Genomic DNA, 56,628 nt, shown 5'->3' on the forward strand with positions numbered 1-56,628 from the left:
GCTTGTCGTACACCGGCAGCAACTGCTTCGACGCCGCCAGCGTCATCGGATGCAGCCGCGTCCCCGATCCTCCCGCCAGCAGGATGCCCTTGGTCACGAGGCTGTCCGCCGGCGTGGCGCGCACCGGCCGGCTATCCGCGAAACCACCGGGGTTGCTGTCTGTCGGATCCACCGGCTGGCGTGCAGCGGGGTGGTCCGTTCGCAGCGACACGATGTCCATCATTCTTCCCGATCCCGTCTTGCGAGCGGCTGTGCGGTCATCGCGCCAATGCATCCCGCAAGGCACGAAGCCGCGAATCATCGAAGGGCCGCGTCGGGACCAGCCAACCGCCCTCATCATTCTCATTCCACGCGTAGATGAGACCCAGGCCCGCGGAGGCCTCATGGTTCCGCGACCAGTCCCGACAGCGTGCGACGTGGGCGGCGATCTCGTCCGGCCGGCCCTGTTCGTAATAGAACTGCATGCCGGCCCCGGCGCGCTGCCACGCCTCCCACGGGACCGGATTGGCCACGCGCGGGCGGCGATCCCAGCCCGCCATGGCCGTCGGGACGACCTTGAAGCCCGTGCTCGCCATCTCGTCCCATCGGCGCTCCGCCAGGGTGGCGAGGTCGGCATAGGGTGCGCCGGCGGCACGGCCATCCGCGATCGTATAGGCACCGAGCGCATCGGCGCCGATCTGCCTCGCGAGGCCGGCCAGTTCGGGGCGCGCCATCAGCACGAAGAAGGGATCCGCCGCACCGGCGTCGCGGGCAGCCGCGCGGAAGTCGCGGACGGCGGACTGAAGACCCTCGGGTCCGCCCCATCGCTCGACGACCAATCGCTCGCTGACGAAGCCGAGGAAATAGACGGGGCGGCCGTCCGCGGTCCGGAGATGGTCGGGCGACCGCATCAGGGTCGCGTGCTCGCGGATCAACGCCGCCGGCTGCGCCGCGGTGCCCCAGTTGCGCAGCTCGCAGATCATGCAGAAGCGCATGCCGTCGCGCGCCTGGCTGCTGAGGAACAGCTCCAGGCCCCGCGACATCGCGCTGCCGCGCGGGTAGGCGACGAAGGCGAAGAAATCGAGATGCGCGGACCGCGCCAGGGCGATCTCCCGGTCCATCACCTGTTGCGCGCTGCCGTCGATCCGGATCGACCCGTTGCGGTCGACATCCGCGAAGAAGGGCAGCCGGCGTCGGTACTCGGCGGGCGACAGGCTCCGCTCGACCGCCTTTGTCGTCGGGCTTCCGGGCGCCTGCCAGGCATCCCAGCGGATCGCCCCCATCAGGACCTGCCGGGCCGCCCGCCCTGGCCGCGGCGCGAGCCAGCCGGCAACGCCGCCGGCAAGGACGGCACGCCGCGACAGCAGGAGGCCCGGCTTGGTCATGCGGCGACCGGCGCCACCGCCCGAGCCTCATGGAACTGAAGCCCCAGGCCATTGCGGTCGAGGAAGAGGCGCCATTCCATCGTCAGCCGCGCGAACTGCGCGATGAACGGCGCGTAGTCGAGCTCGCCGGCGCGCTCCAGGATCTCCTCGACCGGAACCTCGCGGTCGAGCAGGACGTGCGGGAGGCGCATCAGCTCGCACAGCTCCCGGGTGCGCATGTCATGGACGAGGAAGAGCGCCGGCGTGCCGGCGAGCAGCGCGGCGACGTTCCCATGGAAGCGGGAGCCGATGGCGGCGCTCATCGTCTCCATGCAGCCCACCCAGTCTTCCACCGAAAAGAAGACGCGCATGCGCCGCTCGAGGAAGTTGCGCAGGTCGCTGCGCGAGGCCGAGACGCCGAAGAGCGTCGCGATCTCCTGCATCGCAGAGGCATAGCGACGACCGTCGCCCGCCATCATCGCGGCGATCATGTCGAGCTCGGGTCGCTCGTTCTGGATGATGTAGTAGGCGTTCTCGGACAGCAGCCGCTGGAACAGTGCGTTCTCCGAGATGCGCATGGCGTCCGGATACAGCGCATGCCGCCGGACGTTGTTGGAGAAGTTGAGCGCCACCTTGTCCCGCGACGGGACGGCCACGGCGAGCCGCGCGAGGATATCGGTCCGCATGCCGAGCATCGACGGGCAGCCCGTGATGCTGGTGTTGCGGATGCCCATGTCCCACAGCACTTCGGCGGTGAAGGCCCCGCGCACGCCGATCGATCCGCTGCGATCGGCCATCAGGCGCAGGAAGCGCTCGGTGCCGGGCTTCAGCGCCGGCGTCTCGCCCGGACGCAGTTGCGATCCCAGCCCGAAGCAGAAGATCGGGAGCTTGGTCCGCGCGAAGTAGTCGGCATGCGCGGTCAGGTCGACACCATTGCCGACGAAGTTGGACGCCGGAACGAAGACGACGTCGAAATGCTCGTGCAGCCGCTCGGCCGGAATGGCGGCGAAGCCCGGATGGAACGCCTTGTGCGCGCAGTCCAGGCCATGGAACAGCCCATGGCCGATGAACAGATTGCCCGTATTCGCCCCGGTCGCCTCGAGGCGCCGGACCAGGTCATGGTCCGACGCGACATGGGCAGGCGCGCCCCAGAAGCAGACGCGCTTGCCCGGGGCTGCGACCTGGAACAGCCGCGTCGACGCCGGATCGGTCATGGTACCCCCCTCCTTGTCATGAAGCATCGCGTCCGCCCGGCGCGTACCGCGGTGGCCAATGGCCACCGCGGCGACGTCGCCGAGCCTCGGCGGTGCTGTGAGCAACGCGCTCACGCATCCTCGAGAGCGCGCTTCCACTGCAATGCGTCGGCTTCGTAGCGCGGGCTCGGGCTGCGCCATTCGGTGGCGCCGGCCATCGCGAAATGCTCCCGCGCCGAGCCGAGCCGTCCGGACTTCACGGCACTGGCGACATCCGGATAGGAGCGGAGGTACCAGCGCTCATCGACCTCGGGCGTGCCGCCCTGGCGGCCCTCGAAGTAGCCGAAGCCGATGTAGTGCAGCCGTGCATTCTCGATCGACCCGGAACGCACCGCGTCCGCGACGTCCGGATTGGCGGCGAGATAGCCGGCTTCGTTGAAGTCGCCGTTGGCGACGGCGATCTGGAGAAGGAAGCGGAAGAGCTTGAGCGGCACGGTGACGCCGGTCTCGTTCTTCAGGGCTTCGCGCGACGTGCCGATGCTGTGCAGCACAGTGTCATAGGGCGGGATGTACATGGTTCTCTGCGCTCCTTGTCTGAGATGGCCGATGGCTTGCGTCGAACCGCGTCATGATCCGCGGCTCTTTGTGCGGCGCGTGCTGCGCCGCTTGCTGCGCGGTGATGGCGTCGGCGCACCGAGCTGCGCCGCCACCTCCGCCAGATAGGCGCGCTGCGCTTCGGCCGATCCCGTCGATGCCGGGAAGGCATCGCGGGCGAAGGCCTGGCACAGGGCGATTTCCTCGACATGCCGGCCGGCATCCAGCGCGTGCGTCACGCTGCCGCCATGCCGCCGATGCACGTTCAGCGGCGATGCCTCGTAGGCGACGCGGGCACCGGGCGCTGCCAGCGCCTGGAGGTACAGCCGCCAGTCACCGGCCATGCGGAAGTCGCGCAGCGCCTCGCCGCAGGCGTCCATGGCCGCGAGCAGCGCGTCGCGACGCCAGACCACGGCGCTGACGTTGAGGACGAGGTTCTTCACCGACAGGAAGCGGCCGACGAACTCCTCCGCCGTGAACACTTCGCTCCGCGCCAGGGCGCCCGGTCCCAAGGTCGCATAGTACTGCTTGTAGTCAGGCCACATCGCCTGGCCATCCGCGTGGACCGTCCGGCTGTCGGTGAAGGCGAACCGGATGGCCGGGTCCTCCCGCATCCGCGCGGTCGCGCGCAGCAGGAAGTCCGGGTCGCTGAGGTCGTCCGCTTCGGCGATCCACAGGAACTCGCCCTTCGCCAGCTCCGCCGCCTTGCGCCATTGCGCGAAGACCGATCCGGAGTTCTGCTCGTTGGGCTCGAGGCGGATCTCGCGCCGGTGCCGCGCCGCGACGGCGCGGATCACCTCGAGGCTGTCGTCGGTCGAGCAGTCATCGAGGACGATAACCTCGTTCACCGGCAGGCTCTGCGCGAAGATGGAGCCGAGCCGCTCGGGCATGTAGCGCGCGTAGTTGTAGTTCGGCACCGCGACCGACACGGACGGCAGTTCCGGCACGGCCATGTGCAGCAGGTCCCGCACATAGGGGCGCCAGCCGAAATGGCGCGCTGCAAGGCCCTGCCGCGTGGCGCGGCCACGGCGGCGTTCCTCGTCGTCGTGGCGCGCGCGAATGGCGCCGGCCACCGCCTCGGACATCGCGGTCACGTCGCCATAGGGCACCACGATGCCGGTACCCGTGCGCGCGAGCAGCCCGGGAATGCCGCCGCTGCGTTCGAACGCGACGACCGGCAGGCCGACGGCCAGGGCTTCCAGCGCGACGGACGGGAAGGGATCCTCGCGCGAGGTCAAGGCATAGGCATCGGCCGCCCGCAGGAAGGCGCCGACATCGTCGCGCCGCCCGGGGACATGAAAGGTGCCGGTGGCCTTCGCGTCGGCGATCTCGTCGCCGAGCCAGCCTTCCATCGCCGGATCCATGCCGCCGAGCCAGCACAGATGCACGCGATGGCGGCCGCGCCAGCGCAGCAGGCGCCAGAGCTGGAGGAACAGGTCGAAGCCCTTGCGCATGTCCGCATAGCCGATGCCGAGGACAAGCCGGTCGTCCGGTCCGATGCCGAACTCCTCCCGGATCCGCTCCTCGGCGCCCGCGGGTGCCGTCACATCCTTGTAGATCCCCTGCGGTCGCAGCACGCAGCGGTCGTCCGCGGCGAGGCCGAGAAGGCCCAGCACCTCGTCGCGCACGAAGGGGGCGGGGAAGACGACCTTCTGCGCCGCACCGATGCCGGCCCGCGCCGCGGATTCGAGGTGCTTTTCGCGGATCAGCCGCGGCAGCTCGTGCACCAGCAGCGTCGCGGCAATCCCCGCCGCGCGCAGCGCCGGCACGGCATGGCCCGAGGCCGTCGTGTTGACGATGGCGTGGCGGAAGCCGCGCGCCGCAAGCGCACCGATCCGCGCCGCGGCGGCCGCGGCATCGGCGACCACCGTCGTCGGGGCGACGCGCCGATAGGCCGGTTCCAGCGCACCACCGCCGAGCAGCAGGACCTCGATCTCGCAACCGTAGGTGCGGCGCAGGGTCGTCGCGATGGACAACAGCAGCTGCTGCGCGCCGCCGGGGAAGGCGTCGTGGCCGACCAGCAGGAGGCGCGGCGGCACGTCCTCGCCCAGCCGCGTCACGCCCGTCACCGCCCGGCCCGTCGCGTTCAGGTAGGCGCTGCCGAAATGCAGGTCGGGTTCGAGATAGGCGCCCTCGCACCATTCGTTCCAGGCGTTGACGCAGACGAAGGCCTCGCCGTGGAAGGGGTGCTCGCCGGCCTGTTCGATCAGCGCCGCGAGCCAGGCTTCGTACTTCGCCGGCGTGCTTCCCGTGATGGTCAGCCCGTTGCCCTGCCGCCGCGCATCGTTGTCCCAGGACGGCACCGCCGTCCGGATCAATGGGAAGTCGGGCGTCTTCTCGTCGAGCGAGACGCGCACGACGTCCTCGTAGCGATAGACCTTGCCGGTGAAGTCGGCGTCCAGGATGTCGAGCCCCGTCGCGATCGGCTCGAGATTCTGCGTGAGCTTGTGCGGCGGAAACTCGATCGCGCCGTCGAGGCCATAGGGCCGCGGATCCACGTCGCCGAAGCCCTGCGCCATGACGAGCAGAGGTTCTTCGCCGTGCCCCTCGCGGAACAGGTGCCGCCAGCGCGCGATGGTGGACTTGGCATCCGGGATCAGCGCGGGCCGGTACACCATCAGCAGCGGCCGGCCGCCGACGCGGATGTAGCGGGGGTCGGCGAAATGGCGCGCGAACTCGGCGACCATGCGCTCATCGTCGTCGGGCCGGTAGTCCTGCGAGATCAGCACCTCGCTCTCCGCGCCGTCCCAGCGCCGGGTCCAGTTCTCGTTCGCCCACATCAGGGCGAAGGGCATGTCGATCGACGGATCGGCGAGGAAGCGCTCGACCGGCTTCTCGAGCAGCCGGGTGCCGTTGAACCAGTACCAGTAGAAGACGAAGCCGTGCACGCCGCCCGCCTTGGCCATCTCGACCTGGCGGCGGAAGGTCTCGTTGCCCTCGAGGGAATAGAATCCGAGGTCCCGCGGGACGCGCGGCTGATAGTGCCCCTGGAAGCGGGGCATGCCGCGCGGCACGTTGGTCCATTCCGTGAATCCCGTGCCCCACCACGCGTCGTTCTGCGGGAAGGCATGGAACTGCGGCAGGTAGTAGGTGAGCAGTTTCACTCGCCGCGCCGCATCGCCCGGCAGCGGGCGGAATTCCTCGAAGTCCGGACCTGGCCGCGTGAAGCGGCGCACCTCGCGCGGGATGGTCGGCTCGTCGTCGGGCATCCGGCCGTGAACGCCGGGTTCGTGCCGATGCGCCAGCCAATGGGCGAAGGGATTCTCCGACAGGTCGCCGCGGAGGTAGCGTTGCGCATAGAAGCGCACGTCGAAGGCGGCCGACGGGTTGCGTCCTTCGCGGTAGCCCTGGGTCCAGAAGTGCTCGAACGGGTCGATGCCCGCGGCGGCCACGTCCGGATTGCGGCCGAGGTAGTAGTCGACGTCGAATTCCTGGAGCGGGCTGAAGCGGCCGGTCTCGCGATGCTTCAGCCAATGCGCCAGTGCGATCTCGCCGGCCGCGAGCTGGTACTGCGCGCGATACCAGGCGGGGTCGAAGAAGGGGCTGGGCCGACGTCCCTCCGCCTCGCCATGGAAGGCGTAGTGGAACAGCGGGTTGAGCCCGCCTTCCATGACGTCCGGATGCTGCGCGAGGTACCAGAGCGGATCGAAATACGGGTTCGGCCGGCGGCCTTCCGTGTAGCCCTGCTCGATGAAATGCGCGAAGGGCTCGACGCCCGCCGCGGCGATGTCCGGATGGGCGGCCAGGTAGTAGGCCGCATCGAACAGCCCGCTGTGTTCCAGCACCGCAAGCCGCTGCGGATCGGCCTCCATCGCGGGCACAGGCAGCAATTCGGCGAGACGGACGGGCGTGCCCGGTCCGGCCCCGCGACGCCGTTCCTCGAGCAGGGCGAAGAATTCCGTCATGCGATGAACCTCGTCTTCGGGATGGGGGGCGGGGCGGGCGGCATCGCTCAATCCCTCAGCGCGCGCCGCAGGCCGTCCGAGAGGGGCCGCAGCACGTAATCGAGCGCCGTGCGCTTCTCGCCGAGGACGAATGCCTCCACCGGCATGCCCGGCGCCAGCGTCGACCCGGCCGGCAGGCGCGCGGCGACCTCGGGGGAGACCGCGATGCGGGCGAGGAAGAAGGCGTTGCCCTGCTGGTCGATCTGCCGGTCGGCCGAGACGTAGATGACCTCGGTCTCGATCAGCGGCACTTCCCGCGTGCGGAACGCCACGAGGCGCAGGCGGGCCTGCTGGCCGACGCGGACGTTCTCGACATCGTTGAGCGCGAGGCGCACCTCGGCCACCAGGCGGTTGTCGAGCGGAACGAGGTCGAGCACCGGCTGGCCGGCGGCGATGCTGCTGCCGGGGGTGAAGAAGCGGATGTCGGTCACGATGCCGGCCTCCGGCGCCCGGGCGACGCGGCGCGCCAGGACTTCCTCGGCACCGCGCAGGCGCTGTTCGGCATCGGCACGCAGGGCCTGGGCCTCCTGGAGGTCGCGCGCGACTTCCTGCTGGCGGTTCAGGCGGGTGTTCGCCATCTCGAGTTCCGCCTGCAGGATGCTTTCGCGCGCCTGCGCTTCCTGCGCCTGGTACTGGCCCAGATTGCCGACGAGCTCGGCTTCGGCGCGCTGCAGTTCCCATTGCCGCGTGCGCGTCGCATAGCCGCGGGTGACGAGCTGGCTGACGCCGCCCAGTTCCTCGCGGATCGCCTGGAGGCGCACCGCCGTCGCTTCCTTCTGCGCGGCGTAGGCGGCCATCTGGCCCTGAAGCTGCGCGATTCGCGTGCGGTTCACGCTGATCGCGCCGTCATAGGCCTCCCATCGCGCCGCATAGAGCCGCGTCTCCGCCTCGATCAGCGAGGCGATCGACGGATCCGCACGGCCGGCGTCGCTCGCGCCTTCGGGCAGCTGCATCTCGCGGCTGTCCTGCCGTTCGGCGATCAGGCGCGCGGCGCGCACGGACTGCGCCCAGAAGACGGCCCGCGCCTGCGCGGCAGCGGCATCGGCCTGGGTCGTATCGAGGCGCAGCAGCGGCTGCCCTTCCACCACCTGTTCGCCTTCCCGTACGAGCAGGCTGCGCAGCAGCCCGGCATCGAGCAGCATCACCGTCTTGCGGCGACTCTCCGCGACGAGCGTGCCCTGGCCGATCACCGCGCGCTCGATCGGGGTCACCGCCGCCCAGCCGAGGATGCCCCCGGCACCGACGGTGAGCACGACGAGCGCCGTCGCCAGCAGGCGGCCGAGCTTCGGAGGCGGCAGCGCCGCATCGAAGGCTGCTTCGAGGGCGTCGGCAGCAGCGCTCATCGCAGGACCTCCAGTTCCCAGGCGCCGTCGCCATGCAGGCGCAGCACACGGTCCGCCGTGCCCGACCACGCGCGGGGATCGTGGGACACGAGCAGCAGAGCGCTGCCCTCGGCGCGCACCTGAGCGACGCCTTCCCGCAGCGCGGCGCGGGCGGCGCCGTCGAGCCCGGCTTCGGGCTCATCGAGGACGATCAGACGCGGGGCGCCGTGGAAGGCGCGTGCCAGCGCCACCAGCCGCGACTGCCCGCCCGACAGGCCGGCATCGGGCCCGGCGCCGTTCTCGTAGCCGCGCGGCAAGCGGCCGATCGCGGCATGGGCGCCGACGCGGCGCGCCGCCGCCACCGCGACCTCGGTGTCGCCACCGGCAAAGCGGCCGACATTCTCGATGACGCTGCCTTCGAGCAGCTGCGGTTCCTGCGGCAGGTACCCCAGGCGCGGGCCGATCTCGGCACGCGGGCTGCGCAGCGTGTCGTGGCCATCGAGCAGCACGCGTCCGGCTTCGGGCTCGGCGAGGCCGAGCAGCGCGCGGATCAGCGTGGTCTTCCCCGCACCGTTGCGCCCTGCGAGGACGAGGATGCCGCCGGGCGGCAGGATGAAGGACAGGTCCTCGACCAGCGGGCGCGGCGCGCCCGGCGCGCGGATGGTCAGGTCCTGCACCGCGAGGCCGGGCGGTGCGGCGGGATCCGGCGGCACCGCGGCGGGAGGGCGGCCGCGATGCGCGATGTCGACCAGCCGCCGGGCCGCCGCGATGCCGAGGCTCCAGTCCCGCCAATGCCCGACCAGATGCACCACGGGGCGCGTCGCGAAGTTCACCATGGTCGCGGCGGCGAGCATCGAGCCCGGGGAGATCTCATGGCGTAGCAGCAGCCAGACGCCGGCACAGACGATCGCGATCTGCTGCAGGAAGGTCGCGAATTCGAGCAGCCCGGCGAGCGCCTGCGCCTGGCGTTCGGCGGCGCCTCGGGTCCGCATCGCCTGGGCCTGGGCCGGCGCGAAACGGCCGAGCACGGCCGGCAGCAGCCCGAGGCCGAGCACCATGTCCCGCTGCGTCAGGCGGCCGACGAGGTCCCGCCGGGTCCGCGCCTCGTCCGTCGTCGCCGTCGAGACGACATCGCGCGTCGTCCGGTCGGCGAGCACGCCGAGCGCTGCCTGCAACAGCGCGGCGATCAGGGCCACGGCGAAGAACAGCGGATGCAGCAGCCACAGGAACCCCAGCGCGACCGGGATGGAGAGCAGGTCGAGCACGTCGGCCGGCACCGAGCCGCCGAGCATGCGGCGCAGCTCGGCCACGTCCTGCAGCGCGCGGCCGGCGGCGACCCGGTCCCCGTCCAGGGCGACGCGCACCGTGGCCGCGAGCGCGCCGAGCTGCAGGCGTCGGCCGACCCGCTCGGCCAACCCGGCCAGCAATGCGGCGCGCAGGTGGCGCAAGGTGCCGCCCAGCAGCAGCGCGATCAGGAAGGCGAGGGCGAGCACCCACAGGCTGTCGAGGTTGTGGCTTTCCATCACGCCGTCGAAGGCGTGCATGGTCAGCAGCGGCGTCGTCAGCATCGTCGCCTGGATCGCCACCGACAGCAGGATGCAGACCGCGAGCACCGGGGCCACCGAGGCGGGGGCTCGGCGGGGCAGGCGGCTCGCAGGTGCGGGCAGGCGCAGCGTGGCGCTCATGCGGCCCCCGGGCCTGCCAGGCGGCGGGCTGGTTGCGGCAGGGCCCGGGCGCGCTGGGCACCCGCGAGGAGCGCACGGCGGGCGGCGGGCTCGTCCAGGCGGCCTTCATGCAGCGTGAGGACGCGCCCCGCCGCGCGGACCAGGCCTTCGCGGTGCGAGGTGAAGATGACTGCCGTGCCGGCCGCGGCGAGCGCGGCGATCATGGCGAGGACGGCGGCTTCGCCCTCGGCGTCGAGATAGGCCGCCGGTTCGTCCAGCAGCACCAGGCGCGGCCGGCCATAGATGGCCCGTGCCAGCGCGATCCGCTGGCGCTGGCCCATCGACAGCAGGTTGCGGCCGCCCACGCGCGTGGAGAAGCCGTGCGGCAGCCCGGCGATCATGCGCATCGCGCCGGCGAGTCGCGCCGCGGCGATCACCATCTCCATGTCCGGCTTGTCGTCCAGCCGGGCGATCGCCTCGGCAACCGTCGCTTCGGCGAGCACGGGTTCCTGCGGCAGGTAGCCGATGTGGCGCGCGAGGTCCGTCCGATCCCACTGGGACGTGGCATGGCCGTCGAGCAGCACATCGCCGGCATTGCTGCCCTGGAAGCCCAGCAGCACGCGCAGCAGCGTCGACTTGCCGCAGCCGGGCGGGCCCGCGAGCGCCACGACGTCGCCCGGCGCCACCACGAGGTTCACGTCACGCAGCAGCGGGCGTGCCGCACCGGGCAGGACCAGCGTCACATGGTCCACCACGAGACGGCCTTCGGGACAGGGGAAGGCGCGGGTGCCGGCGGCCGGCGCCGACTCATCGGTCGCGAGCAGGCGTTCGAGCCGCCGCCAGGCCGCGCGCGAGGCGGCCGCGTCCTCGATCTGGCCGCCGATGCGGGAGAACGGATCCATCACCCGCGCCGTCAGGAGCAGCCCGGCCAGCAGGCCGTAGCCGGACGAACTGCCGCCGATCGCCAGCAGCACCCCGACCGCGACCGCCCCGCCCTGCGCCACGGCGTAGAGCGTCGCCGTCGCGGCCTGGGCGAGGCGCACGGTGCCCTGGGCGCGCCGCAACCCGCCGGCGCCGCGCGCCAGCATCGACGCCCAGCGGCCGACCAGCGCCGGCAGCATGCCCATGGCCTCGACCGCTTCGGCGGCACGGGCGGCGTCCGCCACGAGGGCCGCGCCGCGGGCGGAGGCATCGTTCACTTCCACCAGGGCTTCCCGCGTCGCCCGTTCGGCCGCCAGGCCGAACAGCAGGGCGAGGCCCGCCGCGGCGAGGGCGAAGAGGGCGAAGGCCCAGTGGAACACCGTCAGCAGGAGGAGGAGGGCGGGCACCAGCACGATGTCGAGCGCGACCGCCGAGAGCGGCCCCATGACGCCGCGACGCACACCCTCGATGTCGCGCAGCGCCTGTTCGGCCGCCGCTGCCGGCACGGCCGCACGCGCCGTCGCGGCAGCCATGGCGCGCGCCGTGAGCCGCCGCACGAGTTGTTCCGATGTCGCGAGCAGGATGCGTTGGCGCAGCGCCGTCAGGGCGACCGCCGCCACCGCGACCAGGATGAAGCCGGCCGCCAGGCCGACCGCGGTCGGGATGCTGCCGGTCGGCACCACCAGGGCATAGAACTGGACCGTGACCAGCACGAGGGCGAACGGCCCCAGCGCCCCCGCCAGGCCAAGCAGGGCCGCCGCACGCGTGCTGCGTGCCAGCTCCCCTGCCAGTCCGGTCATGGCGGCGGAGGCCATGGTCAGCGGGCAAGCCCGCCCGCAACCGCCAGCGCGGCAACGCCGGCCGCGACGAGCACCAGCACGAGGACGATCGTCCACCCGCCCTGGCGGCGTCGCGGCCGCACGGCGGGTGCCGGCGTCGGCAGGGCGGCGAGCCGCTCGTCCAGCCGGGTCATCCACAGCGTCAGGGTCTCGACCTTCTCCGCCAACTGCCCCTGCGTCCGCAGGAGGGAGTCGAGCTGTCCCCGATCCCCGCCCTCGGGCACGCGGGCGGCGATGCTGCGGATATCCTCGTGCAGGCGGCGCTGGCCCGCCGCGACGGCCTCGACGGCGCGCTGCAGGCCGCCATCGGACAGCGGCTGTTCCTCGGCCGCCGGCCTCGGGATCCGGACCGGGACGGGCATTTCGGTGCCGTCGGCGGCGCGGGCCAGGACGGCAAGATCCGCGCGGCGGCGGATCCATTCCGGCTGGAGCGGAATCTCGAAGGCATGGCAGCCGTCTCCGATCCCCGCCTTGGCGAGGTCGGGCCGCGCGAAGTCGGCGACCGTGCGGAACACCACCTCGCTGCCGAGGCGGATCTCCACCACCACGCGTTCATCGGGCGCGGAGGCGTTCCACACCCAGCCGTACAGGCGATCGGGTGTCGCGTTGTCGACCAGGCCGCGAAGTTCGGTGGTGCGCGCGGACGCGCCTTCAGGCCGCGACAGGGTCGGAGCTGTCTCGGATGGCATGCTCTGTCCTCCTTCCGGTGACGGGGGAGAGGGTTCGATAGAAGGCGAGGTGCTGCGCCGCGGCGGCCCCGAAATCGGGCGGTGCGACGATGCCCTCGACGAGCCGCTGCCAGAGGCCCGGTGTCTCGATCGCGTTGCGCAGGACGGCGGACAGCCCGGCGGCGTCGCCGATCGGGGCCAGCAGCCCATCGACGCCGTCGCACACCAGCTCCGCCATGCCGCCAGCATTGCCGCAGATCACCGGCCTGCGATGGCGGAAGGCCTCGAGGATCACGAGCGGCGCGTTCTCCCACCAGATCGACGGCACCACGACCCAGTCGGCGGCGGCGATCCGCGCGGCGAGCTCGCCGGCGGCATAGGCGCCGTGGTGGGCGGCGTCGGGCGCCGCCGTCAGGGCTGCGGCGAACTCCGCGCGGAAGGCGTCCGACTGCCAGGCGGTGCCGCCATGCACAGCGAGGCCATGCGACACGCCGTCGCGCGTGAGGCGCGCCGAGGCGTCGAGCGCGACCAGCGTGCCCTTGAAGCGATTCACGTTGCCGAAGACGGCGAAGCGGTCCCGTCGGCCGTCCGCGGGCAACCGGTGCGGCGCCGGCGCGGCCGCGGCGACGGCATTGCCGAGGATGTGGAAGCGATCCGCATCCCATCCGGCGGCGACGAAGCGGTCACGCAGGAATCGGCTGGGCGATACCAGCGCGTCGAAGGCCGTGAAGGCGCCGCGGATGCCAAGGTCGCGCAAGGCGAGATCGCCGGGTGCGCGGTCGGGCAGGCAGGTGCGGCACGCATCTTGCGCCGGCCCGGCGCAGCGCCGGCCGTCGGTCGTGAGCAACTGGCCCTCGCGTGGGCAGATGCAGAAATAGTCGTGCAGGGTCGCGACCATGGCCGCCCGCGGCGCGGCACGGCGCAGCATGTCGATGCCTTCCATGCCCCACAGCAGCGGGTGATGCAGATGCACGACATCGGGGGCGAGCCGCTCGATCATCGGCGCGATCGCGGCCAGGCCGTAGACGTCGCCCTGCGACAGGTAGAAGCGGTCGAACTCGTCCAGCGAGACGAGCATCTCGTCGGCCCTGTCGCCCGCGGCCTGCAGCAGCGTGCCGGGACGCCGTTCGCGCAGCAGGGCGGTGACCCCGGCCAGGAAGAGGCCGTCGGCGCCGTGCTCGTCGCGCAGCGCCCGGAACAGGCCGAGGGCGAAGGCCTCGGTGCCGCCGGGCTGCAGCGCCGGATGGTTGTGGGTGAGGAACAGGACGCGCATCGGGCTATCCCGCGCCGTGGCGCGCCATCAGCGCCGCGATGGCGCCATCCCAGCGCCGGTGATGCAGGCGGCGATTGATCGCCCCCGCGAGCGTCCTTGCATGCCCATCATGGAGCGCGATGGACTGGCGCTCGAAGTGAAAGAGCTCCGCGTCCGGCTCGTAGGCGATCTCGTCCCCCTGCGTCCGCAACTTCAGACAGAGGTCGGAATCCTCGAAGTCGCCGACGATGTAGTCGGTGCAGAACCCGGCGACCCGCTCGAAGGCGGCGCGTCGCACCAGCAGCGCCGCACCCGTGATGGCGGGCACGCGGCGCGCCGTGAGCGCGTCGGGATGACGACGCGGGAAGCCCTTGCAGTAATGGTCGTTCAGCCAGACGCCGTCCTCGCCGCGCCGGAAGAACAGTCCCGCATGCTGGATGGATCCCTCGTCGAACAGCAGCCGCGGGCCCACCGCCGCAAGGCGTCGGTCGCGCCCCAGCCGCGCGAGCATCACGCCGAGCCACCCCGGCGCCGCCGGCAGGACGTCCGAATTGAGGAAGAGCAGGGCGGGGGCCAGGGCTTCGGCAGCGCCGGCGTTGCACGCCGCGGCGTAGCCGCCGTTGCGCGGCATCACCACGAGCCGCAGGGGCAGCCCGTGCATCGCCGCCATGCCGCGCAGCAGGTGCTCGACCTCATGCCGCTGTTCCGGGCTGTCGAGCACGTAGATGAGATCCGCGCGGCGCGTCTCCTCGTCGCGCGCGAAGGCGGCGAGCTGGAAACGCAGGAAGCGCAGGTTGCGGTAGAGTGGCACGACGAGGCTGGCGCGCGGACGGCTGCGCCGCTGCGGTCCCAGCGCGACAACCTCGGCCGTGCCGGTGGCGGAGCGGCGAGCGGCAACGTGCAACGCGGCCGCGGCGGGGCCGATGCAATCGTCCAGCAGCGCCGGGGTCACCGCCGAGGCGTGGACGGCCCGCAGCACGAGGTCGCGCGCCACATGCGGCGGCATCAGCCCGGGCGGCGCCGCGACCTCGACTTCGGTGCCGCCGGTGAGCCTCGCCGCGAGGCGCCATTGCGCGGTGCCGGCCGGATCGGCGCCGGGGAGGTACGCGACGAAGCCCGGCCGGTCATCGGCCTGTCCGAACGGCGCGGTCGCGAAGCGGCGGAGGATGTCGGGCCTCGGCACCCGATTCAGCCCGGCCGCGGCCAAGGGCAGCGAGCGTCCGGGCGCCCGCAGTTCGAGCGATGCGATGAGGCCGAGGGGATCGCGCAGCCAGCCGCACAGGAAGACGCCGCCGGCGTGATCGGAGAGCGCGAGGTCGAGGCCCGCGCCGATCGGACGTGTCGGATCCGCGACGCGTGTGGGACGGGATGGCGCGAGGAGCTGTGCCTCCCGCAGGACGCTCGCCGCGCGGGCATCGTTCACGGCGCGCGTCGCCAGGGCGCGCAGCAATGCCGGCGCGCGCCTTCGCCCTGCGATCGCATCGCGCGTGAGCGTCGACAGCGTCGCCGCGCCCTTGCGCGCATCGAGCCGGACCGGCCGGGCCGGCGCGGGGGGAAGAAGGATGGCGTCCGCGTCGTGCGCCGCGTCGAGCAGCATCACGCGCCCGGTCGGGCGGCCGGCGCGGCGCAGCGCGTCATCGGACAGGAGGCGCCAGACGCCGTCCGGCGCCTGCGGGACCAGCCAGGCCGACAGGCCGTTGCTGGGCGCCGCCAGGCACGGCGCGGGATCGGCGGCGTCCACGAGGGCACGGCAGAGGGCCGACAGGCCGGGATCGGCCGAGGCGCGCAGCATCGTGGCGCAGGTCACGGCGAGGAAGCGGAGTACGGCGTCGCGGTCCGCGCCGGCGAAGCCTTGCGCGAACGCCGCCGGGTTCAGGGGTTCGGAGAGGAGGAAGGCACCCAGCCTCTCCCCGCCGATGTGCAGGATCGCTTCGTGCCCCGCGGCCGCCTGCATGACCTGCCGCGCCGCATGGATGAGGCGCGGCGCCTGCGGCGAGCCGAGAAGCAGCGATGCGCTGGGTGGGGGCAGGGGACGTCCGGCGACGGTCAGCGCCGTCGCGCCGGCCGGCAGCGGTCCCGCCAGCGGCAGGTCGAGCAGCATGATGCCGCCGGGTGTCAGGGCCAGCCGCGGCATGCCGCCGGCATCCTGCCAGGGGGACACGGAAAGTCCCCCTGGCGCTGCCGCGATGGTGCGCTGGGTATCCAGAGTGACCTCAGACGATCTTCACGTAACTGGACAGATTGCTGAGCAGGTCTTCCGTGGACACGCCGACCAGCTTGATCTGGTCGCCGTCGCCGAGGCTGATCACGGCGCCGGTGTCGTCGCTGGAGATGCGACCGACGAGGTCCTGCGCGCTGGTGATGCCGCTGCCGTTGATGTTCGCCTGGATGGCGATGACATCCTCGCCAGGCCGGAAGTCCAGCACGACGTCGCGACCGAAGCCGCTCTCGAAGTAGAAGGTGTCTTCCCCGGTGCCGCCCACCAGCGTGTCGGCCCCGGCGTTCCCGGCCAGGAAGTCGCTGCCGGCGCCACCGAACAGCAGGTCGTTGCCCTGCCCACCGATCAGCACGTCGTTGTCCGCGCCGCCATCGAGCAGGTCGTCGCCGCGCCCGCCGAACAGGACGTCATTGCCGTCCTGGCCGAAGAGGTAGTCGCCCGAGGGCGGCCCCGCGCCGTCGCCATGGCCAGGCCCGTGTCCGTGGCCGTTGTCGGGGCCATGGCCCTGACCCTTGCCGTGACCCTGGCCATTCTCATGGCCGCGTCCCGGATGGTCATCGCGGTCCTTGCCATGTCCTCGGCCGTGGTCGTCGTCGTCGCGACCCGGTCGGCCCCGACGCGCTTCGTCACCGCCGAAGACGATATCGTCCCCCTGACCGGCGAAGACAGTATCGGAGCCGCCAAATGTTGCGATGAGATTGTCGAAGCTTCCGGGTGCGTCCCGATCAGCGTCGACGAGGTCGGATCCGTTCGTCCCAAATATTTGCCCGCCAGGCAGTGTTGCGAAATCGGCCATGGCTCAATCCTTCCCGTTAGGAGCTTTGGTCCCGTGGACCTGAGCGATACTACTATAGGTTGTCCCCGGGGGCGGCGGAGTGAGAAGTTTGTGCGGAGCACAAATTTCCACATGAGCGGGTGTGAAATCGATCGCGATGGTCAGCGCGTAACCCACGTTGCGCACCGACTGGATCGCATTCGGCGGCAGCTTCCGACGCACGCGCTTCACGAGGCTGTCGACCGCACGATCATCCGGACGCCACGGTCGTCGGAAGACACGTTCGCTGATCGCGTAGCGATCGACGGGTTCGCCGCTCGCGGAAGCGAGAGTCGTCACGAGCGCGTACTCCGCGCTGGTGAGTCGCTGCGGTTCGGCGTTCGGCATCTCGAGCATGCGGCCCGATGCGAGGAGCCGCCAGTTGAGCGTGGAGAGCGTGCCGCGTGTACGCCGCAGAAGAGCTTGGATTCGCGCAACGATCTCGCTCACCGGCATCGTCGCGTTCAGCACCTCGTCCGCACCGGCCTCGAGCGCATCGACACGATCCTGCGCGGTGTCGTCCGGTGCCGCACGGATGACACAAGGCAGTGCGTGCAATGCGCGAAGTCGTTTGATGAGGGAAATGCCTCCGGGCGTCGTGAGCCGATGTGGAAGCAGAAGCAACACGGCCGGCGGACCGTTCGCCGCCGACCAGATCACAAACTCCGGACTCGTCGTTCGTTGCGTGCTGAGTCCGCTGTCAGTCAGACCTTCGACGAGAGCATGCGGCGGATCCGCATCGGCAGCGAGAATGAGGACGTCGCAGCGTGGCTTCCCGGTGGTGTCGTCCATGGCGAGGTTCCCCAGCGTCGATCACGAGGAGGCAACCTCTGGTAGCGCTTTGTGACGAGAATGCGATCTTGGCGGGTAACAATTGCGAGTAATGCACCATTCGTTCATTCGTGCCCCGGCTGATCGAAGAATGCGGAGGTGGATCCACCCGGAACGACCCGGCACCGGGCGAAACGTGACGGGATGCGCCCTTGCGCTTCGCGCGCCGCGCCGCCTATGTGCCGCGCATCATGTTGCGCGCCGTTCGTCTTGTTGCCGTTCTCCTCGTGGTCCTGCTCGGGGCTGTCTGGGGTGTCGCCTGGTTCGGGCGCGCGCCAGGCGAATCCGTGTCCGATGCGTTCCTGCGGCAGGTCGCCGCGTGGACGGGGGGCGACATGCCCGCACCGTCGGCAGGTGGCGTGCAGCTTGCGCAGGGTGTCTCGCTCGGCGGTCCGTTCACGCTGGTGGACCAGACCGGCCGGACCGTCACCGAGCGCGATTTCGCGGGGCGTCCGCTGCTGGTCTACTTCGGCTTCACCTATTGCCCGGACGTCTGCCCGACCGAGCTCGGCACCATCGTCGCCGCCCTCGATGCGATGGGCCCTGCGGGCGAGCGCGTGACGCCGGTCTTCATCTCGATCGATCCGGAACGCGATACGCCGGCGGCGATGGCGGACTACGTGTCGCGCTTCCATCCGCGCATGATCGGCCTCACGGGCAGTGCCGAGCAGGTGGCGCAGGCGGCGCGTGCGTATCGCGTCTATTACGCGAAGGCGCGGTCCCGCGACACGACCGAATACACGATGGACCATTCATCGTTCATCTATCTCGTGGGGCCCGACGGACGGGTGCGCAGCCTGTTCCGCCCCGAGACGACGCCCGAGGCGATCGCCGCCGCGGTGAGTGCACAGCTTCGCGCGCTCTGACGCCCGGGGTTCCGAAACGCATCGGCTACCGGTATGGTCGCGCGCCGGCATCTGGGACACATGGACTGCAAGAGCCCTTTAGCGGCTTGGGGGGCGTATGAGTTTGGATGACGACGAGGGCGGATCTGGCGCCGAATCCGGGCGCGGTGCTGCACCGGCACCGCGGCATACGCGCCGCCTGTCCGACAAGATCCTGATCGCCTTCCACCACGCCTGCGACCAGGGCGATTTCGAGGTCGCGGAAGAACTGCTCCGCGTGCTCGAGATGATGCTGACGCGGCGGCCTTCCTCGCCCGACACCAATCGCAGGAAGAACCTCGAAAGCCTTGTGGCGGCGCATGAGCGCCTCTGGCTGCTGCGTCATCCCGAGGTGAAGGACCAGTAGGGTCCGCCGGCCGCATCCTCAGATCGCGGCGGCGTCCCGCAATACCGACTCCGCGGCCGGCGTGAACCGGCCATCCGCGTCGTGCAGCGCGAGAGGCGGCAGCACCGTCGCAGGACCGCGACCCCCGCGCCGCGCGCGGAGCAGCACGCGCTTCGCCGGCTGCCCGACCCGCGGGGCGAGCGGCAGCAGCGTTGTTGCGCCGCAACCGGCTTGCCGCAGCGCCGCGACGCCTGCGTCGAAGCGCGCGGCGGGCAGCACCAGCGCCGCGGTCCCGCCATCCTTCAGCGCCGCGACGAGGAAGCGCGCCCAGGCGTCGAGACCAGCGCTGCCTTCATGTGTCGCTGCGCGGCGGATCGCGCCGGGCGGCGCCGTGCCGCCCGGCCAATAGGGCGGATTGGCAAGGGCGTGGTCGACCGGTCCGAGCCGCCGCGCGAGCGCGACATCGGCGACGTCGCCATCCTCGATCGTCGCGGCGACGCCGTTTGCCGCGGCATTCACCCGGGCAAGGGCTACCATCGCGGGTTCGCGCTCCACGGCCACGACGGCCAGACGAGGCACCCGCGCAGCCAGGCACAGGAAGGCTGCACCGCTGCCGCAGCCTGCCTCCAGGACGCGCTGACCCGGGCGCGCGGGCACGAAGGCGGCGAGCAGCACCGCGTCGAGCCCGGCCCGGAAGCCCCGCACCGGTTGGCGCAACCGGACTCGGCCGCCGAGCAGCAGGTCGTCCGTCGTTCCGGTCACGCGGTCTCCTCGCCGGCCTCCTGCATGACGGCACGCGCCCGGCGTTCATCCTCCTCGACGACTGCCAGCCGGCGCGGGAAGGCGCCGATGCCGCCCTCGATCGCGCTGATATGCGCATCCAGGATCACAGTCCCGATACCCGCATCGGCCAGCAATGCCCGCAGGAAGGACAGCCGGACCGGGTCCGTAGTGGTCGCGATCACCCGCATATCACGAGAGAATCCCTTGTTTTTCCGGCGCTTGCCGCCCCGCCGGGGCATGACTATGGTGCCCGCCGCACCAGGAGTAGAGCAAGCGTGAGCGCAACCGCACCGCCGCTCGTCGCCCCGCCGGCGCCGCGGGGGGAGGACGCGCTGACCGCGCTGATGGCGCTGCTGAAGGACGACATGGCGGCCTGCAACCGCCTGATCCTCGACCGGATGCAGTCCGACGTGGCGCTGATCCCGCAGGTCGCCGCGCATATCGTGGCCGCCGGCGGCAAACGCATCCGCCCGCTGCTGACCATCGCCGCCGCGCGGCTCTGCGGCTATCGCGGCGACCGCCATGTCGGCCTCGCGGCCTGCGTCGAGTTCATCCACACCGCGACGCTGCTGCACGACGACGTGGTGGACGAAAGCGCGCTGCGGCGCGGCCAGGCCTCCGCCAACGCGATGTTCGGCAACCAGGCTTCGGTGCTGGTGGGCGACTTCCTGTTCTCCCGCGCCTTCCAGGTGATGGTCGCCGATGGGTCGCTCGAGGTGCTGCGCATCCTCTCCGACGCTTCGGCCATCATCGCGGAAGGCGAGGTGCTGCAGCTGATGACGCAGAACGACACCGCGACGACCGAGGCGCAGTACCTCGCGGTGATCGAGGGCAAGACCGCCGCGTTGTTCGCCGCGGCGACCGAGGTCGGCGCCGTCGTCGCCGGCGAGCCCGCCGATCGCCAGAAGGCGCTGCGCGACTTCGGCATGTCGCTCGGCGTGGCGTTCCAGCTGGTCGACGACGCGCTCGACTACAGCGCAGACCAGGAAGCGCTCGGCAAGACGGTCGGCGACGATTTCCGCGAGGGGAAGATCACGCTTCCCGTGCTGCTCGCCTTCGCGCGCGGCAGCGAGGAAGAACGGGCCTTCTGGCGGCGCACGCTGGAAGACCGCGACCAGGGGGATGCCGACCTGGCCCGCGCCCTGGCGCTGATGACGAAGCATGGCGCGCTGAAGGACACGATCGGGCGCGCGCGGAGCTACGCCGACCAGGCGATCGCGCTGCTGGAGCCGTTCCCGGACGGGGCGGAGAAGCGCGCGCTGGCGGCGGCGGCGGATTTCGTCGTGGAACGGGCGCGCTGAAAAAGAAGCGGGGGGAGAAGGGAACTTCTCCCCCCCGTCCCCCCTCAACCCTTTTTTGGAACCTGGGGACTGACTTCGGACGTCAGTTCCCAACAGACAGAGAAGGGAGGGGGCTCGGGGGAGGTTCACCTCCCCCGACCTTGCCTCACACCGCCGCGATGCTCTCGCGCCGCAGTTCCACCGCCAGCGCGTCGAGCGACTTGCCCACGCGGTCCAGCATCTCGTTCACCTCCTGCTTGGTGATCACGAGCGGCGGCGAGAAGCCCATGCTGTCGTTGATCATGGCGCGCAGGATCACGCCGTTCTCCTCGCCCAGCTTGCACAGCCGCGCGCCGGCCTTCTTCGCCGGGTCGATCGGCTTGCGCGCCGCCTTGTCCGAGGACAGCTCGATCGCGCCGATCAGGCCGACGCCGCGGACTTCGCCCACGATCGGATGATCGGTGAAGCGCTTGCGGAGTTCGGCCTGCATGTGCGCGCCGACCTCCGCCGCGTGGGCAATCAGGTTCGTCTCGTCGTAGATCTTCAGCGTCTCGATCGCGACGGCGGCGGCGACGGGATGGCCCGAATAGGTGAAGCCATGGCCCCAGGTGCCGACGGTGTGGCTGCCCTCGGCGATGCCCTGGAACACCTTCTCGTTCACCATCACCGCCGAGATCGGCAGGTAGGAGGACGACAGCGCCTTGGCGCAGACCAGGATGTCCGGCTGGATGTTGAAGGTCAGGCTGCCCCAGTAGTTGCCGGTGCGTCCGAAGCCGCAGATCACCTCGTCCGCGACGAAGAGCATGTCGTACTTCTTCAGCACCGCCTGGACCTTCTCGAAGTAGGTCTTCGGCGGGACGATGACGCCACCAGCGCCCATCACGGGCTCGGCCCAGAAGGCGGCGCATTCCTCGGCGCCACCTTCCTCGATGATGCGGGCCTCGAGTTCCTCGGCGAGGCGCGTCGCGAAGGCTTCCTCGGTCTCGCCCGGCTTCGCCTCGTGGTAGTGGTGCGGCGTGCCGACGTGGCAGAAGCGCCCGCCCGCGATCGGCGCGTCGAACAGCTTGTGGTTGGCAGGCAGACCGGTCAGCGACGCGGCGGCGAGCGTGATGCCGTGATAGGCCTTCAGCCGCGCGAAGACCTTCTTCTTCTTCGGGCGGCCAAGCGCGTTGTTCATGTACCAGATCATCTTCAGCGCCGAGTCATTCGCCTCGGAGCCGGAGTTGCCGAAGAACACCTTGCTCATCGGCGCGGGCGCGCGCTCGATCAGCATCTCGGCCAGGTCGATCATCGGCTCGTGCGACTTGGCCGTGAACGAGTGGTAGAAGGGCAGCTTGCGCATCTGGTCGGTCGCGGCCTTGACCAGACGCTCGTTGTCGAAGCCGAGCGAGGCGCACCAGAGCCCCGCCAGCGCCTCGATGTATTCCTTGCCCTGCTCGTCGTAGATCTTCACGCCCTTGCCGCGGGTGATGACCAGCGGACCGTTCTGCAGGTGCGCCTTGGCGTCGGTGTAGGGATGCAGGACATTCGCGATGTCCCTGGCGGCATTGGAATTGCGCGGCGGTGTCATGCTTCTGGGCCTTCCTCGGCAAAGCGAGGGTGGCACTCTAGGCCCGGACCCGCCCGGCGCCCAAGGGGGCAAGGTTGCGATGCAGCCATGCCCGCGCCACCTTTCCGCGCGAAGGAGCGCCACCATGACCGAACTCAGGCCACATGCCGCCCATTGGGGCAGTTTCGATGCGGTGGTGCGCGACGGCCGCGTGGTGGGCGTGCAGCCCTTCGCGCGCGATCCTTTCCCGGGAACCCTGATCGATGCGGTGCCGGACATCGTCCACGCCGCCTGCCGCGTGGACCGTCCCTATGTCCGCAAGGGCTGGCTCGAGGGCCGGCGGAAGGGCGCGCTGCGCGGCGGCGATGCCTTCGTGCCGGTCTCCTGGGACCGCGCGGTGCGCCTGGTGGCGGAAGAGACGCGCCGCGTGCGCGCCGAGCACGGCCCGACCAGCATCTTCGGCGGCTCCTATGGCTGGTCCTCGGCCGGGCGCTTCCATCATGCGCGTTCGCAGTTGCAGCGCTTCCTCGGCCTCGGCGGTGGCTATACGGGGCAGGTCAACGCCTATTCCTACGCGGCGGCGCAGGCGCTGCTGCCGCATATCCTCGGCACCAATGAGGTCCTGCTCGGCCGCACCACCGACTGGGCGGCGATCACGCGTCACGCGAAGGTGATGCTCTGCCTGGGTGGGCTGCCGCTGCGCAACGGGCTCGTCACCTCGGGCGGGGCGGGCGACCATTCCAACGAGATCAACCTGCGCCGCGCGGCCGCGGCGGGGCTGCGCTTCGTGCAGGTCTCGCCCAACCGCGCCGACGTGCCTGACTGGTGCCAGGCCGAGTGGATCCCGATCCGCCCGGGCACGGACACCGCGCTGCTGCTCGCCATGGCGCATGTCGTCGTGACCGAGGGAAAGGAGGACCGCGTCTTCCTCGCTTCGCATTGCGTCGGCTGGGATCGCTTGCGCGCCTACATCCTGGGCGAGAGCGACGGCACGCCGAAGACGCCCGCCTGGGCCGCGCCGATCACCACCATCCCGGCGGATCGCATCCGCGCGCTGGCGTTGGAACTGGCCGCGGCGCCGGCGATGCTGACCGCGACCTGGTCGCTGCAGCGCGCCGATTTCGGGGAGCAGCCCTACTGGATGCTCGCGGCACTCGCCGCGATCCTGGGCAAGATCGGCAAGCCCGGCGAGGGCGTCGCCTATGGCTACGGCTCGGTGAACGGCATGGGCAATCCGCGGCAGGAAGTGCCGTCCTTCTCCATGCCCGCCACGCGCAACCCGACCGGCACCTTCATCCCGGTCGCGCGCGTGACGGAGATGCTCGAGAACCCGAATGGCACCTACGCCTTCAATGGACGCGAGCACCGCTACCCCGATACGCGGATCATCTGGTGGGCAGGCGGCAATCCGTTCCATCACCACCAGGACCTCAACCGCATGCTGCGCGCCTGGGCCAATGCCGAGACGATCATCGCGCAGGAGCAGCATTGGAACGCGCTCGCGCGGCACGCCGACATCGTGCTGCCGGCGACCACCACGCTCGAACGCAACGACATCGCGTCCAGCGGCCGCGACCGCTTCCTCCGCGCGATGCACAAGGCGATCGAGCCGGTCGGCCAGGCGCGCAACGACCACGACATGCTGGCCGACATCGCCGAGGAGCTCGGCTACCGCGACCGCTTCACCGAGCAGCGCAACGAGGACGCCTGGCTGCGCCACCTGTTCGAGCAGTGGCGCCAGAATTCCGCGCGCCTCGGCTTCGAGACGCCCGACTTCGACGCCTTCTGGGCGAAGGGATACTGGGAGGCGGAGCCGCCCGCCCCCGGCCAGGAATACACCCAGTTCGCCGAGTTCCGCGCCGATCCGCAGGAGCATCCGCTCGACACCGCCACCGGCAAGGTGGAGCTGTTCAGCGAGACCGTCGCGTCCTTCGGCTATGACGACGCCCCCGGCCATCCGGTGTGGATCGAACCGCGCGAATGGCTCGGCGCGCAGCAGGCGGAGCGCTTCCCGCTGCACCTGCTGTCCTACCAGCCGGCGACGCGGCTGCACGGGCAGCTCGATCCGGGCCGTGTCGCCGCGACGAACAAGATCGGCGGCCGCGAGCCGATCACGCTGAATCCTGAGGACGCCGCGGCGCGCGGGCTCAAGGACGGCGACATCGTGCGGGTGTTCAACGACCGCGGCGCTTGCCTCGGCGGGCTGCGCACGGATGCGGGGCTGATGCGCGGCGTGGCGATGATGGCGACCGGCGCCTGGTTCGATCCGCTCGAGCCCGGCGTGCCTGGGAGCCTCTGCGTGCATGGCAATCCGAACGTGCTGACGCCCGATGTCGGCACCTCGCGCCTGGGGCAGGGGCCCTCGGCGCAATCCTGCCTGGTGCAGGTGGAGAAGTGGACCGAGGCGCTGCCCCCCGTCCGCGCCCACCTGCCGCCCCGGATCGAGGAGCTCCCCGCATGACCCGTCGCCGCGCCCTGCTGCTCGCGACCCCGGCGCTGCTTGCCGCGCCGGGCGTGCTTCGCGCGCAGTCCCTGACGATCCGCCAGGACGACTTCGTCGCGCCGGGCTGGACGCGCGGCGTGCTGATCCGTTGGGGCGACCGCGTCACCTTCGACGCGCCGCCCTGGACCCCGCAGCAGCCGACCGCCGAGGCCGCCGGCGCCCAGTTCGGCTGGGATGCGCGGATGGTCGCCGTCGTGACGCCGGGCCCGCAATCGGATGGTGTGCCACGTGCGCTGCTCGTCGTCGCGCATCCGACCGTGAACGCCGCCATGGCTTTCCCGGGCGGGCGCGACGTGCCGGCGATCGCGGGGGCGATGCAGGGTGTTTCCATCGTCAACCTCGAGCGGCGCGGCCGGAACTGGGAGGTCGTGGATGGCGGCTTCCAGAACCGGCGCCTGACCGCGACGACGCTGTGCCGGATGGGCGCCGATGGTGGCCCGGTGGCGGGCATCGCGGGCGTGACCGGCGGCTGCGCGACGCCTTGGGGCACGCTGCTGCTCGCCGAGGGCGGAGCTGCCGAGTGGCGGCAGCGCCTGCCGGGCCTCGACGCCAATGCGGTCGGGATGCTGGTGGAGGTCGATCCCTCCGACCCGTCCTTCGTGCCGGTGAAGCATGCCGCGACGGGCCGCTTCGGGCCGGTGGACGCTGCCGCCGCGCTGTCCGAGGACGGGCGCGCGGTGGTCTGGATGACCGACGGGCGGCCGGGTGGTTACCTCTATCGCTTCGTCTCGGATGGGACGGCGGGGATCGGGGCGCTCGACGCCGGACGCATGGCCGCGGCGTGGATCGAGGGCGGCAACCTCCGCTGGGTGACGCTGCCGCAGGGCAATCCCATGGCCGCGGCGCGCGACGCCGGGGCCACTGCCTTCGACGGGGCGGCGGGCCTTGCCTATGAGGCGCGGCGCAAGCGCTTGTGTGTTGCGATCCGGGGCGGGGCTGGCCGCGTGCTCGACATCCGCATGGCCGCGGGCAATGCGGCGGCCGATACCGCCATCGCGGAGGTCCTGGTCGAGGGCCGCGAGGCGCCGGTCCAGCCGACCCGCCGCAACGAGGCGCCGGCGGCGGTGCCGGCCTGGCCCTGGGCTCCCGCGACGCTCGGCTTCGATGGCGATGGCGCGCTGCTGATCGGCACCGATCGCGGCGCCCGTCCCGGCGCGCTGCCTGAGGCCTTCTACCGCGTGCCGGCCGAAGGCGGCGCCCCGGCGCTGATGGTCGCGACACCGGTCGGCGCGGCGGCGGGCGGGGCGGCGGTCGCGCCCGACGGCACCGTGCTCGCCGCCATCGCGCATCCCGGCGCGACGCCCGGTGCCAGCTGGGCGCAGCCCGCCACGCGCTGGCCGAACATGCAGCCCGACGAACCGCCGCGCAGCACCATCGTCACCCTGGCGCGCTGACCGGCGACCGTCGCCAAGGCTTCACCGATTTCCCCGTTTCCCTGCGCGCGGGGCATGGCCACACTTGCCGCACAGGCGGGGAGCGATGCATGCCGGACGCGCAGCGGACTGAGGAGATCGACATCGAGGCGCTGGAGGATATCGGGGCCAACCCCGATCCCCGGCGCCCGATCGGCGAGGTGATCGCCGCGCGCTACGGCCGCCGCAGCCTGCTGGCCGCGGGTGCCGCCGCAGCGGCGATCGCCGCCCTGCCGGGGGACGTGTCGGCGCAGACCGTGGTGCCGCGCGAGGGCGGGCCCTCGACCCTGACCTTCCCGGAACTCCGCCATCGCCTGGCGCAGACCGACGCGGTGGCCGAGGGCTATGAGCGCCAGATCGTCATCCGCTGGGGCGATCCCGTGCTGCCCGGCGCCGCGCCCTTCGATCCGCGCGCCGTGACCGAGGCCAGCCAGGCGAAGCAGTTCGGCTACAATTGCGACTACCTCGACTACTTCCCGCTGCCGTTGGGCAGCCGGACGGCGGATCACGGGCTGCTCGTGGTCAACCACGAATACACCAACACCAACCTGATCTTCCCCGGCATGGGATCGGGCCGGGAGGCGCGCACGCGATCGAGCGGCCCGCAGACGCGCGCCGAGCTCATGGCCCATGGCCTGTCGGTGGTGGAGGTGAAGCGCGAGGGCAATGCCTGGTCCTATGTGAAGGATAGTCCGCGCAACCGCCGCATCACCGGCGAGACGCCGATGCGCGTCGCCGGCCCCGCCGCGGGTGCGGAGCGCATGAAGACCAAGGACGATCCGACGGGGATGCGCGTGCTCGGCACGCTGAACAACTGCGCGGGCGGCAACACCCCCTGGGGCACCGTCCTGACCGGAGAGGAGAACACCAACTACTATTTCGGCGGTGACCCTGCGAAGACGCCGCACCAGGCGATCATGCGCCGCTACGGCATCGTCAACGCCAGCCTGTACAATTGGTGGCGCCACCAGGACCGCTTCGACGTCGAGAAGGAGCCGAACGAATCCTTCCGCTTCGGCTGGGTGGTGGAATTCGATCCCTACGACCCCGAGAGCGTGCCGGTGAAGCGCACCGCGCTCGGCCGCTTCAAGCATGAGGGCGCCACCCATGCGGTCAGCGCCGATGGCCGCGTGGTGATCTATTCGGGCGACGATGAGCGCTTCGAATACGTCTACAAATTCGTCACCGCGCGCCCCTGGAACCCCAACGACCGCGCGGCGAACCGCGACCTGCTGGACGAGGGCACGCTCTTCGTCGGCAAGTTCCTCGAGGACGGGAAGGTGGAGTGGCTGCCGCTGGTCTTCGGCCAGGGCCCGCTCACCGCCGCGAACGGCTTCGCCAGCCAGGCCGACGTGCTGATCGAGACGCGGCGTGCGGCCGATCTGCTGGGTGCGACGCCAATGGACCGGCCCGAGGATGTCGAGACCAACCCGGTCAATGGCCGCGTCTACGTCATGCTGACCAACAACAGCCGCCGCACGGCGCAGCAGGCCGGCGGCGCCAATCCGCGGCCGCGCAACATCCACGGCCATGTCCTCGAGATCATCCCGCCCGGCGCCGGCACCGACCGCGTCGACCACGCGGCGACCGAGGCGCGCTGGGCGCTGTTCATCGCCGCCGGCAAGCCGGGCATCGATGCGGGCGCGCAGTACCATCGCGCGACCTCGGACGATGGTTGGTTATCCTGTCCGGATAATTGCGCCTTCGACAGCAAGGGCCGGATCTGGATCGCCACGGATGGCGCGCCGGCGAATGCGGGCGTGGCGGACGGGCTCTACGCGGCCGATACGGCGGGGTTCGGGCGGGCGCTGACGCGGCTGTTCTACCAGGCGCCGACGGGGGCGGAGGTCTGCGGCCCGCGCTTCACGCCGGACGACCGCACGATCTTCCTCGCGATCCAGCACCCCGGCGAGGATGCAGGGTCGACCTTCGAACGCCCGTCCACGCGCTGGCCAGACTTCGCCGAGGGCATGCCGCCCCGGCCGTCGGTGATCGCGATCGTCAGGAAGGATGGCGGCCCCATCGGGGACTGACCCCGGCCCGCCGCGGAAAAGGGAAGGGGGCCTTTCGGCCCCCTTGTGTCGTCGTCGCTTACTGCGTCTCGGTCGTGCGCGGCGTGCTGCGGCGCGCCGAGGCCTGCTGCGACCCGCGGCGGCGGGAGGACGCCTCGCCGCGGCTGCGGCGGGAGGTCGTCGCCTCGTTGCGGTGGCGGCGCTGCTGGGACGCCGAGGAGCGGTGGCGGCGCGAACTGGTGGCGCGGGGCGCCTCGCCGGAGGCGGAGGTCGCCTCGGTGGTGCTGGCGCGGGTGCGGCTGCGGGCGGCGTCGGCGGGGCTGAGCGTGCCGATGGCCAGCAGCAGGCCGGCGGCGATCAGGATGGCGCGGAACATGGACGAAGGATCCTTTCGACCTGGTAGACCGAATCACGAATCGGCACGGTCGGGGGGCCGCTGCCTCCGGCCCTCCTACACCTCTCGTCCTATCCGAAGAGTCACCGCAAAGTGACTGATTCGTAAGATTCCTTACCGACAGATGTCAGGGGCGCAATGCGAGGCGCGCGCGGCGGACCGACTGCAGCGCCTTGCCGGGCACGCCATCCGTCAGCGCCTGGTGGGCGTTGCGCAGATGCGCCGCGAGCCATTCGACATGCTTGGGCGGGGTCGTGCCGCGCGCCGCGTCCAGGCTGATGCGCGTCGCGGCGAGGCCGAGCGCGGTCGCGGCGGCTTCCTTGCGGCCAACGCGCAGGTCTTCCTCGACCTCGGCGAGCAGGTGGTCGACGACCGCGTGCGGGCCGGTCAGCGTCTCGGCCAGCGGGGTCATCGGGTCGGTCAGGCCGGGGTCCTTCTCCGACGGGGCGTCGGCGGCCGGCAGGCTGATGTGGGAGAGCAGGTCCATCATGGACTTCGTAAGCGGCGTGTTCGGCATGGTCTGACCGGCGTCCCTCTCGATAGGTCCCCGCCCCCCCGCCGGGGGTCGGGCTGGATGGCAAAGTCACGGCACTGGCTAGGCCCTGCCTTGATCCGGGGCAAGTCTCGATGATGCGGCGCGAAATCTATCGCGTGCCGGGGCGCCGCCGGACCCCGTCGGCCACGAGGGTGCAGCCCGCGACGGTCAGCATGATGGCGAGGCCGGGCCACACCGCTGCCCAGGGCGCGCTGAACACCAGTTCCTGGGCGTTGGCCAGCATGTTCCCCCAGGACGGTGCCGGCGGGCTGATGCCGAGGCCGAGGAAGGACAGCGTCGATTCGGCCAGGATCGCGCCGGCCACGGCCAGCGCCGTCGCCACCGCCACCGGCGCGGCGAGGGCGGGCAGGACGTGCCGCAGCAGGATCCGCGCCTCGCTGGCGCCGAGCGCCCGCGCCGCCCGCACATGGTCGCGCGCGAAGGTCGCGAGGGCTGCCGCGCGCGCCAGCCGCGCCACCCCGATCCAGCCGAACAGCGCGAGGATGACGACGATGCGCAGCACGTCGCCTGCCGCTTCGCCGCGCGCCGGCAGGCCGATGCGCGACGGATCGGCGGCGGCCAGCAGCACCAGCAGCGGCAGCGCGGGCAGCGCGAGCATGAAATCCGCGAGGCGCATCACCAGCGCATCCGCCACCCCGCCGCGCCAGGCCGCGAACAGCCCCGCCGCCGTGCCGATCACCGTCGCCGCCAGCGCCGCCGCGAGCCCCACCGCGAGCGACACCCGCGCGCCATGCAGCAGCCGCAGAAGGATGTCGCGACCGAGATCGTCCGTGCCGAGCGGATGCGTGGCCGAAGGCGGCTCGAACCGCGCGAGCAGGTCCGGCGCGAAGGGATCGTGCCCGAGCATCGCAGCGACGAGTGGCGCGGCGGCCGCCGCCAGCGCCAGCGCGCCCAGGATCGCGAGCCCCGCGGCGAGCCGCGTCATCGCTGCGCGAGCCTCGGGTCGAGCAGCCGCTGCGCGACATCGGCCGCGAGCGTCGCGAGCATCGTCACCAGCGCGACCAGTAGCAGCGCGACCAGCGCGAGGTTGGTGTCGTTGCCCATCACCGCGTCGTAGAGCAGCTTGCCCATGCCGGGCCGCGCGAAGACCGTCTCGGTCACCAGCGCGCCGCCCGCCAGCGCCCCGGCATCGAGCGCCGCGATCTGCAGCACCGGCAGCGCCGCATTCGGGAAGGCGTGCCGCCACAGCACCACGCGTTCCGGCGCGCCGCGCGCCCGCGCCGTGCGGATCCAGGGTTCGGTCAGCGTCGCCTCGAGGCTCGCCGCGGAATGCCGCGCATAGGCGGCGAGATGCGCGACCGCGAGCGTCGCCACCGGCAGCACGAGGTAGGCGAGGCCAAGGCCCTGTTCCGCGCTGCCCCCCGCCGGCAGCCAGCCCAGCGTCACGGCGAAGGCGATGATCAGCAGGATGCCGAGCCAGAAGGTCGGCATTGCCTGGCCCATCACCGCCACCGCGTCGACGGCCGGCGCTGTCCGCGGCCGCGACGCCGCCAGCGCCCCGAGCGCGACGCCCAAGACCAGCGCGATCAGCAGCGCCGTCCCCGCTAGCACCAGCGTCGAACGCAGCGCCGGCAGCAGCAGCGATGCCACCGGCTGGGCAAAGAGGCGCGAATAGCCGAACTCCCCGCGCACCAGCCCCGACGCCCAGGCGAGGTAGCGCTCGAGGAAGGGACGGTCGAGGCCATGCAGAGTGCGCAGCCGCGCGGCGTCCTCTGCCGTCAGCCGCGGGTCGCCGGCGATCGCGACCTCGATCGGATCGCCGGGCATGAGCGCGATCAGGGCGAAGGCGCAGAAGGAGAGGACCGCGAGCGTAAGCGCGATCTGGAGGAGACGCCGGGCGATCATGCACGACGACGGGAGGGGCGCCGCCCCTCCCGCACCCACCCCGCCAAAGGCCGAAAGGCCTTTGGAAGCCGATACATGGTGCTCAGCGGCGGATGCATCATGCCGTCGCGCGATTGAAATGCGGGAGAACGAAATTCGCGATCAGGGCAGCGATGCAGACCTGCAGGGCAAGTCCAAGGAACACGACCTGCCAAGCCCGGAATGCGCGCTCGCGCCAGTAGCGCACGACCTCGGGATCATAGGTGCCCGGCCACTGGTAGGCGCCGCCCCAATTCCGCGAAAAGGGCGTCGTCGCGACAGCGCAGAACTCGACGAAGGGCACGCTGCGATCCGTGCGGGACCAGATTCGAAAGACAACGATCGTGCTCCACACCAGGCCGAAGAGCATGTTCGCGATCACGAACCACATGGGCACGATCATGGGTCCGCAAACTTCACCGCGCGGTGGCACACCGCCTCGACGCGGTTGCCATCCGGGTCCAGCAGGAAGGCGGCGTAGTAGTGCGCGTGGTAGTGCGGGCGCAGGCCGGGCGGGCCATCATCTGCGCCGCCCTGCGCGAGGCCCGCCACATGGAAGGCGTCGACGGCGGCACGGTCGGGCGCGCAGAAGCACCAGTGGCGGCGGTCAGGCCGGATCGGCGTGCCGGTCGCGCGGATCGTCAGGTAGGTGTGGTTGTCGTCGTCGGCCCTGTTGCGAAGGCCGTAGCCGATCGCGTCGGGCTCGCGCCACACGCAGGGCACGCGCAGCGCCGCCATCACCGCATCATAGAACCGCGCCGCGCGCGGCAGGTCGCCGACGGTGATGGAGACGTGATCCAGCATCAGCGCGCCCGCCACTCCTCCGCCCACAGTGTCGAGACGTTCAGCTGCCCCGTCGGCCGGACGCCTTCGAGCCATTGCGGCCAGACATGCGCATCCGCGCGGAACCACAGCGGGATCGCGGGCAGGTCCTCGGCATAGATCGCCTGCAGCCGCCGCCACATCACCCGGCGCTCGGCAGGGTCGAGCTGCTCGGGGATGGTCTGCGTCAGCACGTCCATCTCGCGATTGCGGTAGCCGCCATAGTTCTGGCCTGACCAGTTGGTCGCCTCGCGCGGGATCTCCTCCGAATTCAGCGTCGTGCGCGGCACGCTCTCTGGTGCGCTGATCCAGGCGAACAGCGCCACGCCCTGGAAGCGCCGGCGCGAGAGCGTCTCGGCGAAAAGGACGCGGGGCGGTTCGTTCCTGATCCGTGCCTCGATGCCCGCCTGCCGCCACATGCCCTGCAGCACCTGCTGCACGGCCTCGCGGCCGCGGTTGCCGGCGGTGGTCATGAACTCGAGGGACAGGCGATCCCCGGCCGCATTGCGGCGGATGCCGTCGGGGCCGGGCGTCCAGCCGGCCTCATCCAGCAGCGTCCGCGCGCGGGCGAGGTCGAAGGGCCATTGCCGCACGTCCGGATCGTGCATCGGATCGAGCGGATTGACCGAGGTATGCGCGACCGGCTGCCGCGCGGCGAAGAGTCGTTCGGTGATCTGCGCGCGATCGGTGGCGAGCAGCAATGCCTGGCGCACGCGGCGATCCGACAGCGCCGGATGGTCGTGCCGGACGTCCATGTGCTCGTAGATCAGCCCCGGCTGGTAGAGGAAGCGGAAGCGGTTGCCGGTGCGGCGTTCCAGCGCGATGGCCTGTTCGATCGGCAGGCCGAGTTCGCCCGCGACCATGTCCACCTGGCCGGCGAGCAGCTGTGCCTCCAGCGCCGGCGTGTTCTCCACCGTGCGGATGGTGATGCGGCGGAACTGCGGGGCGGCGCCATTCCAGGCCGGGTTGCGTTCCAGCGTGACGGAGGCGCCGGGCTGCACCGCGGTGATGCGGAAGGGGCCGTTCCACAGCGCGGGGTTCGTCGTCTCGGTGTCGTAGGCGGTGCGCGTGCGATAGGCGCGCGGATCCGCCTGCCAGCGCGCGCGCTCGATATGCGCGGGCAGGGGCTGGAAATCGCCGGCCGAGGCGTATTCGAAGGTCACGCGGTCGAAGCGGATGGTGACCGTGCGCGGGTCCTCGACGATCAGCTCATAGGCGCTGCGGTAGTATTCGGCGGGACCGAAGCCCGTGGCGGCATCGCGCCCGGCTTCCCAGGCGAAGCGCAGGTCCTCCGCCGAGACCGGCGTGCCGTCGCCCCAGCGCAGACCCTCTCGCAGGCGGTAGGTGACGCGGATTCCCGGCTTGCCGTCCGGCGTCGTTTCCCGCACCGCGAGGCCGTTCTCGAGCGTGGGCACCGTCTCGCAGGTCAGACAGGCCAGCCGCCAGTCGGCGCCATAGGCCGTGAGCGGGCGGCGCGCGAAGCCCAGCACGTAGGACTTCGCGGCCATGTTCTCGATGTTGGGGTGGAAGGTCGACGGATACTGGGTGATGCCGATGGTCAGGCTGTCGCGCTGTTGCGCGGCGGCCGGCGTCGCGAGCGCCAGCACCGCTGCAGCGGCGCCCACGACCGTGCGGCCCGATGCCGCGCATCGGGCCGGGAGCGCGAAGCGCGACCGCGCCCAGACCATCAGCGCCGCCGGGTGCGCCAGTGCAGGGCGCGCAAGCCAAGCGCGCGGATGCGCGCGCCGGCGTTTGAGGCGCACGCAAGCATCATTCAACAGCATCCTTCAGCTTCGCTTCGTCGGCGCTCCCGACGCCCCCGTGCGCCTTCGACCAGGACACCGGGTCCTCGAGGAACTTCCGCACTTCCTTCAGCGCGGCCTCGCTGAAATACGGCTTCTCGCGGCAGACCTCGAGCACGTCCCACCAGGTGCAGAGGTGGTGCAGGTTCAGCCCCATCGCCTGCATCTTGTCGAAGGCGCCGGGGAAGACGCCGTAGAAGAAGACGACGAAGGTGTGCTCGCAGACCGCGCCGGCCTCGCGCAGCGCGTTCGCGAAGCGGATCTTGGACCCGCCGTCCGTGGTCAGGTCCTCGACCAGCAGGGTGCGCTGGCCGACGGGGACCTCGCCCTCGATCTGGGCGTTGCGGCCGAAGCCCTTCGGCTTCTTCCGGACATAGGCCATGGGCGCCATCATCCGGTCGGCGATCCAGGCGCCGAAGGGGATGCCGGCGGTCTCGCCGCCCACCACCACGTCGATCGATTCATAGCCGACATGGCGGCCGATCTTCTCGACGCCCAGTTCCATGATGCGGTTGCGCGCCCGGGGGAAGGAGATGATCTTCCGGCAGTCGATGTAGACGGGGCTCTTCCAGCCGCTGGTGAAGGTGTAGGGCTCCTCGGGGCGGAAGTTCACCGCCTTGATCTCGAGCAGGATGCGCGCCGTGGTCAGGGCGGCATCGCGGTCCCATTCGGAGGCGTGCAGCGCGGTCATGGTTCTTCGTCCTGGTGGTGGTCCGGTTCCCCTCTCTGGTAGTCGGCGGAAGGGGCGCCGTCCATGACGCAGGCGGAGGCCGGGCGCATCTGGGTGCTGGCCGACCCCCGGGCGGGCACCGCCGCCCAGGCCATCGGCATCGCCGAGCGGCTCGGTCGGCCCTTCCGGACCGTGCCGCTGGACTGGGGGATGATGGCCCGGCTGCCCCTGCGCTGGGCGACGACCATGGGGCTGACGGCGGCCGCGCGGCGGGAACTGGACGGGCCGCTGCCGGACCTTGCGATCTCGGCCGGGCGGCGCAGCGCCGCGGTGGCGCTGTGGCTGGGGCGGCAGGGGGTCCGGACAGTCCATTGCATGGCGCCGGGCTTCGGCGAATCCCGCTTCGACCTGCTGGTCATCGGCCGGCACGACTCGCCGCCCGCAGCCCCCAACATCCTGCCCATCCTCGGCGCCACCCACCGGATGAGCCCCGCCCGCCTGGCCGCGGCGCGGGAGGAATGGGGGATGTTTGCCGAATTCCCCGGCCCCCGCGTCGCCCTGCTACTGGGCGGCCCGCCGCGAGGGGCGGGGATGGCGCCCGAGACGGCGGCTGCCATCGCCAGCCAGGTCGCGGGCTTCGCGGGCAGCGTGCTGGCGACCGGTTCCCGCCGCACCGGCCGTCCGGCCGAGGCGGCGGTGGCCGAGGCGCTGGAGGGCGTGCCGCACCATTTGCACCGCTGGGGCGGGCGCGGGGCGAACCCCTATGCCGGAATCCTCGCCTGGGCGGATGCGGTGGTGGTGACCGGCGATTCCGTCTCCATGGTGTCCGAGGCGCTGGCCACCACCGTGCCGGTCTTCATCGCCGATCCCGGCGGGCTCGGTGAACGGCATCGCCGCCTGCACCGCAGCATCTACGCCGCCGGCCAGGCACGGCCGCTCGAGGAAGCGCCGACGCCCTTCGCGCGGGAACCCTTCGACGAAACCGGCCGCGTCGCCTACGAAATAGCGGAGCGCTTTCTGCGCTGAAGGGGAGTCCCCTCGCCATGCGCCTGACGATCGCCGCGATCCTCGTCCTCGCCGCCGGTGCGGCCGTCGCCCAGCAGGTGCCGCGCCCGCCGACACGCCCGCCCGCGCCGCCCGGCCCGCCGCTGATCGCCTGCCCGCCGCATCTGCAGGTGGAAACGGGCGACACGCCGGTGGTGCCGCAGGGCTGGACGTTGCGCCCCGAGCGCCAGACCCATTACCTGCGCGGTGCGGACCTCTTCGAAGGCGATCCGGCCGAACTGGCCCAGTTGCGCCCGGAGGAAGACCGCCGCGCCCGCCGTGAATGGTGGGACATCACTGACAACGGCCGGCCCTATTTCCTGATCTGCCGCTACGAGGGCCTGGAAGCGGGCATCCAGGGCGAGGTCCCGCGCGCGGCGAAGCGCTGCGAGGTCCGCACCGTGCGGTCCGACAGCCGCGGCGCGCGCTTCGGACGCGAGGTCACGGGCCCCGAGCGCGTCGAGGTCGACTGCCGCTGATCAGGCGCCCGGATCGGGCAGCAGCGCGTCGGGGATGGGTTCGGCCTCGGCGGCGAGCGGGTCGCGCGGCAGGACGCGATGCACGAGCACCAGCCGCGCGAGCTCGCGCCGCTCCGGCGACCCGATCCGCGCGGCCTCCCACGCCATCGCGGTGGCGGAGGCGACGTTGTAGAGCGCCGTCCCCGCCTGGCGCGCCAGCACCGGGCCGCCTTCGCCGAGCGCGTGGCGCGCGAGGGCGAAGGCGCGCTCGGTTGCCGTGTCGAGATGCGGCAGGTCCTCCGGCGTCGTCGCGCGGAGCGCGGCGAGATGCCCTTCGAGCGCCTCGAGCGAGCCCTCGCGCTGCGCCGCGCGCAGCACGTCGAGGGCGACGATGTTCGACGTGCCTTCCCAGATCGAGCCGAGATGCGCGTCGCGCACCAGGCGCGCATCGGGGAAGTCCTCGATGTAGCCGCAGCCGCCGCGCACCTCCATCGCGTCGCCGGTGACGACGCGGGCGTCGCGGCAGGCGCGGAACTTGATCAGCGGCGTGAGGATCCGCAGCAGCGCATAGGCGCCGTTCTCCCCCGCATCGGAGCGGCGCAGCGCATCGGCGGTCTGGAAGGTCATGCTGCGCGCCTGTTCCGCGCGCATCAGCATCTTCACCAGTTGCCGGCGCATCAGCGGCAGGGTGACGATCGGCGCGCCGAAGGCGATGCGGCGATGGGCGATGTAGAGCGCCTCGGTCACCGCCTTGCGCATCATTCCGGCCGCGCGCACGGCATTCGACAGGCGGGAATTGTTCACCATGTCGGCCATCTGGCGCATGCCCGCGCCCGGCGCGCCGATCATCCAGGCGGTCGCCCCTTCGAGCCTGATCTCGCCCGAGGCCATGGACCGCGTGCCGAGCTTCTCCTTCAGCCGCACGATGCGGTAGCGGTTGGTCGCGCCATCCGGCAGCACGCGCGGCAGCAGGAAGAGCGACACGCCCTTGATGCCCGCGGGCGCGCCCTCGGGCCGCGCCAGCACCATGGCGAGTTCGGCATCCGCGTTGGAGCAGAACCATTTGTCGCCGGTCAGCGCCCAGGATCCGTCGCCGTTCGGCGCGGCGGTGACGGCGGTGTTGGCGATGTCCGAACCTGCGCCCTGCTCGGTCATGAACATCGCGCCCTGGTACAGGTCGTCGAGGTCCTGCGAGGTCAGCGCCGGCAGATAGCGGTCGATCAGGTCCTGCGAGCCGAATTTGCGCAGCGTGCGCGTCAGGCTGTCGGTCATCGAGACCGGGCAGCAGAGGCCGAATTCCGCCTGCACGAACAGATAGGTGATGGCGTATTTCGCCGCCGCCGGCATGGCCTTGGGCCAGTCCAGCACGCCGCCGCGATGCGACAGCGCGGCGAGGCCGTAGTCCCCGAAGGCGATGCGTTCCATCTCGCGATAGGCGGGGTGGTAGGCGATGGACTGGCTGTCCTCCCCGCGCCGGGTGCGGTGCACGAGTTCCGGCGGGTTCACGTCCGCCGTCGCCGCGAGGTCCGCGAGCCTGCCGCCGGCGAGCCCGCCGAGCCGGTCGAGATGCGGCGCGAGATGCGCGAGCAGATCCTTGGGCAGATAGAGCGGCAGCAGCTTCGCGAAGGCCGGATCCGCGCGATACAGGTTGAGCCCGTGGCTGTCGGGCACGGCCTCGGCGCCGATGGGGGCGGGCCGGTTCGGGCGGATGATGGTCATCGGCGTTTCCTCCGCCGGGAGGATAGGTGCCGGTTCACGCATGGGGAAGTAAAGGGTTCCGAGGGCCTTTCGGCCCTCGGCCGGGTGAGGTCCGGAGAGGGGCGGCGTCCCTCTCCGGTCACGTCACGCGGAAATTCGAGAACTGCCAGGGATCTGCGTCGGTGTCCTCGGGGAAGAGTTCCCCGCGCCCCTGCAGCGGCGTCCAGTCCGAATAGACCCCCGCCATCTCGCCGAGATACGGGAAGCAGATCTCGAGCGCGCGGGCGTGGTCGAGCTCGTCGGCCTCGACGACGCCGGCATTGGGGTTCTCGATGGCGAAGACCATGCCGGCGAGCACCGCGACGCAGACCTGCAGCGAGGTCGCGTTGTTGTGCGGCACCAGCGCGCGCGCTTCCTCGATGGTCAGGCGGGACCCGTACCAGTAGGCGCCCTTCTTGTGGCCCATCAGCAGCACGCCGAGTTCGTCCATGCCGGAGGTGATCTCCTCCATCATCAGGCGCTTCTCGGGCTGGAGTTCCCAGTTGCGGCCGGCGAATTCGTGGACGGACAGCACCGCGTCGTCGCAGGGGTGGTAGGCGTAGTGCGAGGTCGGCCGATAGACCACGCGGCCCGTCTCGTCGCGCAGCGTGTAGTAGTCGGCGAGCGAGATGCTCTCGTTGTGCGTGATCAGGAAGGAGTGCATCGGCCCTTCCAGCGGCGTCCAGGAGCGGACGCGCGTGGAGGCGCCCGGGCGCATCAGGTAGATCGCCGCGTCGCAGCCGAAATCGTGGCGATGGCCGTCGGCGGGCATCGCCTTCTCATGCGTGCCCCAGCCGAGTTCCGCGGGCTGGCAGCCTTCGCCGGTGAAGCCGTCGATCGACCAGGTGTTGACGAACTCGCCGCGCTTCTTGGGCTGGCCGGCGGCGACCTGGGTGTCGCGCTCGGCGATATGGATCACCTTCACGCCGAGGTCGTGGGCCAGCTGCGCCCAGCCCTGCTGCGTGGTCGGCACCGTGGTGTCGTGGCCGGTGTCGCGCGCGATGTCGAGCAGCGCCTGCTTCACGAAGTGGGAGACGAGGCCCGGATTCGCGCCATGCGTCGTCACCGCCGTCGGGCCGGCGCCGGCCTTCAGCGCCAGCGCGCTTTCGCGCAGCGCGTAGTTGGACCGCTGCGACGGCGTCAGCGACGGGTCGGTGTAGCCGCCGGCCCAGGGCTCGATGCAGGTGTCGAGATACAGCGCGCCGAGTTCGCGACACAACGTGATGAGCGCGACGGAGGACACATCCACCGACAGGTTCAGCAGGAAGTCGCCCTTCGACAGGCGGCTGCGCAGCACGGTCGCGTAGTTGTCTCGCGTCAGCGGCAGAACCGTATGCCTGATGCCATATTCGGCCGCGATCGCCACGCCGCGGTCATCGGCGGTGACGATCTCGATCCGGTCCTTGGGCATGTCGATGTGGCGCAGGATCAGCGGCAGGACGCCTTCGCCGATCGACCCGAAGCCGAGCATGACCAGGCGCCCCTGGAAGGCGGCGTGCTTCATCGTTCTCGTATCCCCTGAGGATCAGGCGGCGCGCGCCGCGGCGGCTTCATAGCCCGGCGTGGCGAGCATGGGCGAATCGGTCACTTCCGTGACAAGCGCATGATCGAAGCCATTGAAGGCGGTGCGCAGCGCGGTGCCATAGGCGCCGAGCTGGCCGACCTCGATCCAGTCGCCTTCCCGCACATCGGCGGGCAGCATCCACGGGCCGCGCATCACGTCGGCGCTGTCGCAGGTCGGGCCGAACAGCGTGAAGGCGCGCGTGACCTCGGACGCCGCGCCGTCGAGGCGCAGCAGGCGGTGCGGGAAGCGGAAGCCGGGCGCGCCGGCATCCGACAGCGCGCCATAGACCCCGTCGTTCACGTAGAGCGCATCGCCGCGCCGGCACTGCACCTGCACGACGACCGAGGCGCCGCCCGCGACCAGCGCGCGACCGGGCTCGGCCCAGAGGCGCACGCCTTCGGGCAGCAGCGCCGCGCCGGCGCGGATCGCCTCCATGAAGGCGGCGAGCGGAGGCGGCTCGCTGCCGGGATAGGCGACCGGGAAGCCGCCGCCGACATCGACGATCTCGACCGCCACGCCCGCCGCCCCGATCACCTCGGCCGCGAGTGCGAGCGCGCGCGTCCAGGCCGCGGGATCGAGGCACTGCGAGCCGACATGGAAGGACAGGCCGAGCCGCGCGGCATGCGGGCGTGCAGCGCGCAGCAGGGCGGCCGCTTCCTCCGGCGCCGCGCCGAACTTGCCCGAGAGGTCATAGGCCGCGCTGCCCTTCGGCAGCGCGAGGCGCACCACCAGGCCGCGATCCTGCGACCCGGTCTCCTCCAGGATCTTGGTCAGCTCGGAATCGGTATCCAGCACGAAGTCGCGCACGCCGAACTGCGTCCAGGCGGCGCGGATGGCCGCGCGGGATTTCACCGGATGCATGAAGTGGATCTCGGCATCGGGGAACATGCTGCGCACGACACGCACCTCGGCTTCCGAGGCGCAGTCGAAATGCGCGACACCTCCGGCCGCGACGGCGCGCAGCATGGTCGGCTCGGCGTTGCACTTCACGGCGTAGAGCACGTCGCCCGGAAAGGCCGCGACGAAGGCGCGCGCGGCCGCCGTCACGGCCTGCGGGCGCAGGCAGTGCAGCGGCGCCTCGGGGCGCAGCGCGGCGACGGCCGCATCCACGGTGGTGGCGCGGGCGGCGGGACGGCGGAGCGGCGCGACGGCGCCGCGGGGGCGAAACTGGGTCATCGCATCGGGACTTTCAGGGCAAGAAGGGCGCCCGCCGCCGCGCCGCAGGGCCAATCACGGCCGGGCGCGGCGGCGGGGAATGAGGAAGCCTGCCGGGCCATCCGCCGCGCGACGCCCCGCAACCCCCTCGGCGCCTGGGCGCTTAGGGACGGGACGGCGGCGCGGCGCTGCCGATCAGGCGCTGCGTCTGATGCGATGAGACCTCATCGCAAGGCGGCGGACAGGCGACACAGGCGGCTCCCTCGAACCTTCCGGCCCACGCTCATGGCCGGATCGAACAAAGGACGCGTCCCGTCGTTGCTTGTGGCGCGTTGTCGCGGGAACGGGCCGGTGCCGCCCCCATCAACGCTGCCTCGCGGCACGTGCGATGGCGTCAGCGCCCCGTATTGGGCGCGGCCCGGGAAATATGCGGCCGAGCCCCCCATTTCAAGTGAATTCCTGCGGAACGATCATGCGCAGGGCGCATATCGGCCGGAGAGGGCAGCGGGGTGGCCGGAAAGTCTCCGGCGAAAGGGCGCGACCCCTCGCGGGGGCCAGGGGACTGTCGTCGCCTGGAGGGGAGCAAAGCCCCCTCGGTCAGGCGCGCGACGCCTGCAGGCAGAGGTACTCCCACCCGATCGTCGCCGCGGCGAGCGCGGTGATCTCCGCCACGTCATAGGCCGGCGCGACCTCGACCACATCCGCGCCGCGGAAGTCGATGCCACCCAGCCGCCGCAGGATCCCCTGCGCCTGCCAGGTCGCGAGGCCGCCGATCTCGGGCGTGCCGGTCCCGGGCGCGAAAGCGGGGTCGAGCCCGTCGATGTCGAAGGACAGGTAGGCCGGGCCGTCGCCCACCGCCTCGCGGATGCGCGCGGCGATCGCCGCGGGCGTGCTCTCGTGCACCTCCTGCGCCGGGACGATCGTCACGCCCTGGCCGCGGGTCCAGTCGTACATCTCGGGCCAGGCGGGCGCGCGGATGCCCACCTGGATCATGCGCTTGGGCGCGATCAGCCCCTCGGTGATGGCGTGCCAGAACACCGAGCCGTGGGCGAAGCGCTGGCCGAAATTGTCCTCCGACGTGTCGAGATGCGCGTCGATATGCACCAGGCCCACCGGCCCGCCGAGGCGCTTCGTCAGCGCCCGCAGCAGCGGCAGCGTCACGCCGTGCTCGCCGCCGAAGGCAAGCAGGTGGTTCAGCCCCGCCGCCTGCTGCTCGATCAGCCGCAGGCTTTCGGGAATGTCGCCCAGCGCGATCTCGAACTCGCCGAGGTCCGAGAGGTCCAGCGCCGTCGGATCGACGCCGCTGTCGGGGTGGCGCCCGTCGGTCAGCATGCGCGCGGCGGCGCGAATGGCGCGCGGCCCGTCCCGCGTGCCGGCGCGGTTGGTCGTGCCGATGTCGAGCGGCACGCCGGCGATGCAGAAGGCGGCACCCCGGTCGTCCGGACGGGCGCCGAGATAGGCATGGGGGGCGGCGAAGGTGACGGGCACGGGCATGGTCCGACCTAAGCCCGCCGCCGCTGCCCCTGTCCAGGACCTGCGCGCTTCGGCTATCCCCCGGCCATGACGTTGCACCCGACCGGCCCGCGCGCCGCCCTCGATGCCATCCCCGGCTCCCTGATCCGGGAGGTCTCGGAAGCCGGGCGGAACATCCCGGGCCTGATCCGGCTCTTCTTCGGCGAGCCGGACACCGTCACGCCCGATTTCATCCGGGAAGCGGCGAAGGCCGCGCTCGATGCCGGGCACACCTTCTACGCGCCGAACCCCGGCATCGCGCCGCTGCGCGAGGCGATCTCGCGCTACCTCACGCGCAACCGCCGCACGGTGGGGCCTGAGCGGATCGCGGTGACGGCCTCGGGCGTGAATGCGCTGATGCTGGTGGCGCAGGCGCTGCTCTCGCCGGGCGACCGGGTGGTGATCCCGATGCCGGCCTGGCCGAACATGGACGGAATCGCGCGGGTCATGGGCGCCGAGGTCACGCCGCTGCCGATCCGCATCGCCAACGGGGTGTGGCGCGTCGACCTCGATGAACTTTTGGCGACGGTCACGCCCGGCACGCGGCTGCTCTTCCTCAACAGCCCCGGCAACCCCACCGGCTGGACGCTGACGGCCGCGGAACAGCGCGCGATCCTGGATCATTGCCGCAAGACCGGGACCTGGATCCTGGCCGACGACGTCTATGAACGGCTGTATTTCGCGGGCGACGCGGCGCCGTCCTTCCTCGGGATCGCGACGGCGGAGGACCGCGTCGTCTCGGTGAATTCCTTCAGCAAGTCCTGGTCGATGACGGGCTGGCGGCTGGGCTGGATCGTCGCGCCGCCGGCGCTGATGGACAGCCTCGCGAAGCTCAACGAGTTCAACATGTCCTCGGCGCCGACCTTCGTGCAGCACGCGGGGGTGGTGGCCCTCGACCAGGGCGACGCCTTCATCGGCGAGACCCAGGCGCGCTACCGCGCCTGCCGGGACCTCGCACTCGGCATCCTCGGCGCCGTGCCGGGCGTGACGGCGCCGCGGCCGGACGGGGCGATGTACCTGTTCCTCAAGGTCGATGGCTGCACCGACAGCTTGGCATTGGCGAAAGACCTGCTGACGACGGCGGGCGTCGGCCTGGCCCCCGGCGCGGCCTTCGGGCCGGGCGGGGAGGGGCATCTGCGCCTGTGCTTCGCGCAGAGCGAGGATCGTCTGCGCACCGCCTGCACGAAGGTTGCGCAGGCCCTGTCCGCCCGCGCGGCGAAGGGCTGACGCGCGGGATTGACCTTCGCGGCCAGGGGCGCAGCATCCGCGGCCTGCCGAAGGAGCACGCCGCAATGCCCGAGCCCATGGACAAGCCCCAGTTCGACGCGCTGATGGCGCGCCACGGCCTTCCGCTGACGGAAGCCGAGAAGGAAGCCATCCGCGCCGTCTCCGGCCACATCCTCGCCATGGGGGAGCGCGTGCGCACCCCGCGCGAATGCTTCGCCGAAATGGCCGTGACCTTCGCCCCGAAGGGGTCCGCGCGATGATCCCGACGATCGCCGAAGCGGCGAAGCGCATCGCCGCGAAGGAACTCTCGCCGGTCGAGCTGACGAAGGACCGCCTGGCCAAGGCGCAGGCGGTGAACGCCGAGATCCACGCCTTCATCCGCTTCACGCCCGAGATCGCGCTGGAGCAGGCCAAGGCCGCCGAGGCGCGGCAGATGGCCGGGACGCTGAAGGGGCCGCTCGACGGCATCCCGATCGGCCACAAGGATATCTACGAGACCGCCGGCGTGCCGACCACCGGCCATTCCCGCGTGCTCGAGAACCATGTGCCCAAGCAGGATTCCGCCGCCGTGCGCGCCTGGGCGGATGCCGGCGCGGTCATGCTGGGCAAGCTCGCGACGCACGAATTCGCCTGGGGCGGGCCGTCCTTCGACCTGCCTTGGCCACCGGCACGGAATCCCTGGGACACGGCGCGCTTCACCTCCGGCTCCTCCTCGGGGACGGGGGCCGCGGTCGCTGCGGGCGTCATCCTCGGCGGCACCGGGTCGGACACCGGCGGGTCGATCCGCGGGCCGGCGGCGCTGTGCGGCACGGCCGGGATCAAGCCGACCTACGGCCTGTGCTCGCGCGTCGGCGTGCTGCCGCTGTCGCACAGCCTCGACACGGTCGGGCCGCTCGCCTGGACGGTCGAGGATTGCGCGCTGCTGCTCGATGCGCTGACGGGCTACGACCCGGCGGATGCCTCCTCGGCCAACCGGCCGAAGCCCGACCTGCTCTCGGGGCTGAACGGTGGGGTGCGCGGGCTGCGCATCGGCGTCATCCGGCATTTCCACGAGAGCGACTGGCCGGTCAGCCCCGGCGTCGCGGCGGGCATCCAGCATGTCGCCGAAACGCTCGAAGGCCTCGGCGCGACGGTGGAGGAGGTGCGCCTCCCGCCGCTGCAGGATTTCAACGCGGCGGGCTGGCTGATCCTCGCCGCCGATGCCTTCGCGGTTCACGAGCCGTGGCTGCGCACGAAGTATCGCGAGTATGGCGAGATCCTGCGCGAACGCCTGGCCCTCGCCGGCACCATCTCGGCCGCCGACTACCTGCAGGCGCAGCGGCGGCGGCGGGAGCTGTGCGACGCGGTGGCGAAGGCGATGGAGGGCTGCGACCTGCTGCTGACCGCGGCCCAGCCCTCGGAGGCGCCGCCGATCACCGTGCCGGGCAAGTGGACTTCCTTCGAGGTCGCCAACTTCACCATCCCCTTCAATCTGACGGGCCAGCCGGCACTGACCGTCTGCGCCGGCTTCGGCGAGCACGGCCTGCCGGTCGGGGCGCAGCTCATTGGCCGGCCCTTCGAGGATGCGACGGTGCTGCGCGCCGGCCATGCCTATGAGCAGGCGACCACCTGGCGGTCGCGCCGGCCGGCGATGGCGGCCTGATCCCAGACGCGGGGTGCGGCTGCGCGGGCGCGGGTCGGACCGCGCTCGCGTCGTCGTGCCCCGGCGACCTCTTGCCGGGCGCTGTGCGACGGGTTCACGCTTTCCGTCCCGGCGCAGCGGATGCCGGCCATGGAGGACAACGACCATGACAGGTGTCGGCCGGCGCCCGTTCCTGCAGGCGCCCCTTGCCCTTGCGCTCCTCGCCTCGCCAGCCGCCGCCCAGGATCGCCCCCGCCGAGGGCCGTCACGCGACGGTGCCTGGGCCTGCGCCTGGGCCGCGTCGGCCCACGGACCCTATCCGTCCGGCAATCCGTCGGCGCAGCCGGACCAGTCCTTCGCCTTCCCGTCCGCAGCCGACGGTGCGCGCGACCAGACGCTGCGCCTGATGGTGCGGCCCGACATCTGGGGGCCGGCGGCGCGGCTGCGCTTCTCCAACGCCTTCGGCACGCGGCCGCTGGTGATCGACGGCGTCTTCGCCGGCCTGCAGGGCATGGGCGGGAACGTCGCTCGCGGCACCAACCGGCCCGTCACCTTCAGCGGCGGCAGGAGCGTCACCATCCCGCCGGGGCAGACGGCCTGGAGCGACGCGGTGGACCTGCCCTTCGTGCGGGGGCCGGGCGATCCGCGGCTCGAGGGCCGGCGCCTCGCCGTCAGCCTGCATGTGCCGGGCCCGACCGGGCCGATGACCTGGCACGCCAAGTCGCTGACCACGAGCTACGTCACCCCGCCCGGCGGCGGGTCCAAGGGCGAGGAGGACAGCGATGTCGCCTTCCCCTTCACCACCGCGTCCTGGTTCTTCCTCGACATGGTGGACATGCGGGCGATGCCGGGCACCCAGGTCGTGGTCTGCTTCGGGGATTCCATCACGGACGGCACCAACACCACGATGAACGGGGACGACCGCTGGCCGGACGGGCTGTCGCGCCGGCTGCATGCGCGCTTCGGGCATCGCGTGGCCGTGGTGAATGCCGGCATCGGCGGCAACCAGGTCGTCGGCCCCCCGCAATACACGCCGGCCAATCCCATACCGGGCGGGCCGTCGGCGCTGTCGCGGCTCGACCGCGACGTGCTGCAGGCCTCCGGCGTGCGGACGGTGATCTGGATGGAAGGCATCAACGACCTCGGCACCGCCAATGCGACGGCCGAACAGGTGATCGAGGGCCTGCGCGAGGGCGTGCGCCGCCTGCGCGAGCGCAACATCCGCGTCGTCGGTGCGACGCTGACCACGGCGCTCGGCTACACCGGCGGACACGGCACGCCGCAGGTGGACGAACGGCGTCGCGCCATCAATGCCTGGATCCGGGCGCCGGGGAATTTCGACGCGGTCGCGGATTTCGACGCGGTGACGATCGATGCCGCGACAGGCGGGCTGAAGCCGCAATTCATCCCGAACAGCACGGTGGGCGGCGCGGGCGACCGGCTGCATCCCAACCGCGCCGGCCTGTTGGCGATGGCCGAAAGCGTGCCGATCGACGCGCTCGGACTCGGGGCGCCGATGCCCGGTCCGGGGCCGCATCCGCGCCGGCGGGGCTGACCGGATCGAGGGCGGGTCCGGCGGCCCGCCCTCTCAGCGGAGCAGCGGCTTCACCACGTATTCCCACAGGGTGAAGACCACCTCGATCCCGACCAGCACCACCACGGCGATCTCGAGCCCGAGCGCGCGGCGGCCGTGCAGCAGGGTGAGCACGCCTTCCGTCGTGTCCCCGATCAGCGCGAGCTTGCGGTCGAGCGCGGCGGAACGCTCCTTCAGCTCGTACTCGTCGGCGAGGCGCGCATGCAGGCGTTCGAGGCCCGGATGGTCCCACAGGATCTCGGGCTTCTCCTCCGCCTCGACGCGGGCGGTGGTGCGGCTGCGGGCCGACAGGGCATGGCCGATCTGACGCTGCAGCGCGCGGGAGGAGGCGGCGAGGCGTCCCTCCTTCCGCAAGGTCGTGACGATCGGTTCGAGCCGGTCGAGCGCCTCGGTCAGCAGCACTTCCTGATGGGCGAGGGCCGCGCTCTTCGCCAGCGCGTCCGCCACCACGGCCAGGCGCGGGACCGAGAGGTCGCGCAGCCGGATCGCGCCGTCCGGATCGACGCCGTCCTGCTCCGCGCCCGTCAGGATCGCGGCCGCTTCCTCGACCGGCTTCGCGAGCGGGTTGGTCAGCCGGGGGCGCAGCATCTCGACGACCGCGGCTTCCTGCGCGGCGGTCGCGCCGATGAACACCACCGCGCCCCAGCGGAAGGCGAAGGCGGTGAAGCCCTCGGGCGTCGCGAGCGGCACCGGGTCCGCGGCCGGCGCGCCCTCGCGCGGCAGGCCCCGGTGGTCGAGGCGCTCGCCGAGCAGCAGGGCGCGGGCGCGGACGGCGGGGGCGTCGGACGGCGGTTCGGTCATGGCGCTCAGCCTGTGCGGTCCGCACCCGGCCTGTCCATCGTCGGCTGTCTCCGAGATGTGGTGTGAATCCCACCCCCCGGCCCCCTATATTGGGTGGGTCGCCGGCGCCGACCGCCGGCGGCGGAGGAGTGGATGGACGGTTTCACCCCCGCCCCGTCATCCGGGCCGCCCGGCGCATCCTTCGGGGAGGCCCCGCTGCCCGGTCGGGCCTTCGACCCCGGCATGGGGCTCGCGGTCGCCCGGCGAACCATCCTGCGCGCCGAGGATGGCGAGGATGTCGGCCGCGTCGCGGACCGCGTGGCGGCCGGCAACCTCGGCTTGCTCGGCCGCGCGCCCACGGCTGCGGACTGCGCGGAGCAGGCGCGGCTGCGCAACGCCATCGCGACCGGGGCGCTGATCACCTCGGGACGCCACCTGCAGCATGGCGATGCGGGCCAGGCACGGCGGAACATGGAGGTCTTCACCAATTGCGCCACGGCGGGCGCGACCTTCACGAAGTTCTACCTGCTGCTGAACGGTGCCGGCGTCGGGCGCGCCTATGACGACGATCTCTGCCCCGTCGATTGGGCCGAGGCGCCGGAGGTGCATCTCTACCTCGCGCCGTCGCACCCCGACTGGCCCAAGGACCGCGCCGCGCTGCATCGGTTCGGCGTGGAGTTCGGCCTGCTGCGCTGGGGCATGGGCCCCGAGGCCTTCGGCGCCGCCGAAGAGGCCGACGTCCGGGCCTTCCTCGCGCGGGAGTTGGTGCACGACCCCGCGCGCGTTCCCGCGGACGCCGTCCGGCACCGCATCGCCGACACCCGGGAAGGCTGGGCCAAGGCGGTCGAGATCCTGGAGGGCATGGCCTTTCGCCGCGAGCGGGGGCGGGCGTTGCTGCTCGACCTCTCGGCCGTCCGCCCGCTCGGCGAGCCGATCAAGGGCATGCAGGGGCGCCCGGCCTCCGGGCCGCTGTCCCTGTTGCGTGCCTTCATCAACCTGCGGCGGGACGTGATCGAAGCCTCCCGCGACCGGGACCCCGAAGCCGAGGCGATGCGGCCCTGGGAACAGGCGCTGCGGGCCGATCACATCCTGTCGACCGAGGTGCAGGTCGGCGGCGCGCGGCGCGCGGCGCGCATGGCGACCAAGTCCTGGCGCGATTCCGGCGCGCTGCGCTTCGTGCGGCTGAAGGCGGAAGGCGGGCTCTGGACGGCGAACCATTCGCTGATGGTCGATGCCGAGTTCTGGGAGCGCCTCGGGCGCAGCGACGAGGAACCGCTGACCCGCCAGGGCCGCGCGCTGTTCGCCGCGGCCACCGCCTGCGCCTATGTCAACGGCGAGCCGGGCTTCATCAACGGCGACCGGCTGGAGGACGCCCGGACCGGCTTCGCGCGGCAGAAGCCGGCGACCGCCGAGGCCGGGTCCTCCCGCTACCGCGTCGAGGAGGGCGCGGACCTGCTCGCCGAGGTCGCCCGCCGCGCGGCATCGACGCATTTCCCGGTCACGACCAACCCCTGCGGCGAGGTCGTGCTGCATGTCACCGGCGGCTATTGCGTCATCTCGGATTTCGCGCCGCTGCTCGCCTGTCCGGTGCCGCTGGACGACCTCGTGCCCGGCGCGGTGCCGGAGGAGATTGCGCGCGCCTGGGATGCGCGGGTGGAGGATGCGGTGCGCCTCGGCGTGCGGTTTCTCATCCGCGTGAACCGGATGGATGCGCTCTATGGCGCCGAGGTCGCGCGCACCAACCGCATCGGCATCGGACCGACCGGGCTGCACGAATGGGCCTGGGCGCGCTTCGGCCTCGCCTTCCGCGACCTGATCGACGAGGCGCGGTCGAAGCCCTTCTGGGACGCGCTGGCGCGCCTGTCGGCGGCGGCGAAGGAGGAAGCGAGTTCCTACGCCGCGAGCCTCGGCATGGCGCCGCCGGCGACGGTCACCACCATCAAGCCGGCGGGGACCACCAGCAAGCTGTTCGGCCTGACCGAGGGCGCGCACCTGCCCGCGCGGCGGCAATACCTGCGCTGGGTGCAGTTCCGCGGCGGGCCGGAGGGCGATCCGCTGATCGCCGACTACGCCGCGCGCGGCTATCCGACGCGCGACCTCGAGACCTTTCCCGGCGTGACCATCGTCGGCTTCCCGACCCTGCCGTTGATCCAGCGCCTCGGCATCGGGGATCGGCTGGTGACGGCGCCCGAGGCGAGCCCGGAGGCGCAGTATCACTGGCTGATGCTGCTCGAGCGCCATTGGATCGGTGCAGAGCGGGGCAACCAGGTCTCCTACACCTTGAAGATCGCGACCGATCGCGTCGGGCTCGAGGATTTCCGCGCCCTGCTGCGCGATCACCAGCCGCATCTGCGCTGCTGCGCCGTGCTGCCGAGCCGGCCGGACCGCGACCTCGGCTACGAATACCTGCCCGAGGAGGAGGTGGACGAGGCGCGATTCCGCGCCATCGTGGCCGGCATCCGCGACCCGGGCTTCGCCGAGGCGGTGGACCTCGCACGGCTGCAATGCGAGGCCGGGGTCTGTCCGATCTGATCGGTCAGCGCGCGACGATGTCGACGATCATGCGGTGGCGCGCGAGGGCGTCGCGGACCGCTTCCATGGCGCCGCGGCTGCCGGTGGCGATGATGGCGCGGCCGGCGACCTCCGCCTGCAGGTAAAGCCGCACGCAGGTCTCGAAGTCGCAGCCGGGCAAGGTGTCGAACAATAGCGACAGGCCCAGATCGATGCTGTTCGGGTCGCCTGGCCGGAGTTCCGCGCGCCAGGGCGCCCCAGCGCCGTCGGGCAAGTAGCGGAAGACGCCCGCCCAGCCGCCCGCGACGCGATCCGCCCAGATCGCGGCGGCGATGCGCTCGATCTCGGCATCCGGAATGGCGAGCGCCGCACCGCTGCGTCCGCGCTTGGTCCAGTCGGGCCAGCTCCGGTCGGGCAGGGCGGTCGCGCCGCCGAACAGCCAGGCGCGGTTCGCCGCGCGTTCCTGCGCGTCCGCCGGCGCGTGGATCGCGTTCTCGATGGCGCAGACCTCGACGGTGCTGCGGATCTCCGCCTTCACGGCGGCGCAGCGGGCGGGCGCGTCCTCGCCGCCGAGCAGCAGCGCCTCGGACGGGCCGCTGGTCATGTAGTGGCGATAGAGCGCCGACATGACCGGATGCGCGCCGCCGCCGAACATCGGCCAGATCGCGACGACATCCTCCGGTGACAGCTGCAGCACGCGCTGCGAAGCCACTGAAAGGCCGTGCCGCGCCAGCGCCGCGTCCAGTGCCGCACGCACCGCGTCCGGGGCGGCACCGTCCGGCTTCAGCAACAGCACACCTTCCGGGGTCATGTCAGTCCTTCAGCGGTTGCAGCAGCAACCGGTCGAGGCGCTGTTCGGGATCGGCGCGGAAGCCCTCGACGCCGATCACCATGCCGAGTTGTCCCTTCGCCGGTGCGGCGACATAGGTGCCGAAGATCCGGTCCCAGCAGGACAGGCAGAAGCCGAAATCGCTGTCCATCTCCGCGCGGATCTCGGAATGGTGGACGCGATGCATGTCGGGCGTGACCAGCACAAGGCGCAGCGGCCGGTCCAGCCAGGCGGGCACAGCGAGGTTCGCGTGGTTGAACAGCGAGGTCGCGTTCAGCAGCACCTCGAACACCAGCACCGCCTCGGCCGGCGCGCCGAGGGCCATCACCGCCGCCGCCTTGATGGCGAGGGAGAGCAGGATCTCGACCGGATGGAAGCGCAGGCCGGAGGAGGCATCGAGCTCAGGATCCGCGTGATGCACGCGGTGCAGCCGCCACAGCGCCGGCACGGCATGGAAAACGCGGTGCTGAAAGTAGATCAGCAGGTCGAGCAGCACGACCGACACAGGCCCCGCCACCCAGCCCGGCACGCCGAGCCAGCGAAAGAGCCCGATCCCTTGGGCCTCGGCCCAGAGCGCGACGCCGACGGCCCCCGCCGGCGCGACCACGCGCAGCAGCACCGAGGCGACCGCCACCAGCCCGAGGTTGGACGGCCAGCGCCGCCAGGCGAGCCGCTGCGGCCGGCGTGGGAAGGCGTGCTCCAGCACGGCCATCGCCGTCAGCACGCCGAGGAAGGCGCCAAGCCGGATGAGAGGTTCCTGCGCGAGCATCGGCCGCAGATGTAGCGCGATCGGCCACCCCTTGCAGGGGCCGCCCGCAGGGGCGAGCATCGCGGGAAGAAGGAGACCTCTCATGAAGCGCCTCGTTGCCCTGCTCGCGCTCGCGCCCCTGCCGGCTTTCGCGCACCACCCGATGGGCGGGACGACGCCTGCGACGCTGTGGGAGGGCTTCGCCTCCGGCATCGGGCATCCGGTGATCGGGCTCGACCATCTCGCCTTCCTGCTGGCAGCCGGCGTGCTGGCCGCGACCGTGCCGACCCGGCGCGGCATGCTGGCGATCCTTGCCTTCGTGGCGGGCGGATTCGCGGGCAGCCTGGCGCATGTCGCGGGCATCGGCTTCGGACCCGTGGAAGCCCTGGTCGCGCTGACCGTGGTGCTGGCGGGCCTCGCGCTGCTGCGCGGCGTGACCGGCGCGCTGCTGCCGGCGGCCTTTGCCGTCGCCGGCCTGGTGCACGGTCACGCATTCGCCGAGGCGATCATCGGCGCCGAGGCGACGCCCCTCGTGGCCTACCTCGCCGCGCTGGCGCTGATGCAGGTGGGCATCGGCGTCGTGGCGATGCTGGTCGCGCGGCGGATCGCGGCGGCGGGCCACACCGCGCAGATGCAGACGGCGGCGGGGCTCGCCGGGATCGCGATCGGCGCGGTGTTCCTCGGCGTCTCGATGGTCGGCTGAGGGTCAGCCCGCCCGCCCGAGGCGCCGCACCACGACGAAGCCGGCAAGGGTGATCACCGCGACATGGCCGAAGGCGAGGCCCCAGGCGAGGGGCCCGTCGCCGCCGGCCAGGTCCAGCACCACGCCGCAGATCAGCGGGCCGGCGAAGCCGCCGGCATAGCCCGCCATGGAATGCAGCCCCATGGTCGCGCCGCGCAGCGCGGGGTCCGCCGCCTGCACCGTGCCCGCGGTCAGCGCCGAGCTGTCGAGGTAGATCATCGCATTCCACAGCAGCACGCAGGCGAGGGCGAGCAGCGGCGCTCCGCCCGCGGTGAAGCCCGTCACGGCGGACAGCGCCGCACCGCCCAGCATCGCGACGCCGACGATGCGCGCCCGGCCGAAGCGGACCGAGGCCTCGTTGCCGAAGATCGAGATGACGTTGCCGACCAGGCCGGCGGCGGTGAACAGCACCGTCGGCGCCGGCAGCCATGCGGGCGCGGCCTGGATGGCGAAGGAGGCCGCGAGGAAGGTCACCGCCCAGGCCCGCAACACCGCGAGTTCCAGCGTATGGACCGTGTAGCCCGCGATCCAGGCGAGCGCGCGCCGGTTGCGCAGCACCGGACGGAAGTCGAGCAGCGCCCCGCCGCCCGTGCGCCGCGGCGGAAGCGTATCCGGCAGGATCGCCAGCGCGATGACGAAGGCGCCCGTGGCGCAGAGGCCGCCGAACAGGAACGCGGCCTCCGGCCCCGCCAGCCCGTCGAGGATGCCTGCGAGCAGGAAGGAGAAGGACCCCGCGAAGCCGACCCCGGCCGCATGCCAGGAGACGGCGCGCGTCTGCGCCGTGCCCGTCAGCGGATCGGCGATCGCCTTGAGCCCCGGCATGTAGGCCCCGGCCCAGCCGATGCCTGCCAGCGCCCGGAAGGCGAGCCCGCTCCAGAAGCCGTCCGCGAGCAGTGCGAAGCCGAGATGCGCGAGCGCCGTCGCGCCCGTGCCGACCAGGTAGATCCGCCGCGACGGCACGCGGTCGGTCAGCGCCAGCAGCACCGGCACGGCCGGGACATAGGCCGCGAAGAAAACGCCGATCAGCCAGCCAGCCTCGGTGCCCGACAGCGCCCAGCGATCCATGTAGGTCGGCAGCAGCGCGGGCAGGGTGAAGGCGCCGATCTGCGTCAGCACCTGCGCGGCCACCATGGCGGCGACGAAGCGGGAAGTGCCGGGACTGAGCGCCATGGCGCAACCGTAGGGCGACCCCGCCTCTCCCGGAAGCGGGGTTGATCGGGGCGGCCCGCCGCCCGACACTCCGCGCCCCAATCCAGGAGGTACGCATGCGCGTGGTGGAGACGCCGGAGGCGCTGAAGGCGCTGATCGGCCAGGAACTCGGCGTCGGCGAGTGGCTCGAGGTGACCCAGGAGATGATCGACCGCTTCGCCGAGGTCACCGGCGACCACCAGTGGATCCATGTCGATGTCGAGCGCGCGAAGAAGGAGATGCCCGGCGGCAAGACCATCGCGCATGGCTATCTGCTGCTGTCGCTGCTGCCCAAGCTCGGCGGCGGCGTCTACAAGGTGTCCTGGCCGTCGCGCACGCTGAACTACGGGTCGGACAAGGTGCGCATCATCAACCCGGTGCAGGCCGGCGACCGCGTGCGGCTGCGCCAGGCCCTGGTCGGCGTCGATGACGGTGCCAACGGCACGCACCGCATCGTGGTGCGCCAGACCATGGAGATCGAGGGCAAGGACAAGCCCGCCCTGATCGCCGACACCATCCGCATGACCTTCCCCTGAGCGAAGGAGACCAACGACGATGAAGATCACCTGGTTCGGCCATTCCGCCTTCCGGCTGGAATTCGGCTCCTCGGTCGTGATGATCGACCCGTTCCTGACCGGCAATCCGACCTTCGGCGGCGATGCCGAGAAGGCGAGTGCCGGCGCGACGCATGTGCTGCTGACGCACGGGCATGGCGACCACATCGGCGACACGGTGGCGATCTGCAAGCGCACCGGCGCGAAGCTCGTCACCAACTACGACCTCGCGATGTATCTCGCGCGGCAGGGTGTCGAGAAGCTCGACCCGATGAACACGGGCGGCACCACGGACCAGGGCGAGTTCTCGGTCTCGCTGACCATCGCCTTCCATTCCTCGTCCGAGATCGACGCGAATGGCGTGTCGCAGTGCCTCGGCCTGCCGAACGGCATCGTGGTGACGCCCAAGGACACCGCGGAACCGGTCGTCTACCACATGGGCGACACCGACGTGTTCTCGGACATGGCGCTGATCGACGAGCTGTATCGCCCCGCCGTCGCGATGGTGCCGGTCGGCGACCGCTTCACCATGGGCCCGCGCAGCGCGGCGCTGGCGCTGAAGCGCTTCCTGCCGAGCGTGCGCACCGCCATCCCCTGCCATTACGCGACCTTCGGCCTGCTGCTGCCGGATGCCTCGGGCTTCGTGGCGGCGATGGACGGCGCCAATGCGCGCGTCCTGGTGCCCGAGAAGGGCGTGGCCTTCACGCCGTGAGCGCACTGCCAGGGCTCGAGGACCTTTCGGTCCTCCGCGTCGAGGTCGCCGAGGGCGTCGCGACGGTCACCATCGACCGCCCGCCGGTCAATGCGCAGAACGGCGTGTTCCGCGACGAGATCACGCGCGTCTTCGACGTGCTGCACGAATCCGAGGAGGTGCGCGCCATCGTCCTGACCGGGGCGGGCAAGACGTTCTCGGCCGGGGCGGATCTGCGCGACCGGCCGGATGCGGCGAAGCGCGGCGCCTTTCCGCGCCACAGCCGCGGCGTGCGCGCGGGCTTCGACTGCGTGATGGAATGCGGCAAGCCGGTGATCGCCGCGGTGAACGGGGCGGCGATCGGCGCGGGCTGCGTGCTGGCGCTGGTCTGCGACATCATCCTGGTCGCCGAGGATGCCTTCATGTCCATGACGGAGGTGGAGGTCGGCCTCGCCGGCGGGGTGCAGCACGTGCTGCGGCATTTCGGCCAGTCGGATGCGCGGATGTTCCTCTACACCGCGCGGCGGCTGTCGGGCGTCGAGCTGCACCGGATGCGCGTTGCCTCTGGCTGCTATCCGAAGGCGGAACTTCTGGCGGTGGCGCAGGCCATGGCGAAGGACATCGCGGGCAAGGCGCCGCTCGCCGTCGCCGCGATGAAGCGGGCCTTCACGCTGTGCGAGTACATGCCGCTGCACGAGGGCTACCGCTTCGAGCAGACGCAGACAGCCGCACTCGCGAAGACCGAGGACACGAAGGAGGCGCTGGCCGCCTTCGCGGAGAAGCGCAAGCCGGTCTTCCGGGGGCGCTGACGTCGCGGTTCAGCCGCGGCGCGAAGACCAGCCCGCGCGCCCGCGCGCCGTTCGCCTCGATGCTGCCATCGGGGCGGCGGCGCAATTCGGCCCAGGTGTCGGCGAGCGCACCGGGGATGTGCAGGCGGAATCGCTCCGGCGCGATGGCCTCGAGCCGCCAGGGGCCGGCCACGGCGTGGGGGCCGCGCACGATGACCTGGTGCGCAGCATCGATCTCCCACTCGGTATCGAGCTCGGCGCAGGCGTAGCGTCCGGGCAGGTCCCCGGGCAGGGCGACCGCATCGGGCGCGCGGCGATACAGGCGCCGCACGCCGGCGTCCTCCTCGACTTCGAGGCCGTCCGCGACCTGGCGCAGCGTGAAACAGAAGACGCCGCGCCGCGCCGTCAGCGCGCCATCGGCGAGCGGCGCCAGCGCGAAGGGCACGCCGTGGCTGCGGACCTCCGGCACGCCGTCGGGGCGCAGTGTAAGGTCGAAAGAGGCCGTGTCGTCCTCCGCGATCCAGCGGCCGGTCATCGCTTCCAGTGCGTGGCGCGGCGGCAGCGGCGGTTCGGGCGCGAGGCGCGGTGTGCCGGCCAGTGCCGCATCGAGCGCCTGAAGCGCGATTGCCCCGGGATCGGCGCCGCCATGGTTGGTGATGACGATGACGGCGATCCGTTCGGCCGGCGCGCGCAGAAAGGCTGTCCTGTAGCCGGGCCAGAGGCCGCCATGGCCGATGGTAACAACGCCGCGATGCTCTGCCGCCTCGAGCCCGCGGGCATAGAGGTTCAGCGCGCCGTTCGTGAACGGCATGCGATGCTGCAGCGCGGCGACCAGGGCCGGTCCGCCGACGCGCCCCGTCTCGTAGTTCCGCGCCCATAGGGCGAGGTCCTCGACGCAGGAGACGAGGCCGCCCTCGCCGCCGAGGGCGAAGCCATGCGCGGCGCGCGCGTAGCCGCCCGCGGCCGGCAGGTAGCCGGTGGCGAGGCCCGGCACCACCTCGGTCGTGCGTGGCGTCAGCCGCGTCCGCGTCATGCCGAGGGGCGCGAAGATGCGCTTCTCGAGGAAGGCGCCGAGTGGCATGCCGGCGGCGCGCTCGACCGCGAGGCCGAGCAGGAAAAACGCTGCGTTGCTGTAGAGGAAACGGCTGCCCGGCGCGAAGTTCAGCGACCGTTGGCGGCAGATCGCGGCGAGCAGACCGGCCTCGCTGCACGGCATGGCGAGGTCGAGCCCGCCGAAGCGCAGCAGTTCCAGCATGTCGCGGATGCCGGAGGTGTTGCGCATCAGGTGATCGAGCGTGATGCGCGCGCCGAGATCCGGCAATTCGGGGATCAGCGCCGCGACGTCGTCCTCGGGCGAGAGCACGCCGTCCTCGGCGAGCAGCAGCGTCGCCGCGCAGGTGAACTGC

Annotated in this window: 49 protein-coding genes and 1 pseudogene (1 of these 50 only partly in view); 17 read left to right on the plus strand and 33 right to left on the minus strand. The window is 71.7% G+C overall.

The window, feature by feature from the left end; genetic code table 11:
* The 13 genes from GWK16_RS25360 to GWK16_RS19360 form a co-directional block, all read right to left on the minus strand.
* A partial coding sequence (locus GWK16_RS25360; RefSeq protein ID WP_248291503.1) for a sugar phosphate nucleotidyltransferase occupies positions 1–223 on the minus strand: 223 nt, incomplete at its 3' end.
* 34 nt (positions 224–257) lie between these two features.
* Positions 258–1,364 carry a glycoside hydrolase family 71/99 protein gene (locus tag GWK16_RS19305; protein ID WP_170055614.1) on the minus strand — a complete coding sequence of 369 codons (1,107 nt, stop codon included), beginning with the start codon at positions 1,362–1,364 and terminating at the stop codon, positions 258–260.
* Positions 1,361–2,557, minus strand: coding sequence for a polysaccharide pyruvyl transferase family protein (locus tag GWK16_RS19310; RefSeq protein ID WP_170055615.1), 1,197 nt, complete (start codon positions 2,555–2,557; stop codon positions 1,361–1,363). The genes GWK16_RS19305 and GWK16_RS19310 overlap by 4 nt, the downstream gene beginning before the upstream one ends.
* Before the next feature lie 110 nt (positions 2,558–2,667).
* Complete coding sequence (locus GWK16_RS19315) at positions 2,668–3,111, minus strand: hypothetical protein (protein WP_170055616.1); 444 nt, start codon at positions 3,109–3,111, stop codon at positions 2,668–2,670.
* Between the two features lie 51 nt (positions 3,112–3,162).
* On the minus strand, positions 3,163–7,035 hold the full coding sequence (locus tag GWK16_RS19320; RefSeq protein ID WP_248291504.1) for a glycoside hydrolase family 99-like domain-containing protein: 3,873 nt from the start codon (positions 7,033–7,035) through the stop codon (positions 3,163–3,165).
* Positions 7,036–7,082: 47 nt separating this feature from the next.
* Positions 7,083–8,417 carry an HlyD family type I secretion periplasmic adaptor subunit gene (locus tag GWK16_RS19325; protein WP_170055617.1) on the minus strand — a complete coding sequence of 445 codons (1,335 nt, stop codon included), beginning with the start codon at positions 8,415–8,417 and terminating at the stop codon, positions 7,083–7,085.
* On the minus strand, positions 8,414–10,081 hold the full coding sequence (locus tag GWK16_RS19330; RefSeq protein ID WP_170055618.1) for an ATP-binding cassette domain-containing protein: 1,668 nt from the start codon (positions 10,079–10,081) through the stop codon (positions 8,414–8,416). Before GWK16_RS19330 ends, GWK16_RS19325 begins: the two co-directional genes overlap by 4 nt.
* Positions 10,078–11,781: an ATP-binding cassette domain-containing protein gene (locus GWK16_RS19335; protein ID WP_170055619.1), complete on the minus strand. Its 1,704-nt coding sequence runs from the start codon at positions 11,779–11,781 to the stop codon at positions 10,078–10,080. Before GWK16_RS19335 ends, GWK16_RS19330 begins: the two co-directional genes overlap by 4 nt.
* 17 nt (positions 11,782–11,798) lie before the next feature.
* Positions 11,799–12,509: a hypothetical protein gene (locus GWK16_RS19340; RefSeq protein WP_170055620.1), complete on the minus strand. Its 711-nt coding sequence runs from the start codon at positions 12,507–12,509 to the stop codon at positions 11,799–11,801.
* Positions 12,472–13,761, minus strand: coding sequence for a glycosyltransferase (locus GWK16_RS19345; protein ID WP_170055621.1), 1,290 nt, complete (start codon positions 13,759–13,761; stop codon positions 12,472–12,474). Before GWK16_RS19345 ends, GWK16_RS19340 begins: the two co-directional genes overlap by 38 nt.
* A 4-nt stretch (positions 13,762–13,765) precedes the next feature.
* A complete protein-coding gene (locus GWK16_RS19350) occupies positions 13,766–15,874 on the minus strand; it encodes a glycosyltransferase (RefSeq protein WP_170055622.1) in 2,109 nt (702 codons plus the stop codon).
* Positions 15,875–15,953: 79 nt separating this feature from the next.
* On the minus strand, positions 15,954–16,754 hold the full coding sequence (locus GWK16_RS19355; protein WP_170055623.1) for a calcium-binding protein: 801 nt from the start codon (positions 16,752–16,754) through the stop codon (positions 15,954–15,956).
* 3 nt (positions 16,755–16,757) lie between these two features.
* On the minus strand, positions 16,758–17,564 hold the full coding sequence (locus GWK16_RS19360; protein ID WP_170055624.1) for a response regulator transcription factor: 807 nt from the start codon (positions 17,562–17,564) through the stop codon (positions 16,758–16,760).
* A gap of 191 nt (positions 17,565–17,755) precedes the next feature.
* Here GWK16_RS19360 and GWK16_RS19365 point away from each other — a divergent pair, with 191 nt between their 5' ends.
* Both GWK16_RS19365 and GWK16_RS19370 read left to right on the plus strand, forming a co-directional pair.
* Positions 17,756–18,469, plus strand: coding sequence for an SCO family protein (locus tag GWK16_RS19365; protein WP_248291505.1), 714 nt, complete (start codon positions 17,756–17,758; stop codon positions 18,467–18,469).
* A 97-nt stretch (positions 18,470–18,566) separates the two neighbouring features.
* A complete protein-coding gene (locus GWK16_RS19370) occupies positions 18,567–18,854 on the plus strand; it encodes a hypothetical protein (RefSeq protein WP_168042346.1) in 288 nt (95 codons plus the stop codon).
* An 18-nt stretch (positions 18,855–18,872) separates the two neighbouring features.
* Here GWK16_RS19370 and GWK16_RS19375 read toward each other — a convergent pair whose 3' ends face one another.
* Together GWK16_RS19375 and GWK16_RS19380 are read right to left on the minus strand one after the other, a co-directional pair.
* A complete protein-coding gene (locus GWK16_RS19375) occupies positions 18,873–19,595 on the minus strand; it encodes a methyltransferase domain-containing protein (protein ID WP_170055625.1) in 723 nt (240 codons plus the stop codon).
* Positions 19,592–19,804 carry a putative signal transducing protein gene (locus GWK16_RS19380; RefSeq protein ID WP_170055626.1) on the minus strand — a complete coding sequence of 71 codons (213 nt, stop codon included), beginning with the start codon at positions 19,802–19,804 and terminating at the stop codon, positions 19,592–19,594. The genes GWK16_RS19375 and GWK16_RS19380 overlap by 4 nt, the downstream gene beginning before the upstream one ends.
* A 156-nt stretch (positions 19,805–19,960) precedes the next feature.
* Between GWK16_RS19380 and GWK16_RS19385 the strand changes: the two genes are divergently transcribed.
* The gene (locus tag GWK16_RS19385) at positions 19,961–20,917 is read left to right on the plus strand and encodes a polyprenyl synthetase family protein (RefSeq protein ID WP_170055812.1); all 957 of its coding nucleotides are present in this window, start codon (positions 19,961–19,963) and stop codon (positions 20,915–20,917) included.
* Between the two features lie 145 nt (positions 20,918–21,062).
* On the opposite strand, the gene GWK16_RS19390 is transcribed toward GWK16_RS19385, so the two are convergent.
* The gene (locus GWK16_RS19390) at positions 21,063–22,466 is read right to left on the minus strand and encodes an aspartate aminotransferase family protein (RefSeq protein WP_168042349.1); all 1,404 of its coding nucleotides are present in this window, start codon (positions 22,464–22,466) and stop codon (positions 21,063–21,065) included.
* A 124-nt stretch (positions 22,467–22,590) separates the two neighbouring features.
* Between GWK16_RS19390 and GWK16_RS19395 the strand changes: the two genes are divergently transcribed.
* The 3 genes from GWK16_RS19395 (at position 22,591) to GWK16_RS19405 (ending at position 28,393) form a co-directional block, all read left to right on the plus strand.
* A complete protein-coding gene (locus GWK16_RS19395) occupies positions 22,591–24,906 on the plus strand; it encodes a molybdopterin-dependent oxidoreductase (protein ID WP_170055627.1) in 2,316 nt (771 codons plus the stop codon).
* On the plus strand, positions 24,903–26,342 hold the full coding sequence (locus GWK16_RS19400; RefSeq protein WP_170055628.1) for an alkaline phosphatase PhoX: 1,440 nt from the start codon (positions 24,903–24,905) through the stop codon (positions 26,340–26,342). The genes GWK16_RS19395 and GWK16_RS19400 overlap by 4 nt, the downstream gene beginning before the upstream one ends.
* Before the next feature lie 89 nt (positions 26,343–26,431).
* Positions 26,432–28,393 (plus strand): PhoX family protein, encoded by a 1,962-nt coding sequence (locus tag GWK16_RS19405; protein WP_170055629.1) that lies wholly within the window; start codon positions 26,432–26,434, stop codon positions 28,391–28,393.
* A gap of 58 nt (positions 28,394–28,451) precedes the next feature.
* On the opposite strand, the gene GWK16_RS25030 is transcribed toward GWK16_RS19405, so the two are convergent.
* The 8 genes from GWK16_RS25030 to GWK16_RS19445 form a co-directional block, all read right to left on the minus strand.
* Entirely contained in the window at positions 28,452–28,748 is a 297-nt protein-coding gene (locus GWK16_RS25030) for a hypothetical protein (RefSeq protein WP_211187579.1), read from the minus strand.
* A gap of 145 nt (positions 28,749–28,893) precedes the next feature.
* Positions 28,894–29,283, minus strand: a complete 390-nt coding sequence (locus GWK16_RS19415; protein WP_170055630.1) for a hypothetical protein — start codon at positions 29,281–29,283, stop codon at positions 28,894–28,896.
* A 127-nt stretch (positions 29,284–29,410) separates the two neighbouring features.
* The gene (locus tag GWK16_RS19420) at positions 29,411–30,247 is read right to left on the minus strand and encodes an ABC transporter permease (RefSeq protein ID WP_170055631.1); all 837 of its coding nucleotides are present in this window, start codon (positions 30,245–30,247) and stop codon (positions 29,411–29,413) included.
* A complete protein-coding gene (locus GWK16_RS19425) occupies positions 30,244–31,167 on the minus strand; it encodes an ABC transporter permease (RefSeq protein ID WP_170055632.1) in 924 nt (307 codons plus the stop codon). The genes GWK16_RS19420 and GWK16_RS19425 overlap by 4 nt, the downstream gene beginning before the upstream one ends.
* Positions 31,168–31,264: 97 nt before the next feature.
* Positions 31,265–31,576, minus strand: a complete 312-nt coding sequence (locus GWK16_RS19430) for a hypothetical protein (RefSeq protein WP_170055633.1) — start codon at positions 31,574–31,576, stop codon at positions 31,265–31,267.
* An 8-nt stretch (positions 31,577–31,584) separates the two neighbouring features.
* Positions 31,585–31,989 (minus strand): VOC family protein, encoded by a 405-nt coding sequence (locus tag GWK16_RS19435; protein ID WP_170055634.1) that lies wholly within the window; start codon positions 31,987–31,989, stop codon positions 31,585–31,587.
* On the minus strand, positions 31,989–33,770 hold the full coding sequence (locus GWK16_RS19440; RefSeq protein WP_338144517.1) for a peptide ABC transporter substrate-binding protein: 1,782 nt from the start codon (positions 33,768–33,770) through the stop codon (positions 31,989–31,991). Before GWK16_RS19440 ends, GWK16_RS19435 begins: the two co-directional genes overlap by 1 nt.
* 7 nt (positions 33,771–33,777) lie before the next feature.
* Positions 33,778–34,500 carry an orotate phosphoribosyltransferase gene (locus GWK16_RS19445; protein WP_170055635.1) on the minus strand — a complete coding sequence of 241 codons (723 nt, stop codon included), beginning with the start codon at positions 34,498–34,500 and terminating at the stop codon, positions 33,778–33,780.
* A 63-nt stretch (positions 34,501–34,563) separates the two neighbouring features.
* Between GWK16_RS19445 and GWK16_RS19450 the strand changes: the two genes are divergently transcribed.
* Together GWK16_RS19450 and GWK16_RS19455 are read left to right on the plus strand one after the other, a co-directional pair.
* Positions 34,564–35,505, plus strand: coding sequence for a mitochondrial fission ELM1 family protein (locus GWK16_RS19450; RefSeq protein ID WP_170055636.1), 942 nt, complete (start codon positions 34,564–34,566; stop codon positions 35,503–35,505).
* Between the two features lie 17 nt (positions 35,506–35,522).
* Complete coding sequence (locus GWK16_RS19455) at positions 35,523–36,002, plus strand: STY0301 family protein (protein WP_170055637.1); 480 nt, start codon at positions 35,523–35,525, stop codon at positions 36,000–36,002.
* On the opposite strand, the gene GWK16_RS19460 is transcribed toward GWK16_RS19455, so the two are convergent.
* The 4 genes from GWK16_RS19460 to speB form a co-directional block, all read right to left on the minus strand.
* The gene (locus GWK16_RS19460) at positions 36,003–37,700 is read right to left on the minus strand and encodes an acyl-CoA dehydrogenase family protein (RefSeq protein WP_170055638.1); all 1,698 of its coding nucleotides are present in this window, start codon (positions 37,698–37,700) and stop codon (positions 36,003–36,005) included.
* A 118-nt stretch (positions 37,701–37,818) separates the two neighbouring features.
* The gene (locus tag GWK16_RS19465; RefSeq protein ID WP_170055639.1) at positions 37,819–39,222 is read right to left on the minus strand and encodes a homospermidine synthase; all 1,404 of its coding nucleotides are present in this window, start codon (positions 39,220–39,222) and stop codon (positions 37,819–37,821) included.
* 21 nt (positions 39,223–39,243) lie between these two features.
* Complete coding sequence (locus tag GWK16_RS19470; protein ID WP_170055640.1) at positions 39,244–40,458, minus strand: type III PLP-dependent enzyme domain-containing protein; 1,215 nt, start codon at positions 40,456–40,458, stop codon at positions 39,244–39,246.
* Positions 40,459–41,034: 576 nt separating this feature from the next.
* Positions 41,035–41,931, minus strand: coding sequence for an agmatinase (gene speB / locus GWK16_RS19475; protein WP_170055641.1), 897 nt, complete (start codon positions 41,929–41,931; stop codon positions 41,035–41,037).
* A gap of 66 nt (positions 41,932–41,997) precedes the next feature.
* Here speB and GWK16_RS19480 point away from each other — a divergent pair, with 66 nt between their 5' ends.
* The 4 genes from GWK16_RS19480 to GWK16_RS19495 all read left to right on the plus strand — a co-directional run bounded on the left by GWK16_RS19480 (position 41,998) and on the right by GWK16_RS19495 (position 46,352).
* On the plus strand, positions 41,998–43,176 hold the full coding sequence (locus GWK16_RS19480; RefSeq protein ID WP_170055642.1) for a pyridoxal phosphate-dependent aminotransferase: 1,179 nt from the start codon (positions 41,998–42,000) through the stop codon (positions 43,174–43,176).
* A gap of 65 nt (positions 43,177–43,241) precedes the next feature.
* A complete protein-coding gene (locus GWK16_RS19485; RefSeq protein WP_170055643.1) occupies positions 43,242–43,436 on the plus strand; it encodes a hypothetical protein in 195 nt (64 codons plus the stop codon).
* Positions 43,433–44,818, plus strand: a complete 1,386-nt coding sequence (locus GWK16_RS19490; protein WP_170055644.1) for an amidase — start codon at positions 43,433–43,435, stop codon at positions 44,816–44,818. The genes GWK16_RS19485 and GWK16_RS19490 overlap by 4 nt, the downstream gene beginning before the upstream one ends.
* A gap of 145 nt (positions 44,819–44,963) precedes the next feature.
* On the plus strand, positions 44,964–46,352 hold the full coding sequence (locus GWK16_RS19495) for a GDSL-type esterase/lipase family protein (RefSeq protein WP_170055645.1): 1,389 nt from the start codon (positions 44,964–44,966) through the stop codon (positions 46,350–46,352).
* Between the two features lie 33 nt (positions 46,353–46,385).
* On the opposite strand, the gene GWK16_RS19500 is transcribed toward GWK16_RS19495, so the two are convergent.
* Positions 46,386–47,192, minus strand: coding sequence for an RMD1 family protein (locus GWK16_RS19500; protein ID WP_170055646.1), 807 nt, complete (start codon positions 47,190–47,192; stop codon positions 46,386–46,388).
* A gap of 132 nt (positions 47,193–47,324) precedes the next feature.
* Between GWK16_RS19500 and GWK16_RS19505 the strand changes: the two genes are divergently transcribed.
* Complete coding sequence (locus tag GWK16_RS19505) at positions 47,325–49,703, plus strand: recombinase (protein WP_170055647.1); 2,379 nt, start codon at positions 47,325–47,327, stop codon at positions 49,701–49,703.
* A gap of 4 nt (positions 49,704–49,707) precedes the next feature.
* On the opposite strand, the gene GWK16_RS19510 is transcribed toward GWK16_RS19505, so the two are convergent.
* Together GWK16_RS19510 and GWK16_RS19515 are read right to left on the minus strand one after the other, a co-directional pair.
* On the minus strand, positions 49,708–50,493 hold the full coding sequence (locus GWK16_RS19510) for a nucleoside-diphosphate kinase (protein WP_170055648.1): 786 nt from the start codon (positions 50,491–50,493) through the stop codon (positions 49,708–49,710).
* 1 nt (position 50,494) lies between these two features.
* Positions 50,495–51,364 (minus strand): sterol desaturase family protein, encoded by an 870-nt coding sequence (locus tag GWK16_RS19515; RefSeq protein WP_248291506.1) that lies wholly within the window; start codon positions 51,362–51,364, stop codon positions 50,495–50,497.
* Between GWK16_RS19515 and GWK16_RS19520 the strand changes: the two genes are divergently transcribed.
* Positions 51,363–51,962 carry a HupE/UreJ family protein gene (locus GWK16_RS19520; protein WP_170055649.1) on the plus strand — a complete coding sequence of 200 codons (600 nt, stop codon included), beginning with the start codon at positions 51,363–51,365 and terminating at the stop codon, positions 51,960–51,962. The genes GWK16_RS19515 and GWK16_RS19520 overlap by 2 nt on opposite strands.
* A gap of 3 nt (positions 51,963–51,965) precedes the next feature.
* On the opposite strand, the gene GWK16_RS19525 is transcribed toward GWK16_RS19520, so the two are convergent.
* Positions 51,966–53,171 (minus strand): MFS transporter, encoded by a 1,206-nt coding sequence (locus GWK16_RS19525; protein WP_170055650.1) that lies wholly within the window; start codon positions 53,169–53,171, stop codon positions 51,966–51,968.
* Positions 53,172–53,266: 95 nt separating this feature from the next.
* Between GWK16_RS19525 and GWK16_RS19530 the strand changes: the two genes are divergently transcribed.
* Genes GWK16_RS19530 through GWK16_RS19540 form a run of 3 tightly spaced genes read left to right on the plus strand, consistent with a single transcriptional unit; the run spans position 53,267 to position 55,243 of the window.
* Positions 53,267–53,725: a MaoC family dehydratase gene (locus GWK16_RS19530; protein WP_170055651.1), complete on the plus strand. Its 459-nt coding sequence runs from the start codon at positions 53,267–53,269 to the stop codon at positions 53,723–53,725.
* Between the two features lie 19 nt (positions 53,726–53,744).
* Positions 53,745–54,455 carry a metal-dependent hydrolase gene (locus GWK16_RS19535; protein WP_170055652.1) on the plus strand — a complete coding sequence of 237 codons (711 nt, stop codon included), beginning with the start codon at positions 53,745–53,747 and terminating at the stop codon, positions 54,453–54,455.
* Entirely contained in the window at positions 54,452–55,243 is a 792-nt protein-coding gene (locus tag GWK16_RS19540) for an enoyl-CoA hydratase/isomerase family protein (RefSeq protein WP_338144518.1), read from the plus strand. The genes GWK16_RS19535 and GWK16_RS19540 overlap by 4 nt, the downstream gene beginning before the upstream one ends.
* Before the next feature lie 610 nt (positions 55,244–55,853).
* Here the strand turns inward: GWK16_RS19540 and GWK16_RS25365 are convergent.
* Positions 55,854–56,628 (minus strand): annotated as a pseudogene (locus GWK16_RS25365) (serine hydrolase domain-containing protein) (its annotated part continues 269 nt past the right edge of the window); the annotation flags it as partial.

Source organism: Neoroseomonas marina, from assembly GCF_012927745.1.
In the GTDB taxonomy this organism is placed as follows: domain Bacteria; phylum Pseudomonadota; class Alphaproteobacteria; order Acetobacterales; family Acetobacteraceae; genus Neoroseomonas; species Neoroseomonas marina.

Coding starts and splice junctions, on each gene's coding strand:
- GWK16_RS19380 (WP_170055626.1), bottom strand. CDS start 19,804: ATGCGGGTGATCGCGACCACTACGGACCCGGTCCGGCTGTCCTTCCTG.
- GWK16_RS19445 (WP_170055635.1), bottom strand. CDS start 34,500: ATGACCGCGCTGCACGCCTCCGAATGGGACCGCGATGCCGCCCTGACC.
- GWK16_RS19420 (WP_170055631.1), bottom strand. CDS start 30,247: ATGACGCGGCTCGCCGCGGGGCTCGCGATCCTGGGCGCGCTGGCGCTG.
- GWK16_RS19370 (WP_168042346.1), top strand. CDS start 18,567: ATGAGTTTGGATGACGACGAGGGCGGATCTGGCGCCGAATCCGGGCGC.
- GWK16_RS19320 (WP_248291504.1), bottom strand. CDS start 7,035: ATGACGGAATTCTTCGCCCTGCTCGAGGAACGGCGTCGCGGGGCCGGA.
- GWK16_RS19425 (WP_170055632.1), bottom strand. CDS start 31,167: ATGATCGCCCGGCGTCTCCTCCAGATCGCGCTTACGCTCGCGGTCCTC.
- GWK16_RS19455 (WP_170055637.1), top strand. CDS start 35,523: ATGCGCCTGACGATCGCCGCGATCCTCGTCCTCGCCGCCGGTGCGGCC.
- GWK16_RS19470 (WP_170055640.1), bottom strand. CDS start 40,458: ATGACCCAGTTTCGCCCCCGCGGCGCCGTCGCGCCGCTCCGCCGTCCC.
- GWK16_RS19315 (WP_170055616.1), bottom strand. CDS start 3,111: ATGTACATCCCGCCCTATGACACTGTGCTGCACAGCATCGGCACGTCG.
- GWK16_RS19530 (WP_170055651.1), top strand. CDS start 53,267: ATGCGCGTGGTGGAGACGCCGGAGGCGCTGAAGGCGCTGATCGGCCAG.
- GWK16_RS19460 (WP_170055638.1), bottom strand. CDS start 37,700: ATGACCATCATCCGCCCGAACCGGCCCGCCCCCATCGGCGCCGAGGCC.
- GWK16_RS19430 (WP_170055633.1), bottom strand. CDS start 31,576: ATGTGGTTCGTGATCGCGAACATGCTCTTCGGCCTGGTGTGGAGCACG.
- GWK16_RS19485 (WP_170055643.1), top strand. CDS start 43,242: ATGCCCGAGCCCATGGACAAGCCCCAGTTCGACGCGCTGATGGCGCGC.
- GWK16_RS19465 (WP_170055639.1), bottom strand. CDS start 39,222: ATGAAGCACGCCGCCTTCCAGGGGCGCCTGGTCATGCTCGGCTTCGGG.
- GWK16_RS19325 (WP_170055617.1), bottom strand. CDS start 8,417: ATGAGCGCTGCTGCCGACGCCCTCGAAGCAGCCTTCGATGCGGCGCTG.
- GWK16_RS19305 (WP_170055614.1), bottom strand. CDS start 1,364: ATGACCAAGCCGGGCCTCCTGCTGTCGCGGCGTGCCGTCCTTGCCGGC.
- GWK16_RS19385 (WP_170055812.1), top strand. CDS start 19,961: ATGGCGCTGCTGAAGGACGACATGGCGGCCTGCAACCGCCTGATCCTC.
- GWK16_RS19500 (WP_170055646.1), bottom strand. CDS start 47,192: ATGACCGAACCGCCGTCCGACGCCCCCGCCGTCCGCGCCCGCGCCCTG.
- GWK16_RS19400 (WP_170055628.1), top strand. CDS start 24,903: ATGACCCGTCGCCGCGCCCTGCTGCTCGCGACCCCGGCGCTGCTTGCC.
- GWK16_RS19335 (WP_170055619.1), bottom strand. CDS start 11,781: ATGACCGGACTGGCAGGGGAGCTGGCACGCAGCACGCGTGCGGCGGCC.
- GWK16_RS19520 (WP_170055649.1), top strand. CDS start 51,363: ATGAAGCGCCTCGTTGCCCTGCTCGCGCTCGCGCCCCTGCCGGCTTTC.
- GWK16_RS19340 (WP_170055620.1), bottom strand. CDS start 12,509: ATGCCATCCGAGACAGCTCCGACCCTGTCGCGGCCTGAAGGCGCGTCC.
- GWK16_RS19515 (WP_248291506.1), bottom strand. CDS start 51,364: ATGAGAGGTCTCCTTCTTCCCGCGATGCTCGCCCCTGCGGGCGGCCCC.
- GWK16_RS19435 (WP_170055634.1), bottom strand. CDS start 31,989: ATGCTGGATCACGTCTCCATCACCGTCGGCGACCTGCCGCGCGCGGCG.
- GWK16_RS19345 (WP_170055621.1), bottom strand. CDS start 13,761: ATGCGCGTCCTGTTCCTCACCCACAACCATCCGGCGCTGCAGCCCGGC.
- GWK16_RS19405 (WP_170055629.1), top strand. CDS start 26,432: ATGCCGGACGCGCAGCGGACTGAGGAGATCGACATCGAGGCGCTGGAG.
- GWK16_RS19350 (WP_170055622.1), bottom strand. CDS start 15,874: ATGCCGCGGCTGGCCCTGACACCCGGCGGCATCATGCTGCTCGACCTG.
- GWK16_RS19480 (WP_170055642.1), top strand. CDS start 41,998: ATGACGTTGCACCCGACCGGCCCGCGCGCCGCCCTCGATGCCATCCCC.
- GWK16_RS25030 (WP_211187579.1), bottom strand. CDS start 28,748: ATGTTCCGCGCCATCCTGATCGCCGCCGGCCTGCTGCTGGCCATCGGC.
- GWK16_RS19355 (WP_170055623.1), bottom strand. CDS start 16,754: ATGGCCGATTTCGCAACACTGCCTGGCGGGCAAATATTTGGGACGAAC.
- GWK16_RS19450 (WP_170055636.1), top strand. CDS start 34,564: ATGACGCAGGCGGAGGCCGGGCGCATCTGGGTGCTGGCCGACCCCCGG.
- GWK16_RS19310 (WP_170055615.1), bottom strand. CDS start 2,557: ATGACCGATCCGGCGTCGACGCGGCTGTTCCAGGTCGCAGCCCCGGGC.
- GWK16_RS19510 (WP_170055648.1), bottom strand. CDS start 50,493: ATGACCCCGGAAGGTGTGCTGTTGCTGAAGCCGGACGGTGCCGCCCCG.
- GWK16_RS19395 (WP_170055627.1), top strand. CDS start 22,591: ATGACCGAACTCAGGCCACATGCCGCCCATTGGGGCAGTTTCGATGCG.
- GWK16_RS19490 (WP_170055644.1), top strand. CDS start 43,433: ATGATCCCGACGATCGCCGAAGCGGCGAAGCGCATCGCCGCGAAGGAA.
- speB (WP_170055641.1), bottom strand. CDS start 41,931: ATGCCCGTGCCCGTCACCTTCGCCGCCCCCCATGCCTATCTCGGCGCC.
- GWK16_RS19360 (WP_170055624.1), bottom strand. CDS start 17,564: ATGGACGACACCACCGGGAAGCCACGCTGCGACGTCCTCATTCTCGCT.
- GWK16_RS19390 (WP_168042349.1), bottom strand. CDS start 22,466: ATGACACCGCCGCGCAATTCCAATGCCGCCAGGGACATCGCGAATGTC.
- GWK16_RS19415 (WP_170055630.1), bottom strand. CDS start 29,283: ATGCCGAACACGCCGCTTACGAAGTCCATGATGGACCTGCTCTCCCAC.
- GWK16_RS19330 (WP_170055618.1), bottom strand. CDS start 10,081: ATGAGCGCCACGCTGCGCCTGCCCGCACCTGCGAGCCGCCTGCCCCGC.
- GWK16_RS19525 (WP_170055650.1), bottom strand. CDS start 53,171: ATGGCGCTCAGTCCCGGCACTTCCCGCTTCGTCGCCGCCATGGTGGCC.
- GWK16_RS19535 (WP_170055652.1), top strand. CDS start 53,745: ATGAAGATCACCTGGTTCGGCCATTCCGCCTTCCGGCTGGAATTCGGC.
- GWK16_RS19495 (WP_170055645.1), top strand. CDS start 44,964: ATGACAGGTGTCGGCCGGCGCCCGTTCCTGCAGGCGCCCCTTGCCCTT.
- GWK16_RS19505 (WP_170055647.1), top strand. CDS start 47,325: ATGGACGGTTTCACCCCCGCCCCGTCATCCGGGCCGCCCGGCGCATCC.